A 57219-nucleotide genomic window follows, 5' to 3' on the forward strand; every position below is an offset into this window, starting at 1 on the left:
TCGACATGACAGGGTGGGGCGTCTCGCCAGGGAAATTGCACAGCTGTGCTGATTGCGCCGTGTGGAAATCGGCGGCAGGAGACACTATCTCTTGCGGAAAAGGAGATATCCAATGACCGAAGAACGTGCAGTCCTCGCCGGTGGTTGCTTCTGGGGCATGCAGGACCTCATCCGCCGATACAAGGGCGTGATTTCGACCCGCGTCGGCTATAGCGGCGGCGATGTGTCGAATGCCACCTACCGCAACCACGGAACCCATGCCGAGGCGATCGAGATCATCTTCGACCCCGCAAGGATCAGCTATCGGGAAATCCTCGAATTCTTCTTCCAGATCCACGACCCGAGCACGCGCAACCGCCAGGGCAACGACGTCGGCATGAGCTACCGCTCGGCGATCTTCTACGTCACGCCTGAGCAGGAGCGCGTCGCCAGGGATACGATCGCCGATGTCGATGCATCAGGCCTGTGGCCCGGCAAAGTCGTTACCGAAGTTGTACCGGTCAGCGATTTCTGGGAGGCAGAACCCGAGCACCAGGATTATCTGGAGCGGATTCCGAATGGCTATACCTGCCATTTCGTCCGGCCCGGCTGGAAACTGCCGGTCCGCCAGAAGATCGCCTGAAATTGATCAGAGCCCCATCGCCGCGCGGCTGGTTTCCAGAAGCGCGGCGACGAGATTTGCCCGTGGCGAGGATCGCGTCACGACGATGCCGACGGTGCGCATAGCGGACGAGCGGGGCAGGGGCAGCTTGACGATATCTAATCCCTCTGGCCAGGGCGGCGCCCAATCCGGCACGATCGAGATCCCGAGACCGCGGTTTACCATCACCGCGATCGCCTCCAGCGCGTCGAGCTCATAACGCTCGACCGGGCGGATGCCGAGCTCGCGCAGATATTCGTCGGCGATGTGACCACCCCACTGGTTGCGGTCGTAGCGGATGAAAGGCAGGGTCTGCAGCAGTTCGAGCGGATCCGCGCCTTCGCAGTCCCGCGGGACGATCAGTACCAGGGGTTCCTGACGCAGCCTGTTGAAGGTCAGCGTCTTCTGCATCGGAAATCGCGGTTCGATGATGAAGGCGGCGTCCAGCGCGCCGTTCAGAACCTCGGCATAGAGGTCCATCGACGCGCCCGGTTTAAGGAAGATTTCGATCAGCGGATAGTCCTGGGCAAGGCGGTGGAGAATGCCGGGAACGAGACCGGTCAGCGCCGTATTGATCGCCCCGATCCGCATCTCGCCCGAAATCGTCGCGGTACCGGCCATCGCCTTTAGGTCGCGTGTATCGCGCACCAGATCACGGCAACGTTCGAGAATGGCAAAACCCGCTTCCGTCGGCCGCATCACGCGGCCGGAGCGCACCAGCAGCCGCACCCCGAGTTCGGCCTCCAACGCGCGGATGCGCTGGGCAACAGCCGCAGGCGTGAGGTTCAGCCGCTGGGCCGCCTCCGCCAGCGAGTGCCGCTCGGCAACGACAATGAAGGTTTCGAGAAAGCGGGTGTCCATCGATAGTTTTTCTATCTCCTGAACGAAGCAGAAGCTATATTTTATTTACGATCCATTGCTCCGAAAGATGGCCAGACCCTATGAGGAGATGGATGAAATGGATTTCGGCCTGAAAGACAAGACGGCCCTGGTGCTTGGCGCCGGCGGCGGACTGGGCAGCGCGATTGCCGTCAAGCTTGCGCGCGAAGGCGCCAGAATTGCCACGGCGGATATCGATCTCGCCGCCGCTGAGAAGACCGCGGCTGCGATCGAATCCGAAGGCGGCAAGGCGTTGGCACTGCAATGGGATCTTGCCGATCTCGGTTCGATCGATGCGCATGTCGCTGCAATCGAGCGCCAGTTCGGACCGGTCGCTATCCTCGTCAACAATACCGGCGGCCCACCGCCGACCACCGTCTCCGGCCAGGATCCGACGCTCTGGAACCAGTATTTCCAGAGCATGGTCCTATCTGTCATCGCCATTACCGATCGTGTGCTGCCTCAGATGCGGGCGCGCAAATGGGGGCGCATCGTCACTTCGACCTCGTCGGGCGTGGTCGCGCCGATCCCCAATCTCGGCATTTCGAACGCATTGCGCCTGTCATTGGTCGGCTGGTCGAAAACGCTGGCGCGCGAGGTCGGACGCGACGGCATCACCGTCAACATCGTCCTGCCGGGCCGGATCGCAACCGGCCGCATCACCTTCCTCGACGAACAGAAGGCCAAGCGCGAGAACCGTTCCATCGATGACGTCGTCACTGAGAGCACCGGCAGCATTCCGCTCGGCCGCTATGGCCGGCCGGAAGAATATGGCAATGTCGTCACCTTCCTGGCAAGCGAACCTGCCTCCTATCTCACCGGATCGGTGATCCGCGTCGATGGCGGCATGATCCAGAGCATCTGACAGAAACCGAATTGGAACCGATAACCAATGGCCCTCAGCGCTGAAGCGATAGAAACCCTCAGGACCGTCTCGACGGCGACCCTGACGACCGTTCTTCTGAAGAAGGGCCTGCGGAACGTCTGGATCCGCGGCGCCGTTCCGCTAAAGCCCGGCCAGCCGCGCATCGTCGGGCCGGCCTTCACCCTGCGCTTCGTTCCGGCCCGCGAAGATCTGGCGACGCCGGCATCCTGGGCCTCGCCGATCTCGACACGCGCCGCGATCGAGGCGATGCCGGAAGGCTGTGTCGCCGTCGTCGATGCGATGGGCGTTACCGATGCCGGCATCTTCGGCGATATCCTCTGCGCCCGCATGCAGAAGAGGGGTGTCGCAGCCCTTGTCACCGACGGCGTCGTGCGCGACCTTGCCGGTGTGCTCGACACCAACCTGCCGGTCTGGTGCCGCGGCGTCGCAGCACCCCCCTCGGTCGCCGGCCTCACCTTCGTCGCCTGGCAGCAACCGATCGGCTGCGGCGGCGTTGCGGTCTTTCCTGACGACATCATCGTCGTCGACCAGGACGGCGCGGTGCTGATCCCGGCCGATCTGCTCGAGGTGGTGCTGGCGGAAGCGCCGGAACAGGAGCGCATGGAAGCCTGGATCATGACGAAGATCGAAGAAGACGTGTCGCTGCCGGGCCTCTATCCGATGAACGCCGAAACCAAGGCGCTTTATGAGGCTTCGAAGAAGTAGCTTCCTGAATAGGGCGGATTGAAGGGCCGCGGCTTCGCGACCCCTCAATTTGTTGAAAGTCTCATTCTTCACTCGGCGTCATCCTCGGCCTTGTGCCGAGGATCTGCTAAGCCGGCCGTAGATACTCGGGACAAGCCCGAGCATGACGAAAGAGGAGTTGGCCGACTTGGTCAGCAGTCTGACGGGTCGCAGCTTTGCGGCCCTTTTCGCTGACTCCGATCCAAAGCTGCTCCCGCAAGCCGGTAAGCTTCCGTCGCACCTCAATAATGAGGCACGTAATCCAACCCGCCGTCGATCCGTGCCGGGCGCCCGTTGAGGAAAAGCTCCCCGATGCGCGGCGCCGAGCGGGCGATGATCTTGCCGCGGCGGATCACCGCCAGGCGGTTCGGCTTCAGCCGCAGCGCTTCCAGCGTGTCACTCGCCTGGAAGATGACGAGGTCGGCATTGCATCCCTTTTCGAGACCATAGCCTGCAAGCCCCATCGTTTTTGCCGAATTGACGGTCAGTGCGTCGAAGATCCTCTTCTTGTCCTCGATGCCGGCCATCTGCGCGACATGGATAGCCATATGGCCGACCTCCAGCATGTCGCCCGATCCCATCGAATACCAGGGGTCCATGACGCAATCGTGCCCGAAGGAAACATTGAGCCCCGCATCCATCAATTCCCTGACGCGGGTCATGCCGCGGCGTTTCGGATAGGTGTCGTGCCGGCCCTGCAGCATGATGTTGATCAGCGGATTGGGAATGACGTTGATCTCGGCCTCCGCCATCAGCGGAATAAGCTTGGAAACATAATAATTGTCCATCGAATGCATCGAAGTCAGATGCGAGCCGGCGACGCGTCCCTGTAGGCCGAAGCGGATGGTTTCTGCAGCCAGCGTCTCGATATGGCGCGAGAGCGGGTCGTCGGTTTCGTCGCAATGAATATCGACGGGCAGGCCACGATCGGCGGCGATGCGGCAGAGCGCCTCGACCGACGCCGTGCCTTCGCCCATCGTCCGTTCGAAATGGGGAATGCCGCCGACGATATCGACGCCCATGTCGAGGGCGCGGTTGAGCGCATCGATCGCGCCCGGCGAGCGGTAATAGCCGTCCTGGGGAAAGGCGACCAGCTGCAGATCGATATAGGGCGCGACCTTTTCGCGAACCTCGATCATCGCCTCGACGGTCACCAGCCTGGGATCGCTGGTATCGACATGGCTGCGAATGAAGAGCAGCCCCTGCGTCACCGCCAGGTCGCAATAGCGCAGCGCACGATCGACCAGTTCCTCCTTCGTCACGATCGGGCGCAACTCTCCCCAGAGCGCAATGCCCTCGAGCAGGGTGCCGGAGACGTTCATGCGCGGCAGGCCGAGCGACAGGGTGGCGTCCATGTGGAAATGCGGATCGACGAAGGGGGGGCTGACCAGCCGGCCGGTCGCGTCGATCTCTTCCTGCGCCTGCGCCTGGAGATTGGGCTCGACAGCGATGATCCTGCCGGCCTGAATGCCGATATCGATATTGTTTCGGCCATCGGGGAGATTTGCATTTCTGACGATCAGATCGAACATCGGAGCCTCATTGGATGTGGGCGGTTTCAGCGTTCGCCGCGGCGATAGGGCTGCATCAGCGCCTGTGGAACGCGGGCGCGGCGGGCCATGACGGCAAGGGCGGCAATGGAAAGGATATAGGGCGTCATCAGAAACAGCTGATAGGGCAAAAGCCCGCTCAGCGCGGTTTGCAATCGGAGCTGAAAGGCATCGAAGAAGGCAAAGAGCAGGGCGCCGAACAGCGCGCGGCCCGGCCGCCAGGAGGCGAAGACGACAAGCGCGATGCAGATCCAGCCACGCCCCTGCACCATGGTCGGGAAAAAGCTGTTGAACGCCGACAATGTCAGGAAGGCGCCGCCCATTCCCATCAGCGCGCTTCCTGCGATGACCGCGCCGTAGCGCACTTTCATCGGATTGACGCCCTGGGCCTCCGCCGCATGCGGATTCTCGCCGGTCATGCGGATTGCAAGCCCCACGGGCGTGCGGAAGATGATGTAGGCCATCAGCAGGGCGATCATGATCGCGAGATAGGTCGGCGCCGTCTGCGTGAAGAAGGCTGGCCCGATGAAGGGCAATGTCGAGAGACCGGGAATGGTGATCGGCTGGAACGGCACGATGGTGGGCGGAGTATTGGCAAGCGGCACGATCAGCCGGAAGACATAATAGCTGAAGCTGGAGGCAAAGAGCGTCACGCCGAGACCGGAGACGTGCTGGGAGAGACCGAGCGTCACCGTCAGGCCTGCATGCAGCAGACCGAAGACGCCGCCGGCGATTGCCGCGATCAACAGGCCGGTCCAGAGATCGGCCCCATGATACACGGAAAGCCAGCCGATCATCGCGCCGAAGGTCATGATGCCCTCGATGCCGAGATTGAGCACACCGGCGCGTTCGCACAGCAATGCGCCGAGCGTGCCGAAAATCAGCGGCGTGGCGATCCGCAGGATTGCCGCCCAGAGCCCGGCGGAAGCGATGATGTCGAACAGCTGCATCATCGCCGGATCCTGTATTGGGTAAAGAACAAGGCGATCAGCATCGTCAGCAGCGACAGCGCCACCGTGACATCGGCGATATAGGTCGGGATGCCGAGGCCGCGGCTCATACCATCCGCCCCCACGAACATGGTGGCCGTGAAAATGGCGGCGAAGACGACGCCGAGTGGATTGAGGTTGGCAAGCATGGCGACAACAATACCGGCATAGCCGAAGCCCGGCGACAGGTCGGTCGTCACATAACCCTTGACGCCCATGACCTCGATCGCTCCCGCCAACCCCGCAAGCCCGCCGGAGAGACAGGCGACCTTCACCAGCGTTCTACCGAGCGGGACGCCGGCGAAGATCGCGCCGCCGGGATTGAGGCCCGCTGCGCGCGACTGCATGCCGAACACGGTGCGGGACTGGACGAAATGGACGACGACCGCCAGCGCGATCGCGATCGCAAAGCCGATATGCAGGCGCGAGCGGGCGATCAGCTTCGGCAGCATGGCGTGATCGCTGACGGATTGCGACTGCGGCCAGCCGAAGGCCAGCGGATCCTTGAGAACGCCATCGATCAGCATCGAGACGAAGAGCACGGCAATGAAATTCAGCAGCAGGCTGGTGACGACTTCATCGACCGAGAAGCGCAGCCTGAGCCAGAGCGGGATCAGGATCAGCACCATCCCTGCAATGGCGCCGACCAGCAGCAGCAGCGGAATGAGGATGGGGGCGGGAAGATCGCCGAACAGTTTCGCGCTTGCCGCGGCAACGGCGATGGCGCCGAGATAGAATTGGCCCTCGGCGCCGATATTCCAGAGCCGCGCCCGAAAAGCGACGGCGGCAGCAAGCCCCGTCAGCATCAGCGGCGTTGCCCGCGTCAGCGTCTCGGTCGCCGACAGCCGCGAGCCGAAGGCACCGGTCAGGATGCGCCAATAGGCATCGAGCACTGGCGCGCCGGCGATTGATATCAGGATGCCGGCCAGCGCCAGTGCCGCGATGACCGCGATCACAGGGGTGACGATCAGCAGGTAAACCGGACGGTGCTCGCGGCGCTCAAATCGCATGGCCGGCCTCTGGGGTTTCCTGCCATTCGCCGGCCATCATCAGCCCCAGCCTGCGGGCATCGGCGTCTTCGGCCTCGACGGGCGGCGACAGGCGGCCACCGACGATCGCCTGTATGCGATCGGCAAGCGCGATCACCTCGTCGAGGTCCTCCGAGATCAGCAGCACGGCGGTACCCTGCCGGCGGGCTTCGAGCAGGCGTGCGTGCACGGCGGCCACGGCTCCTTCATCGAGGCCACGCGCCGGCTGCGCCGCGATCAGGATCCGCGGCCGCCGATGCAGATTGCGGCCGAGAATGAGCTTCTGCATATTGCCGCCGGAGAGCAGGCGGGTGCGGATGGCAGGGCCGCCGCCACGGACATCGAAGCCGTCGATAATTTCGCTCGCGAAAGCCATGCCCGCCTTGCGGTTGACGAGACCATGGCGCGAAAAGGCCGGCGATGCGAGGCGCTCCAGCACGGTGTTTTCCCAGATCGCCATTTCGCCGATCACGCCCTCTTCGTTGCGGTCCTCGGGTATGCGGCCGATGCCGGCTTCGACGACATCCTCGACACTGAGATTGCCGATGGCTTCGCCAAACAGCAGAAGGTCGCCAGCGTTCCGCGCCAGCATACCGGAGAGAAAATGCGCCAGTGCCGCCTGGCCATTGCCGGAAACGCCGATGATGCCGAGGATCTCGCCCTGGTGAAGCCGGAAGCTGATCGATTTCAACCGGTCGACGCCGCCGATACGCACCGTCACATCTGCCGCTTCAAGGGCAACGGCACCCGGTGTCGACGGCTCGCGCACGGGCCTGGTCACGCGACGCCCGACCATCAGTTCGGCGAGTTCCGCCTTGCTGGTGTCCGACGCCTTACGTTCGGCAACCATCTTGCCGCCGCGTAAGACCACGATGCGGTCGGCAGCCGCCATCACCTCGTCGAGCTTGTGCGAGATGAAGATCAGCGACAGGCCCTGGCGGGCCATTTCCCTCAGCGTCGTGAACAGCCGTTCGGCCTCGATATTGGTCAATACCGCCGTCGGCTCGTCGAGGATCAGGATGCGGGCGTCGTTGTAGAGCGCCTTGAGGATCTCGACTCTCTGCTGCTCGCCGACCGACAGGTCGCCAAGGCGGGCATCCGGATCGACCTTGAGGCCGAAGCGCTCGGAAATTGTGAGCAGCTTCTTCCGCGCCGCCGACGTTCCCGAGCGCCAGGACCACAACCTTTCGGTGCCGGTCATGACATTTTCGAGAACGCTCAGATTGGGTGCGAGTGAAAAATGCTGATGCACCATGCCGACACCAGCGCGGATCGCCGCCCGCGGCTTGCCCTGCGGCACCTCCGTGCCTTCGATCAGGACTCGGCCGGCATCCGGCATGTAGTGGCCGAAAAGGATGCTCATCAGCGTGGTCTTACCGGCACCGTTCTCACCGAGCAGGGCCACGACCTCACCCCTTGCAAGCGTCATCGAGATATCGTCATTGGCGAGATTGTCGCCAAAGCGCTTGCTGACGCCGATAATTTCCAGCACAGGCCCGGTCATGACGGCAGTCCCGCGATGGGAAAACGATGCTGCCACCGCCCCTCGGCCTCCAGCCGGGCGGCAAGCGACAGCAGGTGCGGCTCGTGACCCATCGGCGCCATCAGCTGCACCGGCAGCGGCATGGCGTGCTCATCCTGTCCGAAAGGCAGTGTCAAAGCAGGAAAACCCGAAATATTGGCGAGGCAGGCAAGCGGCGCAAATGCCGTCATCCGCTCGAGATGCAGATCCGTGTCGGCATGATCTGATGGAAAGGAACCGATCGCAAGAGGCGCGGAAGACAGCATCGGCATGACGATGCAATCGACCCTGTCGAACAGCGCCCAGAGCTTATGGCTCACCAGGACGGCCTCGTTCAGCGTGTTCCAGAGCGATGTGGCCGGAAGTGTCCGCCCGCGCGCCGCAAAGGCCTGCGTCAGAGGCTCGGCCCTGCTTTCATCAAGGGCCGCAACCTCGATGAGCGCCGCAAGGTTGACGGAGACGATATCGGCGAAGGCGCGACCACTGGCGGCGACGGCCCATTCGAAGTCGGCCCAGGTCAGTGGAACCATTTCGTGCCCGTCGCTCTCCAGCGCACGGGCCGCAGCCTCCACTGTTGCGAGCCGAACGCCCTCAGTCGGATAGACTGAGCCGGTATCGACAAGCAGCCCAATCCGCAAACGGCCGTTATCGCTATCAACAGGGGAGGGGTCAGGAAAAGGTCCTCGGGAATTGCCGCTCAGCCTGTCGAAAATCAGCGCGGTATCCCGCACCGAGCGGCAGACCGCGAGTTCGCTGGCGATACCGGCGAGATGGTTGCCGAAGGATGGCCCGCCCGGGATCGCGCCGCGCGTCGGTTTCATTCCGACAAGGCCACAGCAGGCGGCCGGCACACGGATCGAGCCGCCGGCATCGGTGGCATGCGCAATCGCGACGATCCCGGCGGCAACCGCTGCCGCCGCACCGCCGGAGGAGCCGCCCGCGGTTCGTGTCGGATCGAGGGGGTTGCGACAGACGGGCCCGATCGCCGGTTCGCTGGCGAGCGACAGGCCAAATTCCGGGCTCGTCGTCAGGCCGAACAGGCAGAAACCGGCGTCGCGGAAACGGGAGGCGAGATCGGAATCCGCTTCGCCGCCCTTTCTCTCAAACAGCCGGGAGCCGGCCGTCACCGGCAGCCCGGCGAATGGGCCGCCAAGATCCTTTGCCAAGGTCGGTACACCGGCGAAAGGCCGTACGGCAAAGCGACTGGGCGCGCTCCGCCGCTCCCGGTCGCGGTCCTCTGCCGAGACGAGGCCCATGGCGGCATCGAGATAGGCGATGGCGCCGAGCGGCTCCTGCCGCGCAGCCGCCTCAAGGGAAGCTTGCATCGCCTCCGCTGCGCTCAGGCTACCGCGCCTGATCGCTGCCGCCAGGTCTGTTGCATCGCCTTGCATGAGCCGAATTACTTCGGCTCGTCCATCATCTTCGGAACTTCGAAGGTGCCGGCCTTGATCTCCGCCCGTTTGGCTTCCATCGCAGCCTCGGCCTCGGCGGGCGCGACACCCTTCACGAAGACGATATCGCTGCCGCCTTCCTTCATCAGGCCGTAGGACGTGTAGTTCCGTCCGACCGGTTTTCCGGCAGCGACATCGGCGATCGCAGCGTCCAAGATCGGGCGGAAATACCACATGGCGTTGGCAAACACCGTATCCGGATAACGCGGCGTATAGTCGATCAGCGAGCCGACCGACTTGATGCCGCGTTCCTTGGCGGCATCGGCTGTGCCGATACGCTCGCCAAATAGAATGTCGGCGCCGGCGTCGATCTGGGCAAGACCGGCTTCGCGGGCCTTCGGCGGATCGAAGAAGGTGCCGATGAAGGAGACGAGGTGTTTTGCGTCCGGGTTGACCGCCTTGACGCCCGCCGCGAACGCATTGATCAGCATGTTGACCTCGGGGATCGGAATGGCGCCGACCGACCCGACGACATTCGACTTGGTCATCTTGCCCGCCAGCATGCCAGCGAGATAGGCGCCGTCATGGTTCCAGGTGCCAAAGACGCCGAAATTGTCGCCGGCCTGCTCGCCGCTCGAACCCAGCACGAAAGCGGTGTCGGGATAGTCGGTCGCGACCTGCCGGGCCTCTTTCTCCACCGCATAGGCCTCGCCGATGATCAGCTTGTTGCCCTGTTCGGCATATTCGCGCATTGCGCGCGGATAGTCGGTGCCGGAGACTCCTTCGGAGAAGACATATTCGATCACGCCTTCCTTGGCCGCGTCCTGCAGGGCCTTGTGCAGACAGGAGTTCCAGGCATTTTCGACCGGCGACGCATGAATGCCGGCAACCTTCAGCGGCGCAGCCGCCCTTGCCAGCGGGGCAAAGCCGCTGACCCCAAGCGCAATGCCGGACGCGATCACTGCCCGGCGTGAAATCAGCATATCTTTGGTCATTGAATGTTCCCCTTTTTTACCATTTGGTTCAAAAATCATAGTAGCGCCCAAAAATGTGTCAAGCAGCAAATAGGCTTAAAAATCAGGCTGTTCGACCCACACTCGCCGCCGGCTCGTCGAGGCGCGGAGACTATGGGCTGGATTTACAAGGTGTTATGTCTTGGCGCGGCGACGTCGGCAGGATATGCAAGGATCATTGGGGTTGGGGGACATAAAATGGGGGAAGAAGAGGGCGCCTCGCGGCGACCGATCGCGAGCCGGTCGTCGTCCTGGGCTATCGGCCTCAGCGCATGGCTGGCGCGCAGCGGCGCGACACCGAACGGCATTTCGCTTTTATCGGTCGTATTCGCGGGTATAGGCGCAGCACTCATCGTTTTCACAACACATCCGATTGCCATGGTTTGTGCCGCTATCTCGGTGCAACTGCGGCTCGTCTGCAATCTGCTGGACGGAATGGTCGCGATCGAAGGCGGCAAGAAAACCAAGAGCGGGCCGCTCTACAATGAATTCCCCGACCGGGTCGCCGACAGCCTGTTTCTCGTCGCGGCCGGCTATGCCTGCGGCTTTGGCTGGCTCGGCTGGCTGGCTGCGCTGCTCGCCGCACTCACCGCCTATATCAGGGTGTTCGGAGGATCGGTGGGCCTGCAGCAGGATTTCAGCGGCATCATGGCCAAGCAGCGGCGTATGGCGGTACTGACGGCGGGCCTCCTCGCCCAGAGCGTCGAGACGCTGATATCAGGCAGCCACTGGTCGCTAATCCTGGCATCCGCGGTCATCGCCGCCGGCAGCCTTGTCACCTGCATCACACGCACGATAACGCTTGCCCGTTCCCTGGAGAGACTATGATCGCGCTCGTCCGTCGGCTTCTCGTGCTGTTCGTCCGTATCCTGGTCGGCGCCCGAAGCGAGTGGCGCGGCTGTGCGCCCGATCCCAGCCGCCGCATCTATTTCGCCAATCACAACAGCCATATCGATACCGTCGCCGTCATGGCGGCCCTGCCATATCAGGTGCGCCGGATGACCCATCCGGTTGCGGCGCGCGATTATTGGGGAACGACCGCCTTTCGCCGTTTCATCGCGGAGAAAGGCCTGCGTGCCGTCCTGATAGACCGCAAGCCTCCGCCGGACAGCGATCCGCTGGCTCCGGTAGAGCGTCTGCTCGAGGAGGGACATTCGATCCTGATTTTTCCTGAGGGAACGAGAAGCACCACCGATGAGATCGCCCCGTTCCGCAGCGGCATCTATCGCCTCGCCTGCCGTTTTCCGGATGTCGATCTCGTGCCGATCCATCTCGACAACCTCCGGCGCATCCTGCCGAAGGGAAGCATGCTGATCGTCCCGATCACCTGCACGGCGCGCTTCGGCAAGCCGCTCCGCGTCGAACCAGGCGAGGAAAAGACCGAATTCCTGGCCCGTGCCCGTGCCGCGGTCATTGAGCTCGCAGATGGGGGGCATGCCGCATGACCAGCCTGTTCTCCATCGTGCTGGCCGCCATCCTCGGTCTGCTTGCCGTCGCCTCGGCCATCGGTTTTATCCTTCAGCGGCGCGCGACCGAACCCGGTTCAGTCGCCACCGTCCAAAACCTCAACGCCCGCATCCGCTCCTGGTGGATCATGGTCGCGGTGTTCGGCGGCGCGATCCTGCTCGGCGACACGGCGACGGTCATCCTGTTCGCATTCCTGTCCTTTATGGCGCTTCGCGAATTCTGGACGCTAACACCATCGCGGCGCGGCGATCACCTGGCGCTGTTCCTGTCCTTCTTCGTAGTGCTGCCGCTGCATTATGTGCTGCTCGGAACGGAGTGGTACGGCCTGTTTGCGATCTTCATCCCGGTCTATGCCTTCCTGATCCTGCCGGCGGTGGCGACCTTGACGGGTGACGTCAACGAATTCCTTGCCCGCAGCGCCAGGGTGCAATGGGGATTGATGCTGACGGTCTATTCGATCAGCCACGCTCCCGCCCTGCTCATGCTGGAGACCGGCACGCCGTCGGCACTTCTCCTCGTCTATCTGGTCGTGGTCGTGCAACTCAGCGACGTCTTCCAGTATGTCTGGGGCAAGCTCCTTGGAAAGCACCGTTTCTCGCCGAATATCAGCCCGTCGAAGACGATCGAAGGGCTGGTCGGAGGCGGCGCCTCGGCCATCCTCGTCGGAACACTGCTTTATCGGCTGACGCCGTTTTCGCCGCTGCAGGCCGCGGCCGTCAGCACGGTCATCGTCGTCGCGGGCTTCTTCGGCGGCTTCGTGCTCTCGGCCATCAAGCGCGATCTCAATGCCAAGGATTGGGGCTATGTGATCGAAGGCCATGGCGGCGTGCTCGACCGCCTGGACTCCATCACCTTCGCCGCGCCGCTGTTCTTCCACATCGTCCGCTATTGGTTCACCACGTAGAAGCTGGTTGTGGTTAAAACCGGTCGATCTCCTCGAGGCTCTCGAACAGTCGGCGCTGAACATCCTGCTCCTGCTTGCCGATGGCGGTCATCAGCTTGCCCATCGTTCCCCGCAGGCCGTGCAATTCGTCCACCAGCTCCATGACGATATCGACGCCGGCTTCATTGACACCCATGTTTCCCATGAGGTCGAGGATTAGCCGGGCGCGGGCGACGTCGGCGTCGCGAAATTGCCTTTTGCCGCCTGATGTCTCCGGGATCAGCCAACCCTGTTCGATCCAGAAGTCGAGCTGGACGATGTCGATTTTCAAGTAAAGACGGAATTCGAGATCATCCATGATCAAGCCTCCATGTTCTTTCTCGGATCGTAGGAGTTTGCCGTCGCCCATTCCTTCATTAAGGCCGTCAACCGCTCATCCGAGGCGTCGGGCAGCACGATCTTCAGCGAGATGTAGACGTCGCCGTGTCCGCCGCCGCGTTTTGAAACACCTTTGCTCTTGAGACGCAGGACCTTGCCCGTGTTCGAATGAGGCGGCAGTGTCAGATTGACCGGTCCCGACGGCGTCGGCACGCGAACCTTGCCACCAAGCACTGCCTCACTGAGGGAGATCGGCAGTTCCAGGCGGATATCGTCGCCGTCACGCGTAAAGAAGCGGTGCGGGCGCACACGGATTTCGATCAGGGCATCGCCCACCGGCCCACCGCCGACGCCCGGCTCGCCCTTGCCGCGCAGCCGCAAGGTCTGCCCGTCGCGCGTCCCCGGCGGGATCTGTACGTCGAGCGCCGGACCATTCGGCATCTTGACCTCCGTCCTCGTGCCGTTGACGGCCTCGAGAAAGTCGACCTCCATGGAAAATTGCCGGTCACGGCCACGACCACGGGCCTGGCCGCCGCCGGCACGACGTGAAAAGAAGCTGGCGAAGATATCGTCGGCGTCGCTGAAATCGGCAAAGCCGGCACTGTTGTGGTAGGGATCGCCAGGCCCGCTCTTCGACGCGTAGTCGCGGTAATAATTGCGCTGCGCCCGCTCGGCGCCGGTTATATCGATCTCGCCGCGGTCGAAGCGTCCGCGTTTTTCCTCATCGCTCAATATCTCGTAGGCCGTTGAAATTTGCTTGAACCGTTCCTCAGCTTTTTTATCGCCGGGGTTAAGGTCGGGGTGAAGTTTCTTGGCGAGCTTGCGGAACGCGCTTTGAATATCCTTTTGCGTTGCATCGCGTTTCACGCCCAGAAGCTCGTAGGGATCCTGGCTCATACATGTCTCCGGTCGGGCAGCGAATACTGCTGGTTGGTTTGGCAATGATATAGGTTGTCGAGCCGCCGCCGGGGAGGGGGAGGTCGGCCGCTATGATCGATGTCAATCCGACAAAGAGCCCGCTGTCACGCAAGCCAGAGCTTACTTAGAACAACGCCGCGTCTGCCGTTGGGGACGCCGAGCCTTCCTGCGCGTGATCGGGGCGCCGATCGATAAGAACCGAGCACCCGGCATGGCGCACGACCTTGTCGACGATCGAAGAGAAGACGTAGTCGGTGATATCGGTCACATGGGATGAAACCAGGATAAGGTCGGCCGATTTCTCCCTTGCCCTGGAGACGAGCAGGGAGGCGGCAACGCCGATACGAACCTCGATCATCGCCGGAATTCCCAGCTCCTTGCAGAGCGATGCCAGTTTCTTTTCGGCGTCGACGATGGCGGTCGTTTCGAATTCCTCGGGAAGCTCCGTCAGATGACGGCGGGGGATATTCTCGATGACGTGCATGACGACGATGCTTCCGCCTTCGTCCACCAGCGCAGCAGCCCGGCGCAGAAGGCGGCTGGCCGTTTCGCGGGGACCCATGCCGATGCCGCAGATGATCGTCCGATACATTTGAAATCCATATCCTCGAATGCGAATGATAGCACCGATCATACCGGTGTCGACCGTCCCGGCATTGACGAATATCAAGAAAAAGTGCCGCAGCAGCAGCGCGCACGAAGCTGCCAGCACTTCGGAACTGACCTCCGGCTGAATCGTCGCAGTTGACGATATGGCCATCGACAACAGTTCTAACCCGATGGCGTCATCGATTGAGGTTCACATGCCGAATTTTGCGATAATCGGATCGGGTGCGATGGGAAGTGCCGTCGCCAGACGGCTGATCGACCATGGCGCTACGGTGCTGACCTATCTCGAGGGCAGGAGCGAGCAGACGATTGCGCGGGCAAAGGCAGCCGGCATGGTGCCGGTCGGCCGCCAGGAGCTGACGAAGGCCGAGCTGACCCTGTCGATCGTTCCGCCGGCTGAGGCGATCAAGGTCGCCGACCTCGTCGCGGACATATCGTCGGGGATGCCGGCGCCGCCGCCCTTCATCGACCTCAACGCGATTGCGCCGAAAACGATGCAGGCGCTGGCGGCACGCTTCGAAGGCAGCAGCGTCGAGGTGCTTGACGGTGCGATCATCGGCGGGCCGCCGGTCCCCGGCAAAACAGGTCCGACCATCTATATCAGCGGCGATACCGCTGCGCGAAGCCGGCTGCTCGAGGATTGCGGCCTCAGGATCCGCCGGCTCGACGGACCGCTCGGCGCCGCCTCGGCCCTGAAGATGTGTTATGCCGGCATCAACAAGGGATTTGTCGGCCTTGGCACCGCCATGCTGCTTGCCGCATCGCGTTCCGGTGCGGCAGAAAGCCTGAAAGCCGAGCTCTCCGAAAGCCTTCCCGACATCGATCGCAAGCTGTCGGGATCCATACCCGACATGTATCCGAAAGCCTATCGGTGGGTTGCCGAAATGCACGAGATTGCCGATTTCCTCGGCGAGAACGATCCGGCCGCGACCATCTTCCGCGGCATGGCGGACGTCTTTGCCAGGATGGCTTCCGACGTGGAGGGGAGCCGCGTGCTCGTCGGGCAGTTGGACGAGATCATGGCGCGCCCCGACATCGGCAGCTGACCGCAATAGTCAAGCAATCCCCGCAATAGCCTTACAGGTGTTTGGCTACGTCCATTCTTTGATGAAGGATGCGCACGATGATGATCTGGCCCGCATCATTGCTTCTGAAATACAGAAAATGAGAGCCAACAGGGACCTTTCTGTACCCTTTCCGAATATCCAAGGGGCGGCTCATCCGTCTTCCCTCCGCCAGTTCGTGGCAGGCGTCTCTTATGTCCTGGATGTAACGTTCTGCCTGATCGACATTCCAACTCGTCGCCGTGTAATCCCAAATCTTGTCAATATCGGTTTGCGCAGCAGGAGAGAATATGATGCCTGTCATTTCGCCTCGAACGCCGCGCGTTTGCGAGCGTTGAACGCATCGAAATCAAAGGGCGTGGCAGGGCCGGATTCCTCGCCTTCAATCAAGGCGTCCTGTAATGCCTTCACTTTGGCTTCGTGTTCTTCAAGTAGGCGAAGGCCGGCCCGAACAACGTCAGTTGCTGAACCATAGCGGCCAGCCTGAACTTGCGTATCGATGAAGCTGGTGAAATGCTCGCCGAGCGATATGGACGTATTTCTGGCCATGCTGAATCTCCTTTAAGCCAATATACCAATTTTTGGTACATAACAAAACCCAGTCTTCACAGCGTGAATCTGATCCCTGGCCAACTCTGACGATTGCGTGAAACCGCGCCGACACCTGTGACAAAACCTCGTCGCCTCTGCTATGTCAGGAAAAATGCGGTGGCCAAACCCATTGGCATCGCGATCCTATCTGACCAATGCCAGGAGTTTGAAAGATGAGCGGTTCTCCCGATTATACACCCCCGAAGGTCTGGACCTGGAACAAGGCGAATGGCGGCCAGTTCGCCAGCATCAATCGCCCGATCGCCGGACCGACGCATGACAAGGAGCTTCCGATCGGCCACCATCCGTTGCAGCTCTATTCGCTCGGAACGCCGAACGGCCAGAAGGTCACCATCATGCTCGAGGAACTGCTGGCCCTTGGCCATGAAGGTGCGGAGTATGACGCCTGGCTGATCAGGATCGGCGATGGCGACCAGTTCGGAAGCGGCTTCGTCGCCGTCAATCCCAATTCCAAGATCCCGGCGCTGATGGACCGCAGCGGTCCGAAGCCGATCCGTGTCTTCGAATCCGGTGCGATCCTCACCTATCTCGCCGAAAAATTCGGCGCTTTCCTGCCGACCGAGCCGAGCGCGCGGGCCGAATGCCTGTCCTGGCTGTTCTGGCAGATGGGAAGCGCGCCCTATCTCGGCGGCGGATTCGGCCATTTCTACGCCTATGCGCCGACGAAGATCGAATATGCGATCGACCGCTTCGCCATGGAAGTGAAGCGTCAGCTCGACGTGCTCGATCGTCGCCTTGCCGAAAGCGAATATCTGGCAGGCAGCGAATATACGATCGCCGATATTGCCGTCTGGCCGTGGTATGGCGGGCTGGTGAAGGGCTGGACCTACGGGGCAGCCGAGTTTCTGCAGGTCGAGGACTATAAGAACGTGCTGCGCTGGGCCGACACCATCCACAGCAGGCCGGCCGTGCAACGCGGCCGGATGGTCAACCGCCTCTCCGGCGAGCCCTCGAGCCAGTTGCACGAGCGCCATGACGCCAGCGACTTCGACACCAGGACGCAGGACAAGCTCGCGGCCGCCGAGTAAGCAAGCGGCCCCAGCCACGTGTCGCAGCAACAAATGATGCTCCGCCGCCTTTACGGCGGCGGAGCATTTGCGAGCTGCGCGAACTCAGTTCTTGACCGTGTCTTCCAGGAAGAAGCGGCCGAGCGGGTTCTGATAGAAGTTCTCGATATTCTTGCGCGAGACGTTGATATAGGGGCTGTAATAAAGGTCGATCCAGTTGCCGTCGTCCTTGGCCATCTTCTGCAGATCGACATACATCTGTTCGCGCTTCTTCGGGTCGAGCTCGAGGCGCGCCTTGGCAACCAGATCCTTCACCGCCTCGTTCTTATAGTTGGTCAGATAGTTGTTGTTGGAATCGTGGCCGAGGACGAAGGTGGTCTTCTGGTCCGGATCGAGAATGTCATTCGTCCAGTAGTTGACCGAGATGTCGTAGTCACCGGCAACGAGCATGTCCCATTCCTGGCTAGGGTCGACCTTCTGCAGATTGGCAGTGATGCCGGCCTTCTGCAACTGCTGCTGAACCAGCACGGCCGTCTGTTCATCGACTTCGTCGCCGGCGCGGATTAGGTAGTTGAGCGTCAGGTCCGAGGCGCCGGCGGCCGCCAGCAGCTCCTTTGCCTTTTCGGGATCATAAGGCCGCTGCAAATTGTCGGCATAATAATAGAGCGCGCCCTTCGGAACGTAGGAGTTGGCGACCGTGCCCTGGCCGAAGGTGACGGTATCGACGATCGCCTTCTTGTCGATCGCCATATCAAGCGCCTGACGGACTTCCTTCTTGCCGAGCGCGCCATGCGCATGGTTGATCAGCAGATGGTCCTCACGGGTCGAAGCGTCGATACCGACGTTGAGATTCGGGTCCTTCTTCAGCTCCTCGACGCGGGAGAAGGGCACGAAGATCGCCGTATCCAGCTCGCCGGCCTGAACGTTCAGCATGCGGGTATTGTCGTCAGGCACCGAGATCCACTCGACGCCGTCGAGCTTGACGCGGTCGGCTTGCCAGAAATTCGGGTTCTTCTTCAGGATGACGCGGTCACCGCGCCGCCATTCCTCGACCACGAAGGCACCGGATGCGATCGGCTTTTCGCCATAGGCATCGGCGCCTAGCGATTCCATGCCCTTCTTGGAGATGACCGAAGCATTCGGCAGCGCCAGCGTCGAAAGGAACGGCGCGGACTGGTTCTTGAGCTTGATCGTCAGCGTGCGCGCGTCGGTCGCCACGGCCGTGTCGATCACCTTGTAGGAATCGCTCCAGAGCGAGGCGGCGTCATCGCGGATGCGCAGCAGGCTGTAGGCCGCGTCTTCCGCCGTCAGCGGCGAACCGTCGGAGAATTTTGCGTCGCGGATCTTGAACGTGTAGGTCAGCCCGTCATCCGAGACCGTCCAGCTTTCGGCAAGGCCCGGCTCCAGTTTCGTGCCTGTCTTGTCGACGCGGATCAGCACGTCGTAGACGTTGGAGAACACCCAGTTGTCGATGTTCTGCGCGGTCTTGATCGGATCAAATGTCGTCGAATCCTCGCGGCGGCCGATGGTGAGTACACCAGCGGCCTCGGCATAGCTTGCGCTGAGCGTCAGACCGGCGAGCAAGGCTGCAAGCCCGATTGATTTCCACCTGTTTGTCATGAGTTCGTTCCCTTCGTTGTTATGGCATGCGTTTGATTGATTGAATCGGCATCGAATGCGGATCGTCCTTGCCGCCGGCGCCTTGCAGCAGCCGCTTGTCAGGATCGATGTCGGGAATGGCGGCGATCAGCGCCGCGGTATAGGGATGCTTCGGCCGCGCGAAAACCTCTTCGGAGCGGCCTTCCTCGACGATCTCGCCGCGATACATCACGACGACGCGTTCGCAGAGATTGCGGACGATTGCGAGATCATGGGCGATGAAGAGCAGCGTGAGGTTCATCTTCGCCGTGAGCTCGCGGAAGAGCCCGATGATCTGCGCCTGGATGGTGACGTCGAGGGCCGCCACGCATTCGTCGGCGATGATCAGCTTCGGATCGACGGCGAGCGCACGGGCGATCCCGGCGCGCTGGCACTGGCCGCCGCTCATGCTCCGCGGTTTGCGGCCGGCGAATTCGCGTTCGAGGCCGACGAGATCGAGCAGTTCGCCGATTCGAACAGGGATATCGCCCTTGGCGACCTTGCCCTGCACCTTCAGCACCTCGGCCAGCATCTGTCCGATCGTCAGTCTCGGATTGAGCGCATTGTATGGGTCCTGGAAGACCATCGCCGTCTCGCGCCTGAGCTTTGCCAGGCCGGCACTTTTCTGCAGCGCCAGATCGACGCCGTCGAAGGTGACGTGGCCTGAGGAAAGCGGGGTGAGGCCGAGCACGGCGCGGGCAAGCGTGCTCTTGCCGCTGCCGGATTCGCCGACGATGCCGACCGTCTCGCCCGGCATGATCTGCAGGCTGACACCGGCAACGGCGCTGACCGTCTTGGCACCGCCCCTGAGCAGGGCGCCGCCGGCTCTGAAACGCACGTGGAGATCGTCGATTTCGAGCAATGGCCTCGCCGGTTGGCTGGCCGCCGCAAGCTCGAGCAGCGGCGCGGACATCTCGCCTGGGATGGAAGGGTGGCTGTTGATCAGATTGATCGTATAGGGATGCTGCGGCCGCGCCAGGATCGTCCGCTTCGGCCCCTCTTCGAGCAGTTTGCCGCCGCGCAGCACGGCAATACGGTCGCCAGTCTGGGCAACGATACCGAGATCGTGGGTGATCAGAATGATCGACAGGCCACGCCGATCACGAATGTCAATCAACAGCCGCAGGATCTGCGCCTGGATAGTCACATCGAGCGCCGTCGTCGGCTCGTCGGCGATCAGGATCTTCGGATTGCAGGACAGCGCCACGCCGATCATCGCCCGCTGCCGCATGCCGCCGGAAAATTCATGCGGATAGCTGTCGTACTGGCGTTTTGGATCGGGGAAGCCGACCTGCGCCAGGATTTCCGTCGCCGCGGTGCGGGCCTCGCGGGCGCCGAGGCCCTGATGATAGCGGATGCCCTCGGCGATCTGATCGCCGATCCGCATGACAGGGTCAAGATGGCTGGTCGGGTTCTGGAAGATCATGCCGATCTCGCCGCCTCGCACTTTCAGCATCTCGCCATCATCGATCCGCATGAGGTCACGCCCTTCGAGCAGCACGCTACCGCTTTCGATCTTCAGCAGCGAGGAGGGCAGCAGGCGCACCAGGGAACGGCAGAACAGGCTCTTGCCCGAGCCGCTCTCGCCGACAAGACCGAGGATCTCGCCCCTGCCGAGGTCGAGCGAGACCGCATCGAGCAGCATGCGCGGGCCGGAATCGACATGCGCCCTGACGGTGAGATCACGGACGGACAACACGGAGCCGCTCATTCGTGCACCCCCAGCAGTTCGCCGAGCGCGTCGCCCAGCATGCTGAAACCGAAGGCGAGGCAAACGATGGAGAGGCCGGGAAACAAAGTGATCCACCATGCCGTGGTGATAAAACTCTGTCCTTCCGCGACCATGACGCCCCATTCGGCGATCGGTGGCTGGACGCCGAGGCCGAGATAGCTGACGGCGGCGCCGCTGAGCAGCACCAGCGTCGCATCGGACATCGAAAAGACGATCGAGCCGGCGATCGCGTTCGGCAGCAGGTGGCGGAACATGATGCGCGGGCGGCTGAAGCCGAGGCTGACGGCGGCAACGGCGTAGTCGCTGCCTTTCAGCACCAGCATCTGCGCCCGGATCAACCGCGCATAGGAAACCCAGCCGACCAGCGCCATGGCGATGTAGAAGCTGCCGAGGCCCGGGCCGAGGATCGCGATGATCGACAGCATCAGCACCAGGAAGGGGAAGGCGAGGATGATATCGACAAGACGCATGAACAGCGCATCGACGATCCCGCCGAAAAAGCCGGCGATCGTTCCGACCGTCGTTCCGATCACGAAGGGGAAGATGACGCCGATCAGCGCCATCTGCAGGTCGAGGCGAGCGCCCCAGATGACGCGGGAGAGGATATCGCGGCCGAAATTGTCGGTGCCGAAGGGATGTAACAGCGAAGGCGCCTGCAGGCGCACCTCGGCATTCTGCATGATCGGGTCGTAAGGCGCGACGATGGGCGCACCGATCGCCAGCAGGACGAAGAACAGCAGCAGGCCGGCACTGAACACAAGCATCGGCCGCCGGCCGAAGAACCGGCGCCAGCCGGGGGAGGCGGGGGTGATCGCCTCGATGCTCATAGCTTCACTCTCGGATCGACGGCGACGGTGACGATGTCGGCGATGAAGTTGATGAGCACGGTGGCGCAGGCAAAGACCATGGCGACGCCCTGCACCACCATATAGTCACGCGAGAAGATCGCCCTGACGAGCAGTTGTCCCATGCCGGGCAGCGCAAAGACGCTCTCGACCACCACCGTGCCGCCGATCAGCCAGCCGATGTTGACAGCAAGCAAATTGATCGTCGGCACCAGCGAATTCGGCAGGACATGCCGCCAGAAGACGATCCTCTCCGGCATGCCGCGGGCACGCGCCGCCGTCGCGACATCCGATTTCAGTTGCTCGATCATCGCTGCCCGCAGGCTGCGCGTCAGCACGGTCGAGAGCGACAGCGCGACCGTCAGGCTCGGCAGCACGAGATGCGACAGCTTTTCGCCGATCGTCGCACCATAGCCCGAAACCGGCAGCACACCGAGTTCAACGCTGAAGAGGATGATCAGCATCAACCCCAGCCAGAAGGGAGGAAAACCGATGCCGAAGGTCGAGACGATGCGCACCGCATGATCCGGCGCCCGGCCGGCATTGCGCGCGGCGATCGCCGCCATTGGCACCGCGATCAGGACCGAAAACACGACGCTGGAGACGACGAGCGCAAGCGTCGGCTCGATACGGGTGACGATCAGCTTCAGCACGTCGATCTTGTAGAGGATCGACTTGCCCATCTCGCCATTGGCGAGGTTCTTGAGGAAATAGACATATTGCAGCCACATCGGCTGATCGAGCCCGTACTGGGCGCGGATGCTGGCCAGTGCTGCCGGCGTCGCGCGCGTGCCGAGAATATTGCGCGCCGGATCGCCAGGGATCAGCCGGACCAGAATGAAAGTGATGACGCTGATGCCGAAGATCACGGGCAGGAACTGCAGCGGTCGCGTCAGAACGAATTTATAGCGATGCATGACGGCGATCGCCCCTTTGTCTTCGTCGGGTTCGGTCGGCTACCTGTTGCATCAGCCTGCCTCGTGCCGGGCCAGAAAATCGAGAAGCGCCGGATAATAATCCTGCGGGTTCTCATAGAACGGCATGTGGCTGGCATTGGCAAATACCTTCAGCTCGGCATTCGGCAGCGCAAGCTTCATCCTGAGCGCACAGGCCGGCGTCAGCTCGTCATGCTCTCCCGTCGTGATGAGCACCGGCAGCGTCAGCCGCGGCAGGGCGGAGATGCGGTTCCAGTCCTTGAGGTTGCCGATATAGAGAAACTCGTTCGGCCCCTGCATCGTCTCGTAGGGCGCCATGTTCCAATCGTCGAGCGAGCGGCGCACCGGCGCCGGCCATTCCGGCAGTCGGCAGACATGGCGGTAGTTGAGGATCGTGATGGCGGCGAGATATTCCGGATGATTGTAGGTACCCTGCGCCTCGTGCTTCTGCATCATTGAGACGGTTTCCGGACCGAGCGCTGCGCGCAGCCGTTCCAGTTCCGAGATCAGATGCGGCATGTCGGCGACGGTATCCTCGAGGATCAGCGTCTTGAGGTTCTCGGGATAGGTCAGCGCATATTCGATCGCCAGCCAGCCGCCCCAGGAATGGCCGAGCATGTGGACCTTGCCGAGCCCCAACGCCTTGCGCACCGTCTCCGTCTCCTCGACATAACGGCCGATCGTCCAGAGCGTGAGATCGTCCGGCCGGTCGGAGGCGCCGGTGCCGAGCTGATCGAAGGCGACGACGCGATATCCCTTGTCGATAAGACAGGAATGCGCCTCGCGCAGGTAATCGCAGGGCAGACCGGGCCCGCCGTTCAAGCAGAAAACCGTCTCGATGCCGGCCCCGAAGCTATAGGCAACGACGCGATAGCCATCGACATCGATCTCGAATCGCTCGTCCGGCCGTATTTCACGCCACATTGATCGCTCCGGCAGAAGATTTCGCTTGCTCAATATTTGGGCATGGCTAAATTTTTACCTCAAATCCCATTCTGTGCCAGCTATAAGAAGTGATAGGGTGGGCGCCATGCCGAACCTGGGAGCAGCCCATGCTTGACGACCCCATTCGTGACGACCCCATTCTTGACGAGATCGGAACGATCAGACGGCAGTTTACAGTACATGAAACGCTGGACGGCCGGATCGACCAAGCCTTCGAGGCGATGAAGCAGATCGGCTTCGAGGCGCTGATCTACGACTATACGCCGGTGCCTTACGATCTCGACGGCGCGATCATGATACCATCGCTGCTGAAGCTGCGGAATATTTCCGACGACATGCACGATTACTGGTTCAATCGCGGCTATTTCCGTATCGATCCGGTGCAGCAGGTGGCACTGCGCACTTCCGCACCCTTCTTCTGGAACTACGACCCGGACGCCGACACGCTGATCAACCGTTTCATGACCGACGACACGGCGCCGGTGACGCGCTATTTGAGCGAACGCGATATGTCGACCGGCGTCACCGTTCCGGTTCATATGCCACGCGGCGACTATGCCACCGTCACCGGCATCCGCTTCGGCCGGAACAAAGAATTCGAACGGCACGCACTGCGCTATATCGCCGACTTCAACCTGCTTGCCCATGTTTTCCATGAGACCGCCTATTCGCTGTTCGACACACGGGCGAAGAGCGTCGGCACGATCCGTCTGACCGAACGGGAACGTGAATGCCTGCGCCATTCGGCGGAAGGCTACTCCGCCAAGGAAATTTCCCGCATCATAGACCGTTCCGTACCAACCGTCGTGATGCATCTGAACGCCGCGACAAAGAAACTCGGCGCCCGCAACCGAACCCAGGCCGTGGTGCGCGCCACCCACTACCGCCTGCTCGAAGACCGGCCGACCCATAATTGGCCACCCTATAACTTGTGATAGCTGCCTTGGCCGCCGCCGCCGCGTTATGATTTTTTTCATGACGCCGAGAGATGGAGACGCCCGTGGGCGAAGTCACGACCAACGAAGCCTATTTGCCCTTTCGCGATTATCGCACCTGGTATCGAGTCACCGGCTCGCTGGAGAGCGGCAAGCTGCCCCTCGTCGTCGCCCATGGTGGGCCTGGCTGCACCCATGATTATGTCGATTCCTTCAAAGATATCGCCGCCCTCGACGGCCGTCCGGTCATTCATTACGACCAGCTCGGCAATGGCAATTCCACCCGACTTCCGGAAATGGGCCCGGATTTCTGGACGGTCGGCCTATTCCTTGAGGAGCTGGACGCACTGCTTTCCCATCTCGGCATCCAGGACCGTTACGCCTTTCTTGGCCAGTCCTGGGGCGGCATGCTCGGCGCCGAACACGCGGTGCGCCGGCCGCAAGGGCTGAAGGCGCTTGTGATAGCCAACTCGCCGGCCAACATGCATACCTGGGTTTCGGAGGCGAACCGGCTGAGGCAGGAACTGCCGAAGGAGGTACAGGACACGCTGCTGAAGCATGAGCTGGCGGGAAGCCTCACCGATCCGGAATATATCGCCGCCTCGCGCGTCTTCTATGACCGCCATGTCTGTCGCGTGGTGCCGTGGCCGCCTGAAGTGGCGCGGACCTTTGCCATCATGGACGAGGACAACACCGTCTACCGCAACATGAACGGCCCGACCGAATTTCACGTCATCGGCACGATGAAGGACTGGACGATCGAGAACAGGCTCGACCGCATCGAAGCCCCGACGCTGCTGATCTCGGGAAAATACGACGAGGCGACGCCCCTGGTGGTAAGGCCCTATCTCGAACGCGTTCCCGGCTGCGAATGGGTGCTCTTCGAAAATTCCAGCCATATGCCGCATGTCGAGGAAAAGCAGCTTTGCCTGGCGACCGTTTCCGGTTTCCTGTCCCGGCACGATTGAGGAAGCGGTCGTCTATCGGCGAACCAGCCATTTTTTGGCGACACGGCAGGCCATCGTATAGGCCGGATCGAAGACGTTGCCGACATCGTAACGCACCACCTGGCCCAGCAGATGGCTGGCCGCCGTCCTGTCCAGGCCATAATCCGCCGCCAGCCAGTTCAACATTTCGCTGGTGGCGTGCTGGAGCGCCTGATCGAGGGGGCGGGCGTTGCCGATGGTGAAGATGTCTTCGGCCGTTTCTCCGCGCGGCCAGACCAGTCCGGCCTTCTTTTCCACCGTCAGCCGCACCGTGACCTCGAACGTCGTCTCGACGCCGGTTCCGACGATCTCGCCATCCCCTTGCACGGCATGGCAATCGCCCAGAAAGAATAGGGCGCCGGGGGCCGCTACAGGCAAGCGGACCGTGGTGCCGGGGCCGAACAGCCGATAATCCATGTTGCCGCCATATTCGCCGCTGGTCGCAGTCGATATCGCCTGGCCGAGGCTGGGCGCCACGCCGAAACAGCCGATCATCGGGTCGAGAGGCAGAACGAAATCTTCAAGACCTGCAACCGGTTCGGAAAGCCGGACTGTCAGGGCTTCGCGGTCGATCGCCCAGATGGCGATATCGCGCGGCGGCAGGTCGCGAACCGCGTCGGGATCGACCACATTGGCGGCGACGACGCTGCGGGTAAAACCCGTGTCCCTGGTCGGGATCATGCTGATGATCTCGACCTTCAGCGCATCCCCGGGCTCAGCCCCTTCCACGAAGATCGGGCCGTTCATGGGATTGGGGCCGGATGCCCGCTTGATGCCGTCCTTGCCATGCCCGGCGGCATCGAGCGTTTCGGTGACCACGGTATCGCCGTCGGCGATGTGCAGGGCCGGTGGAAGAGAGCCGATGACATTGTGAAAGCTCGTCGGAATGAAGCGGTGAGTGGTCATGAAATACAGCTCTCGCTCGTTTCGATGGTCATGAGCCTGCAGTTGAAGTGCCCGGCCGAGAGAGTTGCAGACTAGATCAGAGATTGCCTGCAATGCCAATATCCGCGCGGCACCACGCGAAACCGGCAGCCGATGGCGCGGTGCCGAAAGGGTGGCACGAGGGGCGTCTTTGTGATCGCGGCAACCGCATAGGGGAGTACATCACCCATATCCACCCCGGTGGAGGCGACTCTTGCCGCAGCGCTCGAAGGGGTTTCGGCCACGTGTTTGCACAGGAAAGATCATTCAGGCAATCGCCGAAACGCGATACCATGATCACGACCTTGACCGCCTCGCCCACCTTCCTTTCAGACAGATAGGCAGATCATGACAAATGTCGAACAGATGCAGGAACAGCGACTTGAAGCGCTCCGACTGACGAAGTCGGGAACACCGAAGCTGCCATCCAATCCGTTTTTCGGCGTCGGTCCGATCACGGATGCGACCACCGACGAGGTGGATAGCCGCCTGCGGCGCATCGCTTTCGATAGATGGATCGAGAAGACCTATCGCAAGTTCGACGACAGGGGTAACGACATCGGCGGTTTCACCACCGCCGAAATTTCCCGCAGCATGCATCGCGGCTACCCTGCGGACAAAATTCTGACCGACATGATGCGGGCGATCCACCGCTATTTCCACTTCCCGAAGACGAACCGGATGGCTGTGGGACTCGGCGGCGGTCACAGCGGCTTTACTGTCTGCGTGCAGCACCTGATGAACGCCAACGACGCCTCGCAGCGCGTCTACGTCGATACGCCGCGCCCGGAAAGCGATCCGTCCCGCGCGGCAGGCTTCTTCCGTCAGTCCTGGGCCACGCAGCTGATCGAGATGCAGCGCTTCGCCGAAAAAGGCTGCGATAGCCGCATTCATTTTGCCGCCTCCGAGGGTGTGATCCCGACGGCCGCCGAGCTTTTCGCTCTTGGCGTGTCGATCTTCGTCGGCGTCGGCCACGAGACGACCGGCGCCAATGCCTATACCAGCCGCGAGATCCAAGAGCTGCTGAACTGGATCGATGGCGATCCGGCAAACCGTCATGCAGTGTTCGACGCGACGTCGATGCTGGGCGCCATGCCTTGGGAGCCCGAGCTGGTCGACGCCGTGATGGCGAAATGCTGTTTGTTCATGCCGTTCCAGAAGGCGATCGGCGGGGTGTCGGGGTATTTCGTCGCCTCCTTCACGCCGCATGCCCTGGCGCTCGTTGAGAAAAACCAGCAGGATCCGTCCTGGGCGATCCCGCGCCAGCTCAAGATCGCGCCGCCGATCGATGCCCGGCAGCCGCTTTCAGCCAAGCGATCCGTGGATGCCGGGCCGTTTTACGATGCAGCGGAAGACCGCATGCTCGGCGGCGTCATCAATACCTACAGCGCGCTTGCCTTTGCCGAAACCACCTTCGGCCTCCTGCAGTCCGAGGCGCGGGTCGGCTCGGTGGTCGAGCTCAACAAGCGGTCTGCGGCCAATCGGGCGGTGATCGACGGCTGGGTCGAGTCGCACCCGCTGTTTTCGCTCACCGTCATCGATGCCGAGCGGCGCGGCGCGGCGGTGACACTGTTAAAGGTAGAGGACGCCGGCATCACCGATCCTGCAATCCATGGCCGCATCATCGCGCGTTCGAAGCAACTACTCGGCTATGAGGGCTTTACCCATCCGAACGGCGCGTTCGAGCCCGGCCTCGACGCGGCGCGCTATGTCAACGCATTCCCGGGAACGCCCGGCGACTACCGCGCCTGGGTCGGCGGCATCCGCGAGCCGACCGATGTCGTCGCGCTGCTGGAGAACCTGCAATATGCCTATCTGCGCGCCAAGATCGTCGTGATCGAGGAGGAACTGGCAAAGCAGGGCGTCACGTTCGCGGCGCCTGCGAAGGCCGGCGCGATGGTCCGCAAGGACGATCCCGAACACGCCTATACGGTGCTGATCGCCGATCTGGTCGGCCTGCGCCTCGGCGCCGATGGGGAGCCCGACGACAGCGAGATCAGGACCTATGTCGGGGAAAGGGGCGGCGTCTTCCATGCCGGCCCGATCGGCGACAGGGCGGCGCTGGAAAAGGGCCGCATCCATTTCTTCTACCAGCCGAATCTCAGCACCGAGGCCGAAATCCTGCCGCAGACGGACAAGGGCCAGTATGACGCGCTGATCGCGGCGGCGACCTTCATCCCGAAGGCTTCCGTCTTCCCGTTCGGCGGCGTGCGCATCGGCGCGGGTACCGGCAACATGGGCTCGGCCTCCTGGGGCGGCGGCAACGGCGAGGGCGGCGAGGCGCCTTTGATGAACACGCCCGGCATGAACAGCCGGGCGACCGCTCAGATGGCGATGAAGGCAATCCTCAAGGTCGTTCCCGACCTGCCCGTCGACAGGCTGCACCAGATGGTCGCCAAAGGCGACTTTGATACCGGGCGCCAGCTCAAGAATTTCCCGACCGCCAAGCTGGAGGGCCGGAAAATCGCCATTCTCGGCTACGGCAATATCGGCCGCGAAGTCGCCAAGCTCGCCAAGGCTTTCGGCATGAAGGTGGCGGTCTACGCGCGCCAGCGTCACCAAGGCTGGATCGAGTCGGAAGGCTTCTATTACGCCGCAAGTCCGGTTGACGCGGCGACCGGCGCCGACGTGCTCTCCATCCATATCGGTCTCGGCCGGCTGGATGCTGCGACCGGCGTCTACTCCAACGCAGGGGTGGTCGACACGCAGGTTCTCGGTGCGATGAACGATGGTGCGGTGCTGGTCAACTACGACCGGGGCGAGGTCGTCGATGCGGCGGCGCTCGACCAGGCGCTGTCATCAGGAAAGATTGCCCATGCGGCAATCGACGCCGATCTCTTCAAGGATGCAGCGACCGGCAAGCTCAGCGGACCGATGGTTCCCTATCTGCCGCTCGAAGAGCGCCATAAGGGCAAGCTGGAACTGCTGCCGCATGCCGCCGCCGATACCGACCATCCTTCGCGGGTGACCGGCGCCAAGCAGGCGGTCGATCAGATCTTCGATGTCATCCGCTTCAAGTCGGTCACCAATCTGAAGGGTGATCTGCCGGAAGGATACGTCTCGGCAGGCGGCCGCACACCGGCCGGAATCGGCAGGGTGACGAAGCGGGTGGTCAGCGAGATCAGCGGCAATTCGGAACTGCTCGACGAATTGCGGCGGACCTCGGAAAAGGTCGCGGCGATCGTCGGCGCGCTGTCTGTTGTCTGCGATCCGAGCCACCGCGACCGGATCATCGATCGCTATACCGGTCTGCTGGCCGAAAATGCCGGCCGGCAGCGGGCGCTTCTCGAGCAGCTTGGCCTCTACGGACCGGCGGCGGAGTAAGCCGCGGTCACGCCCGATGCGTGCCGCTCTTTTTCCGACCGCGCCGGCTCGCGCCACATTCGGAGCGGGGGCTGATCGGCGGAGCAAGCCGGACGCCAGTGTCGCGTTTCTAACTGGCCAGCGACGTCGCAGCCCTAATCAGCTTTGACAGAGTTTCAAAAAAACCAACGGTTTAGCTAAACCAGGGCAGGTTCGACGGTTCGCCGCGTATTGCGCCTATCCCGGTCGGGCAAAGGGACGGCTTCGAGGAGCCTCGTGGTGCAGTCATGCTAAGGGTTGGCAAAATTTCCGTTCGGGTGCCGATTTCGACCACCTCGCCTAGGCATGAACGGCAACCAGGGGATCGATGCGGTCCACGACCGCCATGTCATCTCCACACGCTTCTCGACCGCAGATATCTCCTTCGCCGGCAGCAGCCTAGATCTGCTGCGAATTTGCGACAGTTTGCGACAAATTCCCCATGCCGCGGCACAGTTGTGCGACAGCGATGAGCTATTCCTGGCGAGTAACCGCCGCGTCCAGACATTGGTTTGAAGTCCAGGAGGAGAGCATAAATGGCAGAGCAAAGTCCCGCAGACTCTCAAGGCGCTGGTGTGACGCGTCGAGCCGTCCTTGGCACGGGTGCCGGTGTGGCAGTCGCAACGATACTTCCACTGCAACCTGCTGCCGCCCAGGAGACTTCTGTTTCGAATGAAACGGGCACAACTCTCTTCGTTTCGACGACGGTGAATGGACGGGCCGTCGCTCTTGATATTGACTCACGCGCATCGCTTCTTGACCTGCTGCGCGAGCGCGTTGGCTTTTCGGGAACAAAAAAAGGCTGCGATCATGGTCAGTGCGGCGCATGCACGGTGCACCTCGACGGCCGAACCGTCGTGTCCTGTCTGACGCTTGCGGCGAAAGTCGACGGACGTCAGGTGACGACCATCGAAGGGCTTGCAGAGGGCGATACGCTTCATCCGATGCAGACCGCCTTCATCGATCACGATGCATTGCAGTGCGGATACTGCACGCCGGGCCAGATCATGTCCGCCGTCGCATGCGTTCGACACGGTCATGCAACCGACAAAACCTCGATCCGCGAATTCATGAGTGGAAACATCTGTCGTTGCGGCGCGTATGCCGGGATCGTCGCTGCCATCGAAGATGTGGCAGCCAATTCGAAGGAGGGCTGAGGATGCAAGCGATCGATTACACCTGGGCGGACAGCCTCGAAGCAGCCGTCGAAGCCTTTGCTGCAGTTGGCAGAGACGCGCGCTACATCGCCGGCGGCACAACGCTCTTTGATCTGATGAAGCTCGGGGTGGAGCGACCGACGCATCTTATCGACGTTACCGGCATCGGGGGCCTAAACACGATCGACACGAACGGCGACGTATTGCGGTTTGGTGCCTTGGCGCTGATGAGCGACGTCGCTTACGCACCAGTGGTGCGAGACGAATATCCGGTCCTTTCCGAGAGCTTGCTGAAAGCAGCCTCGCAGCAATTGCGCAATATGGCCACAGTGGGTGGCAACCTGCTTCAGCGAACCCGCTGTCCCTATTTCCGCAACGGCGCGGGGTCACTGTCTACAGTCGGCGTGTATCCCTGCAACAAGCGTGTGCCCGGTTCCGGTTGCGCGGCAATCGGCGGGTTGGACCGAGGCCATGCGGTCCTTGGCGTGAGTGACGCTTGCATCGCGGTCTCACCGGGCGACTGGCCAGTGGCGTTGACGGCCCTGGGTGCATCGGTCGAAATTCATGGACCCGCAGGAACGCGGACCGTCCCGATTTCGGACTTCTACAGGCTGCCCGGCGATACGCCACATCTGGAATTCAATATAGCCCCAGCCGAATTGATCACGGCCATTACCGTCCCGAAAGCGCCAAGCCGTTCCTCGACTTATCACAAGATTCGCGACCGGGAGAGTTTTGCGTTCGCGGTGGCATCCGCCGCAGCTGTGGTCGAAATGGAAGGAGCCGATGTCCGAACGGCCCGCATCGCGCTTGGCGGGGTCGCAACGATCCCATGGCGAGCGCAGAGTGCCGAAGAGATGCTGCGCGGCAAGCAATTGACGCCCGAGCTCGCCCTTGAAGCTGGCCGGGCCGCATTCAAGGATGCGCGTCCGGGCCAGCATAACGCCTTCAAGTCCGATCTGGGAGCCCGGGTTGTTGCCGATGCCTTGATGATTGCCGCGGAAAGGAGAGCGTGATGCCGTCACAAACCTTCTCAGAAATCGCCCGCGTCGACGCCAGGGATAAGGTACGGGGCCGCACGACGTACGCAGCCGATATCAGGCTGCCCGGCATGCTGCATGCGATGCTGGTCCCTGCCACCATTGCGAAAGGCAAAGTCACAAAAGTTGACGTCACCGCGGCGACCAAAATCCCCGGCGTCGTTCATGTCCTGTCCATCGGCGATTTTCCCTCACTTCGTCCACAAATATTGTTTCGTGGGCAGCCGATCGCGTTGGTTGTCGCTGAGACGATCGAGGCCGCGATCGAAGGTGCTGAAGCCATATCTGCTGACTACGAAGCGGCACCATTCGTGCCCTTGATGACCAGTCCTGGTGCACAACGCGTCCCCGCAGAAGGCTTTAATACAGGCGACGTCGACAGGGCGTTTGAAAATGCAGGCGTCATTGTCGAGGGCACTTTCGAGACGCCAACCCAGCACCATAACGCCATGGAGTTGTTCGGGACGGTCGCGGAATGGTCTAACGGGCGACTGACGGTCCATGAGGGCTGCCAGAATATTGAGGCGGCCAAGGGCGCACTCGTTAAGACCTTAGGCCTTGCTCCGGACCAGGTTGCGGTCAAATCCGAACATGTCGGAGGTGGGTTCGGGCAGAAATCTCCTCCCAAGCTTCAATCCGCGTTGGTTGCTCAGGCTGCCAGACTCACAGGGCGGCCGGTCAAGCTGGTCACACCGCGTGGGCAGTTGTTCCATATCGCCAATTACCGGGCGCGCAGTGTTCACAATATCCGTCTCGCCGCCGACGCGCAGGGGCGCTTGGACGCCATCCTCTATGATGTGGTGCAAGAAAATATCCCTGACGGCGGATTCCGCTCAAGCGGTTACCATGAGGATATCGCGCGTCTTTATGCCATCGAAAATTTTCGAGCGACGGCCGGCGATATCCATATCGACCGCCAGATGCCGCGACACACCCGCGGGACGCATCCGTTCCCCGCCGGGTTTGCGCTGGAGAGCCTGATCGACGAGATGGCTTACAAGCTCGGCAAAGATCCGGTTGAACTTCGTCTCGAGCATGAAGCAACGAAGGACATCATCGCTGGGCAGTCGCTGTCGCCGCATTTCCTGAATGACTGCCTGCGGGAAGGTGCAAGGCGCTTCGGCTGGAGCCGGCGAACAGCTGAACCGGGATCGATGCGACTGGATGACGGCACGATGGTCGGATACGGCGTCGCATGCGGGATTTTCGGGGCGTCGGGGTCAGCTGCCGAGACGACACTGCGGGTACGTGCAGACGGCACGACACGGGTGATTTCGTCCGGGCATGAAATGGGCCAGGGTATCCGGACTGCGGTCGCGAACACAATCATCCAAGGACTCGACATCAACCCCGATCGTCTGGAGATTTTGCTTGGGGATACGACTGTCGGTCCGCAGATGATGACCGTTGGCGAGCGTGGCACGGCGAGCATCATCCCTGTCACGGCAAAGGCCGTCAGGGCGTTGCGCGCCCGCTTTGATGAGCTTGCGGGACCGAACCCGCCGGCAGGCAATTTGCATGAGCAACTGGCGCGCCTAAAACGTGCCCAAATCGAAGTGGTGGTTTCGGAGCTTGCGCCTGGGCAGGACGCCTCCGCTCTTGAAGCCTTTCGAACCGGGAGTCGTGCAGGTGCAGGCCCTGAATATCCAGGCTTTACATCAATGAGTTACATTGCCCAGTTCGTCGAGATTCATATCGAACCCAGAACGGGCCGCATCCGCATGCCGCGGGTGGTCAGCATTGCCGATGTCGGCCGGGTCGTCAGTCCGGTGACCGCTCGTGGGCAGATGTATGGCGGCGTTGTCTGGGGTTTCAGCACGGCGCTTCGCGAGGAGACTGACGTCGATCCGCGGTTTGCCGGCTACCTCAACGCTGATTTGGCCGACTACCTCATGGCGGTTAACGCCGACATCGGTGACGTCGACGTTGGCTTCATCGACAAACCGGACACTATGGTCAATTCGGTGGGCGTCAAGGGAATGGGCGAACTCGTCATGCTCGGCACCGCTCCTGCGATCGCCAATGCGATTTATCACGCGACGGGCAAACGCGTCAGAAAGCTGCCGATCCGCATCGAAGATGTCCTTTGAAGAAAGTCGGCCGCCAAGCGCTGCGTCATGCGGGTCCAAATGACTATTTGTATTGGTCGACGGATCGCCTCTGTCGTTGTGGCGCTCCCATGTAGAAACTTGTCCCATGGCGGCCGGCCGGATCCGTCTAATGATCGAAGCAGGCACCCACATGCTCCGGGGCATTGGTCATGATCTGCGCACGGCGCTGACGCGGCTGAAACTGCGCGTGGAGCGGACGGGAAAGCGGTCAGAAGGACGCCTGCTCTCCGATATCGATCGGATTGAGAGCCTGCTCGTCGAGAACCTGAATTATCCTCGAAACGACTATGCGACAGAGACAGTTGAGCTTATCGACGTCGCAGGCATCTTGCAAACAGCCTGCAGCGAATTCGCCGTATCGGTCACGCGTCCGATACACCGAGCCAAACAGGCTTCTTGCCAGATGCCGGCCACTTTCCATTGCACCCGCGGTCACCAATTTTACGACAACGCCGTTGAGTTCGCAGTCGTGGTCCCCATAATCCGGCAAGCGAAGGGGCGTTCGATCCCGAGGCGGCCATTTGAGATCCTTTTAGGACATGTGAGAAAATGGGTTTGGCCGAACCGCTGTGAAACTTTGATACACTTTTTTCGATGCGAACCGCGCTCTCTTCTGTAAAAATAGCTCAAGAGGTTATGCAGATGCAGAATTCATCGCATGTCGTGGTTGTCGACGATCACAGCGATATCCGAGATCTGGTTCGACAGTATCTCGAGCAGCAAGGCTACAAGGTGAGCGTGGCAGAAAGCGGCGCGGCCCTTCGACGCCTGCTCGAGCGCGAGCGCCAGGTGGTGGACCTGATCATTCTCGATGTCATGATGCCGGGCGAGGACGGATTGAGCGTGTGCCGTCAGGTGCGTGCCGCGACCGACATCCCGATCATTTTCTTGACCGCATTGGTCGAAGATACCGATCGTATCATCGGACTGGAACTTGGCGCTGACGACTACGTCGTGAAACCATTCAACCCCCGCGAACTCCTGGCTCGCATCAGGGCGGTGCTTCGGCGTGCGAGCAATCCGCTGACACAGCAGCGCATGACACAGCAGCAACGGGCCGTCCGCATCGGCCAGTGGCGCGTCAACATGGGACGTCAGGAAATTTCCGGTAGCGACGGCGTTGGAATACCCTTGAGCACTGCCGAATTCCGTCTGCTGAAAGTCTTCATCGAAAGGCCCGGCCTGATCCTGAGCCGCGAACAGCTGCTTGATCTGACCGTCGGCAGGACGGCCGACATCTTCGATCGCAGCATCGACAATCAGGTGAGCCGGCTTCGCAAAAAAATCGAAGAGAACCCTAAAAATCCGTCGATCATCAAGACGCATTGGGGCGGCGGCTACAGCTTGGCTGCCGAGGTGGCGTTCGAATGAACCACCTCTGGAACAGAAGCCTGGCGACGCAACTTATCGCGTTTACGCTTGCGGCTTTGATCATTTCCCAGGCGCTGACATTTCTAATCTCCTGGAAGGAGCATTCCAAAGCTCTCGACGCTGCAGCCAAGAGCGAATTCCTCAGTCGAGCGCGCACGCTGACCCGACTGGTGGAAACCGTACCGCCCGAATATCAAAAGCAGGCTCTGCTTGCGAGCGAGACGAGGGACTCGCGTTTTTGGGTGAGCGATCGTGAAGCGGAAGACCCCGCCGCCTGGCGCCTGACGGCTGCCGCCGAATTTTCCCGGCCTCTGGAGAATTTCGTGGACCTCGTCAGGATCTTTCAAGATGGCTCAGCCAGGACGCAGGTCCCTGATGCGAAGAGGGTCGCAGCGTCGAACGGCGGTGAGGGATGGCGCGTTCCAATGCAGAGCCTCTGGGCGCTCCCGCAGCCGATCAAATATGTCTATTTCGACGGCTCGCGGGGCTATGGCCTTGTCATCAAGGTCGATGAGAGGACCTGGCTGAACGCAGCCTTCTATATGCGACAGACTGGAGGCTGGTGGACCTCCACGTCGCTCGCCTCGCTCAGCCTGACGGCACTCATCCTGGCTCTGCTCGGCGTGTTCTTCGCCAGCCGCATATCAAGACCGTTGCGACATCTTGCGACCTCGGCCGAAGCCTTGGGGCGGGGAGAAAACCTGCCGCCGCTTTCGGAAGAAGGACCGGAAGAGGTCCGGCGCACCGCCGAAGCCTTCAACAAGATGCAAGGCCGGCTGCACCGTTTCCTTGAAGACAGAACGAAGATGCTGGCCGCGATCGGTCACGATCTGCGAACGCCCCTGACGACCTTGAGACTGAGGACGGAGTTCGTGCAGGATCAGGAGATCCAGCGAAAAATGCTGTCGACGATCGATGAACTTCAGGGCATGACCGAGGCCGCCATTTCTTTTGCGCGTGGGGAATCGACGGAAGAGGAAACGCGCGACATCGATCTGGAAGCGCTGGTTGGAAGCATCTGCGACGACCAGTCCGATCTTGGCAAGCCTGTCAGTTTCGTCGAAGGCGTGAAATTGTCCTATCGCTGCCGGCCTGATGGTCTCAGACGCGCTGTGCGAAATCTCGTCGAAAACGCCGTGCGATATGGCGGAGAGGCGCGGGTCTTCATCCGGCACACGGCTGCGACCATCGACATCGTCGTCGAGGACCGCGGTCCAGGCATTCCCGACCTTATGAAGGAAAAGGTGTTCACGCCGTTTTTCCGGCTCGAGGCTTCGCGCAATCGCGACACCGGCGGGATTGGACTTGGCCTATCGATCGCGCGTGCTGCAGCCAGGCAACATGGCGGTGACATTTCCTTCACAACAGGAGATGGCGGCATGCAAGCCGTTCTTTCTCTGCCACGCGATGGCCGTGTGGAAACGCCTGCTGTCCCCAAGGGGCGCGACTGGAAATCCCTGCGCGGGTCGATTGGGCTCCGTGCGCCGAACCTTGCCGAGAAGCCGACAAAGCCGCGGACGCAACATTGATCTCGGCGCCGTTGCACCTCCATCGTCACCCTCGGCAGGCGGCAGCCACCATCCACATTCATGCGTGTCGATCGAAAGTGCACCTTGGACAGCTATTCTGGTAGCGGTGCCGCAGCCTCGCCGCTCATGCTGCGACACTTGATTACATTTTGACTCGTCTGCGGCAAAGCTCTGCGACAAGGCCGAACTAACCTTCCCCTCATCAAGCACAAGGCGCGAACAAGACGGGCGTCTTTCAATCGTCGCCTCGACGATCGTCGGTTGGCCGCCCTGCGCTTCCAGCCCCCGATGGAGACCACGGGCCGATCGACCGACGCGCGATCAACATGGAAAGGAATGGTCATGGCAGATCAGAACAACAGCTACAGAGTCGAACAACACAGCATTTCGGCGATCGCCAGAGGAGTGTTGGCCGACATCATTCTGTTTGCCTCCCTCATCTCACTGACGGCCGTCATCAGCCTGGCGGGCAATTGATGGTGGTTGATACACTTGGTTACAGTTTTGGTCGCGTTCGGCACACCCGTGCGACAGAGCCGGCTTAATTTCCCGCCGATCGCGATCCTGGTGGGGCGCATGGGCGCCCGCCTCGCGTGAAGACCGTTCACAGCCGCGCAAAGGTGTTCGATGATGCGAGCCAAATGCTTTTCGACCGTCTATGTTGCCATGATTTTTTGCCTCCCGGCCCTGCTTTCAAGTTGCAACGCTGACGTGGCAGCACAGGAGCGGCCAGCTCGTTCGAAACCTGAAGTCAGCGCGCAGACCTTGCATCGCCAGGCAGTGACACTGACGACAGAATTGGCGGGCCGTACCGGTGCACAGATGGTTTCGGAGGTCCGCCCTCGCGTGTCCGGCATCATTCTCAGGCAAAGTTTCGATGAGGGCGGCTTGGTAAAAGCCGGAGACGTCCTTTACGAACTTGACCCCATGCCGTTCGAGGCCTCCTACCGCAATGCCGAGGCTGCTGTGCAGCGGGCCGAAAGTGCCCTTCCGAGCGCCCGAGCGCGCTCGCAGCGCTATGAGAGCCTCAGTGCGAGCAGTGTCGTCAGCCGCCAGGATTTCGATGAGGCACGAACACAGATGCTGCAGGCCGAGGCGGACGTCGCCGCTGCCAGGGCAGCTCTTGAAACCGCCCGCATCGAACTGGAATATGCCAAGGTCCGCGCCCCGATCAGCGGGCGTGTGGACGCTTCAAATGTGACCGAGGGTGCGCTGGTTACCGAAGACCAGGCGTCGCCAATGACGACGATCCGCCAGACGGACATCATCAATGTCGACCTTGTGCGCTCGAGCGCCAGCCTTCTCGCGCTCAACAAGGCACTCGCGTCGCAGGATATCAAGCCACAGGAAGGCTCGGTGACCGTCGAACTCCGGCTCGAAGACGGCAGCAAATACGGCCATCCCGGAAAGTTGCAGTTCCGCAACGGCGCCGTATCGCAAACGACCGGCATGGTTCTGATGCGCGCCGTCTTCCCCAATCCGGAAGGCGCGCTCCTGCCCGGGATGTATGTGCGGGCACTCGTTGAAGACGGCTATGTCGAAGATAGCGTGCTCATTCCGCAGCGCGCGGTCTCACGCAATAGCCGCGGAGAGGCCACGGCGCGTTTCATCAGCGCCGACGGGAAGATCGAGGAACGTGTTCTGGCCGTCGAGCGCGGCATCGGCAACAATTGGTTGGTGACCGCTGGCGTCGGGGAGGGTGATCGTGTCGTCGTCGAGGGCCTCCAGAGGGCGGCGATCGGCGAAGAGGTCCAAGTCACCGCAGTGACCGTCGATAACGAGACGGGGGAGTTCGTTGCCGTCGCCGAGGCGGGTCGGCCATCTGCAGGAAAACCCGCAGAGGTTTCCGTGCGGTTGCCTGACGCCGTAACGCGGTGAGGCGGCGCCATGTCGCGTTTCTTCATCAGCCGCCCGATCTTCGCATGGGTGCTTGCAATCGCCGTCATGATGACAGGCGCGATCGCAATCACGACCTTGTCCATATCGCAGTATCCGCAGATTGCTCCCACATCGGTTCGCATCACCGCCAATTATCCGGGCGCCGACGCGAAGACCGTCGAGGACTCGGTGACTAAGGTGATCGAGCAGGGCATGACGGGCATCGAAAATCTGGACTATGCGTCCTCGAACTCATCCTCCACCGGCGAGGCGTCGATCACATTGACCTTTACGAGCGCCGCCGACCCCGATGTCGCACAGATGCAGGTCCAGAACAATCTCCAGCTCGTCCAGGCACGTTTGCCGAGCGCGGTCCAGGACACGGGGCTGACGGTATCGAAGTCGACGTCCAGTTTCTTCCTGATCGCCTCCTTCCTGTCTGAGGACGACAGTCTGTCCGGAACGGATATCGCCGACTTTGTCGACAGCTCCCTCATGGACTCGTTGCGGCGCGTGCCAGGCATTGGCGAGGTGCAACTGCTTGGCTCCTCCCGCTATGCCATGCGCATCTGGCTTGACCCCGACCGGCTCGCCCAGCATGGGCTTATGGTCACTGATGTGACGCAAGCGATCAGAGCGCAAAACACGCAGGTGGCCGCCGGTCAATTCGGGGCTCTGCCGCAGCGGCAGGGCCAACAGCTCAATGCCACCGTGACTGCGGGAAGCCGTCTCCAGAGCAAGGAGCAGTTCGAGGCAATCATCCTCGCGCGCGCTTCCGATGGCTCGGTCGTGACATTGAATGACGTTGCTGAGGTCGAACTTGGCTCCGAGAGTTATACCACGAGCGGAACCTATAGCGGTCATCCCTCCGCAGGCGTCGGCTTCCGCCTGGCGGCCGGCGCAAATGCGCTTGAAGCTGCAGAGGCGGTGCGCGCCGAGATCGAAAGCTACAGAGGTAGCTTCCCCCCAGGCGTAGAGGTCAAATATCCCCTCGACACGTCTCCTTTCGTGCGCCTGTCGATCGAGAGCGTCGTGGTGACATTGATCGAGGCTGTCATCCTCGTCTTCATCGTCATGTTCGTTTTCCTGCAGAACCTGCGCGCGACGATCATCCCGACGCTTGCGGTACCTGTGGTGCTGTTGGGGACCTTTGCTGTCATGGCTGTGTTCGGATACTCGATCAACACACTCACCATGTTCGGCATCGTTCTTGCGATCGGCCTTCTCGTTGATGACGCGATCGTCGTCGTCGAGAATGTCGAGCGGGTCATGGAAGAAGAGGGGCTCGGGCCGCGCGAGGCGACCTTGAAGTCCATGGGTGAAATCAGCGGCGCCCTGATCGGTATCACGACCGTGCTGTCGGCGGTTTTCATCCCCATGGCCTTCTTCTCTGGTTCTGTTGGAATCATCTACCGGCAGTTCTCGATCACTATCGTCTCGGCAATGGTGCTTTCCGTGCTGGTGGCCCTGGTTTTCACGCCGGCGCTCTGCGCCACGATCCTCAGACCGCCCGGATCCGGATCCGAAAAGGCCGCGCCGTTTCGCTGGTTCAATGCCGGCTTCCAGAGGTTCACCGCACTTTACCAGCACGCCACGCTTTCGATCGTCCGCCGGATCGGCGTGGCGCTCGTCCTGTTTGCGGCGCTATCGGGCGCGACCGTCCTGCTTTTCGCGAGGTTGCCGACCGCTTTTCTGCCAGAGGAGGACCAAGGCAGACTGATGACCTCTATCCAGCTTCCGCCGGGAGCGACGGCTGACCGGACGCGGCGGGTGCTGGACCAGGTGCTCGAATACTACCTGACCAGCGAGGCAAGCTACGTCGACGGCGTATTCGGCGCTACCGGCTTCAGCTTCGGTGGCCAAGGTCAAAATGTTGCGACAGTGTTCGTCGCTTTGAAGGATTTCGATCAGCGCTCGGAACCCGAAGCCTCTGCGCAGGCGATTGCCGGACGTGCGATGGCAGCCTTCGGCGCAATTCGCGATGCGCGTGTCATTGCCTTGTCGCCACCCGCCCTGCCGGGCTTCGGAAACAATAGCGGCTTCGATTTCTTCCTACGTGACACCGGTGGCGCCGGGCATGAGGCGCTGATGGCGGCTCGTAACCAATTTCTGAGGACAGCTGCGGCGAATGAGAGGTTGTCGGGCACCAGGCCGAATGGCCAGGAGGATACACCGCAATATTCCGTTTCGATCGATCGCGGGCGGGCGAGCGCGCTCGGCATTACGCTTTCCGATATCGATGCGACGCTGTCGACGGCTTGGGGAGGCAGCTATGTGAACGACTTCGTCGACCGCGGGCGGGTCAAACGTGTCTATGTCCAGTCTGATGCGTCTTTTCGCATGCAGCCTGCCGATTTCGACCGCTGGCATGTCCGCAACGATCGCGGGGAGATGGTGCCGATTTCGGTCTTCTCGACAGGACGGTGGGATTTCGGCTCGCCACGGCTTGAGCGATACAATGGCGTGTCAGCAGTACAGCTTCAGGGCGCGGCGGCCGTAGGAATAAGCTCAGGTCAGGCGATGGCGGAGATCGACCGTATGGTGGGAGAGCTGCCTGCGGGTTTTTCGCACCAATGGACGAGCCTTTCGGCTCAGGAACGGCTTTCCGGCAATCAGGCCGCATACCTCTATGCCATTTCCGTCGTGGTCGTCTTCCTGGCGCTTGCGGCGCTCTATGAGAGCTGGACGGTGCCATTCTCCGTCATGCTTGCCATTCCCGTCGGGGTCTTCGGGGCACTGGTTGCGGCAAGTACTTTCGGACAAGCCAATGACGTCTATTTCAAGGTCGGGCTTTTGACGACGATCGGTCTTTCGGCGAAGAACGCCATCCTGATCGTGGAATTTGCCATTACCGAGGAAGCCGGCGGGAAGGGATTGGTGGAGGCGACGCTTGAGGCCGCGCGCCAGCGGTTGCGGCCGATCCTGATGACATCCTTCGCGTTCATCCTTGGCGTCCTCCCGCTCGCCATCGCCGACGGCGCGGGTTCCGGTTCCCAAAACTCGATCGGTATAGGTGTCATGGGCGGCATGATATCGGCGACGGTCCTCGGCATATTGTTCATCCCCATGCTCTTCATCGTGACCCGGCGAGTGTTCAGCCGCGGACCGCATCCCAAGCCTTACGCGGATGCGGGAGTAAGCGCTCCCGCCGAATAGAAGAGCATATCGACCGTCGGCGAGCGGCGCCCGCGAAGCCGCACTCTTCGACTTTCTTGAATACGCTTCGCCAGATGAGGATCCCGAACATGCAGATGGCATTTCTCCACGGCGCGGCACCACAGCTGCTCAGCGTCCTGCGCATCATCGCCGCCACATCATTCTTCACGCATGGAATGATGAAATTGTTCGGTTGGCCGGCGCCGTTCGAATACCCGCTGAATGCGCTGCTTCTGGCGGCCGGCTTTCTTGAAGTCATCGGTGGTGTGCTTCTGGCGATTGGTCTGTTTTCTCGCCAGGTCGCTTTCCTGCTCTCCGGCCAGATGGCCTTTGCTTATTTTATTGGACACGGTTCACAAGGCTTCTTTCCCGCCCTCAACGGCGGCGAGACCGCAATGTTGTTCTGCTTCCTCTTCCTCTACATCGCCGCCGCCGGCCCGGGACCATGGAGCCTCGACGAGGTGGCTTCGAAGGCACCACCCGTGCAGCAGGCAGATCCGTCTAACTGACTTTTGCGGGCGAGGTGGCGCTTGATTTATGTCATCGACGGTCCGCTGAGGTTCTCCACGGGCGAGGGCGCCCTCCGCGGACGTGCGACAGATTGATACAAAGTGCGCGATCACTGACAAATCCATCAGACAAGTTCGCGCTAGATTTCGGTCGGACCGGTTCCTTCATCCCCCACAACCAAGGACCGGGTTCCCCCGCATCGGCAGCCTGACCCCACGGTTGCCGATGCCCCCTTCAAGACGAAGAAAACCTGCCGTTGCTCCGGACCTCGAGAGGATCTGATATGAACGAGATGGTAGCCATCACTCCGCTTCCTGCACCCGTCCAAGCGAGGATGTCGGACGATCCGTCAGAGATTTTGCGCTTTGCCGTTGACTGCTTCGACCGAGGAGAGGTCGCGATCGCAACACTCGTCGACATTCGAGGCGGGGCGGCTCGTTCTCTGGGTTCGCTGGTTGCGGTCGCTGTTGACGGCAGCTACTGCGGCTATGTCTCCGGCGGCTGCGTGGAGGCTGCGGTTGCTTTCGACGCACTCCTTGCGATTGCCGAGGGTCGGGATCGGACTATGATGTTCGGCCAAGGCTCTCCCTTCTTCGACATAGCCCTGCCGTGCGGCGGCGGCATCACCGTTGCAATCCATGTCTTGCGCGACATTTCTGCGATCCGGCTTGTCCTCGAACGCCTGGAACGGAGGCAGCCGGTTGGCCTTCGTTATGTGCCGTCCAATCAGTCTCTCGTGGCCGTGGATCCGCCTGTTCAATCTGGTTGGTTTGAAGACGAGTTTCTGTCGGTATTCCTTCCGCGAACCCGCATCCTGATCTCGGGTCGTTCGCTCGAGGCGCGGGCCACGGCGCGCTGTGCAACGATCCTGGGCTACGATGTGATCCGGATCGAGAACGGCAATCCCCACTATGTCGCGAAAATGATTGACGCCTTCACGGCCGTGGTGCTTTTGCATCATGATCTCGAGGCTGAAGCGCCGCTTCTCGGACTGGCGCTCAGCTCGCCGGCATTCTACATCGGTGCCCTGGGCAGCATGAAAACGCACAGCAGGCGTGTCGAATTGCTGACGAGATCTGGTTTTGCCAGGACCGACATCGATCGCATCAAGGCACCGATCGGGCTGTTCGGCCCGGCGCGCGACGCGACCTCCCTTGCCCTTTCGGTGCTCGCCGACATTGCCGCGATGAGGCAAGGCATTCGTGAGTCGTGAGGCCATTGATACGAGCCCGCCTCCGGCACTCTTGCCAGCCCCGATAGAAAGTGCCGATTGTCAGATCTGCTGTCCGTCTCCATCATGCTGTTGGCCGCAGGCACGGACGAGGGATGATCCGATCACGGTTGCAGCCAGCCGGCACGAATGACATGCGTTGGAGTAGCGGCCGTCATATTGTCCAGCGGCACCCTCGACGCTAGGACATACCAGGCGGCAGCCCGCGTTGAGCGGTAGCTCGGTTCTCGCAAGGTCCACATTTCAGGCTGAACTTGACCGCTTGTAGTGGCTAGTGATCAAGCAATGACAAGGAATCTCCTGTTTTTGTGCTGTCGCAAGGATCTTGCGATCCCTCTCGAAAGTTCTTAGGTCACCCGAGGTCTTTGCATTCTGCAAACTCCGTGCTCGAGAGACCGCCATGATCCTCACCCTCGCAGGCGTCAGAAAATCCTATTCCACTGCCGAGGGCCGGATTGAAATCCTGAAGGGCATCGATCTGGAAGTCGCTGCGGGCGAAAGCGTTGCGCTCACCGGAGAGTCCGGCAGTGGCAAAAGCACATTGCTGCATCTGGCAGGCGGGCTCGACCGTGCAGATAGCGGCTCTGTCGTGATGGATGGCAGCGATCTCGCGCTATTTGCAGAAACCGATCGGGCCCGATACCGGAGAACGAGGGTCGGCCTGGTTTTTCAACAGTTTAACCTCATCCCATCCCTGAGCGTCGCAGCCAACATTTCATTTCACGCCAAGCTTGCAAACCGGTACGATCACGCTTGGGAAAGGCAGTTGATCGAGGAACTGGGGCTGGAAGAATACACCGCCCGATATCCCGAGCAGCTTTCCGGGGGGCAACAGCAGCGCGTTGCCATCGGGCGAACCTTGGCTGCTCGACCTCCTCTCATCCTTGCGGACGAGCCAACGGGCAACCTGGATGAGCAAACAGGCGATGCCGTCCTCGATCTGATGCTCAATCTCGCCCGGACAGTGGGATCGGCTCTGCTTCTCGTCACTCACTCCACGAGGCTCGCAGTTCGTCTGGACCGGACGGTGGTCCTTCGCGGTGGGAAGATTGCCGAATGAACTTCGTTGCATTCGCAGCCCTGCTGTCACACTGGCGTCGGAGACCTCTCCAGCTTCTGACGCTGGTCACAGGGGTTGCGCTTGCGACAGCGCTTTGGTCCGGCGTTCAGGCTATCAACGCCGAGGCGAGAGCGAGCTATGCCCGGGCGGCATCGGTTCTGGAGCAAGGCGACCTCCGGCAGATCGTCGCCAAGGATGGTGACGGCATAGCGACTGAGGTCTATGGCAGCATGCGTCGAGCGGGCCTGAGTGTTTCGCCCGTAATTGAGGGCAGCTACCGCTTCGGAAGCATAAGGATCCGTTTGATCGGCATCGAGCCTCTGACGATGCCAAGGGACTCCCAGAACGCGACGATCGCCAGCGGTTCAGATCTTTCCGCCTTCTTTTCAGCCAGCGGACAGTTGCTCGTGTCAAGCGCGACTGCCGAGCGGCTCCGTGGCGCCACGGACATGAACATCAAAATCGATGGCAACGTTCCCGACGGTGCTGCCTTCGTCGACATATCGGTCGCTGATCGATTGCTCGACAAGCACGGGAAGATTGATCGCATGGTGGTCGCAGCCGATCAAAAGATTTCCGCCGAAGCAATCGATCAGGCGGGATTGACGATCCGCGAACCGGCTGCACAGCCAGACGTCGCTCGCCTCACAGACAGCTTCCACCTCAACTTGACCGCCTTCGGGTTCCTTTCGTTCATCGTCGGGCTCTTCATCGTGTATTCGGCCACGGGCCTGAGCTTCGAACAGCGTCGAGGCACTTTTCGTACACTTCGATCGCTTGGTATCTCTCTTCGAGTATTGACCACGTTGCTCCTGATCGAGCTTTCGATGCTGGCGCTGATGTCGGGGTTGATCGGCGTCATACTCGGCTACGTCATTGCGTGGCTTCTGATGCCGGGTGTCGCCGCGACCCTCAGGGGCCTCTACGGCGCGAATGTGTCAGGCTCGCTATCCATTCGGCCGGAATGGTGGTTGGCTGGACTGGCAATTGCTCTCGGAGGAACCGCTGTCTCGTCAGCTCAGAGCCTGTGGCGGGTTTGGAAGCTGCCGATTTTGGCTGCCGCGCAGCCGCGAGCCTGGGCGAGACAATCCGCAGGGTCCCTTGTTTATCAGGCGGGAATCGGCGGGTTTCTGCTGATCTTGGCGGCTGTCCTTGCGATTACTGCGTCCGGGCTGGTAGCGGGCTTTGCGGTTCTTGGCTGCCTGCTTCTGGGAACAGCTCTGATGCTGCCTGGACTTCTTGCGGTCATCCTGACCGCAGCGCAGCGAACGGCGCGGAGCGCCCTGATGGAATGGTTCTGGGCAGACACCCGCATACAGCTTCCCGGCCTGTCGCTGGCTTTGATGGCTCTGCTACTGGCATTGTCGGCGAACATCGGCGTCGGCACGATGGTATCCAGTTTCCGGCTGACGTTCATCGGCTGGCTGGACCAACGGCTGGCCGCCGAGCTTTACGTGACGGCCAAGGATGACGAGGAAGCTGCACGGCTCCGAGCCTGGCTTCCGCAACGCTCGACGGCAGTCCTGCCCATCTGGAGTGTGGACGGTGAGGTGCTTGGCGAACAGATCCAGATCTTTGGCGTCGCGGACGATCCAACTTACCGAGAGCACTGGCCTTTGATTGCGTCCGATAATGACGTTTGGGATAAGATCGCTGCCGGTCAGGGCGCCCTCGTCAACGAACAGATGTGGCGTCGCGGCGAAGCCAAGCTCGGCCAGCCATTGGTCATGCCTGGAGGTTGGAGTGTAACCGTGGCCGGTGTGTACTCTGACTATGGGAACCCGAACGGGCAAGTGATCGTCGGCATCAATACCCTGGTCGATTATTACCCCGATGTCCCGAAACTTCGCTACGGGGTCCGGGTAGCTCCCGAGCGAGCTCAGGTTCTCAAGCGCCAGTTGGTCGAGGAGTTTGGTCTGTCGGATACCGCGATCGTTGACCAGGCTTCGCTCAAGCGACAATCGAGAGCGATCTTCGACCAGACATTCAAGGTGACGGGCGCGTTAAACGTCCTCACTCTTGCTGTGGCAGGATTTGCCATGTTCTCAAGTCTTCTGACACTGTCCGGTATTCGGCTTCCTCAACTGGCGCCGGTGTGGGCCATGGGTGTGCGGCGACGGGATCTGGCGCTTTATGAAGTTGCCCGGACACTTGCGCTCTGGTTCACAACATTTGTGGCGGCCGTCCCGGTTGGTCTTGCCCTGGCGTGGGTCCTGCTTGAGATTGTGAACGTGGAGGCCTTCGGTTGGCGATTGCCAATGACGGTGTTTCCAATGGATTGGCTTTGGCTGGGAGCAATCGCCTTCATAGCGGCATCGCTGTCGGTGCTGATACCGGTTCGTCGCCTCGCTTCGATTAATCCTGCGGACCTGCTGAGGATTTTCGCCAATGAACGTTAGAAAGTTGGCGTCCCTCCTGATGGCCGCGGCTATGATCTGCGTAAGCGGTCAGGCGTTCGCACAGGGCTTCGCCGGATTGGGATCGGATGCGCAAGGTTTTGCGATCCCGGAGCGTGGCAATGGTCTTTCTTTCCCCGCCGACCATGGCGCTCATCCTGATTACCGCATTGAGTGGTGGTATGTGACCGCCAATCTCAACGGTGATGATGGCAAGCAATACGGTGCGCAGTGGACGCTGTTTCGCTCTGCGCTGGCTCCGGGAAACAAGACTGGTTTCGCAGATCCGCAAGTCTGGATCGGGCATGCAGCGATCACCACCCAGGGCCATCACTATGTTGCGGAGCGCTTGGGCCGGGGAGGCGTCGGGCAGGCGGGCGTTCAGGCAACGCCTTTTCGCGCGTGGATAGACGACTGGCGGATGGAGGACACTGAGCAAAGCGGCTCGAACACCTTTGGCAACCTTTCAGCCATCGCCGGCGGGTCGGACTTCAGCTATACCTTAAACCTCAAAGCCAATGGGCCACTCGTTCTTCAGGGTGACAAAGGCTTTTCGGTAAAGTCGGCGAACGGACAGGCGAGCTACTACTACTCGCAGCCTTTCTATGAGGTGGCGGGGACGGTCACGACGTCCGGATCGCCGGTTAAGGTCACCGGCAAAGCTTGGCTGGACCGGGAGTGGTCGTCGCAGCCGCTTGCGTCCAATCAGACGGGCTGGGACTGGTTCTCACTGCACCTGAATTCCGGCGAGAAACTGATGGCTTTCCGCCTTCGTGACGACAAGGACGGGTTCATCTCCGCGAACTGGATATCCGCGGACGGGCGAACGACACCTCTGTCGAAAGACGACATCCAACTGGAGCCAACTCGGAACGCAACCGTCGATGGCCGCCAAATGCCGATAGAGTGGCGTATACGCGTGCCGGGTAAGTCGCTCGATATCACCACCAGACCGTTGAACGACCAGTCCTGGATGGCGACTTCGACGCCTTATTGGGAGGGACCGATCAACTTCAAGGGCTCTACGTCAGGCGTCGGATATCTCGAGATGACCGGCTACTAGCTGTTACCTTTCACAGGGTAACAGCTCCTTCGTTGAAGGATACAAGCTCGCCAGCCCTTCGGCAAATTCCTGCAGGATCGACCGGAGTCTGGCCTATTCAGTAAGCGTCCGGTGGTGTTTTGATCAGCGTTTCAGGGGTTGATCCGCCTGAATGGATCGGGCGGGGAGGCGTTGACGAAGGTCCTGAAGCTCTTGTTCGCCGGCGTGTCGGCTCCCAACCTGCCGGGGACGGCGGCCGACGAGCGGGCAGCCGATGCCGGCTGGCCTTGATGTAGCATGGCGGGTGGGCGGGACACGTAGTGGTCTTTGCTGAGGCGATGCGGCGTGTCGGTATCGGCGAGCTGTTGTACGACGGCGAGCTCGAGCGAAGAGCATGAGCATGTTTTCCTTGAGCGAGCGCCGAGAGGATTTCATCGCAGATCAAGAGCTTTGGATTAACCAGCAGCGCGCGGGCGATGGCTATACACTGGCGCTCGCCGTCCGAAAGCTGCTTGAGAAGCGGTCGAGATAGCCGGAGCGCAGGCCGACATTTTCCAGCGCGGTTTTAAGGGTCTTTCGTAGACTTCGATACCAAAATGGTCGAGCGGACGTTCGAGGACCGCCCGGATGCGGCAGTGGGGGTTGAGCTACGCAATCCGCGAAATTCATTTCCAAATGACCGTAAGTGACGTCGGCGCGATCGACGTGAGCCTAACACTCCAGTGGAGTTCCATAATATCCATTACGCCACACCTGCATGTAGCCGCAAAGTTAAAGTGTCCTGTTTCTGCAAAGTTGGAATGTCACACTCCCCGCGTTTGAGGACGGTGGAGATTGCCGATGGGACTGATAGCGCTGAGCGAGCGCGACCTGCAGCGGATCGAGATTTTATGAGGTCATCGACGGTCGGACGACGCTGGTCTCGGCGGCGCATGTTATGAACTTAAGCACACGACACGTTCGCCGGCTGTGATCCGGACGAGCGGCCTCGATGCTCTCGCGCTTCCGAGGGCAAAATCCGACTTCACCGACATACGGACAGGTCAGGCGTAGCTATGAGATGCGAAATATCTGCCTCGAAGCTCACTCGGGATCTCGTCGGGGCAAACTGATCCGCCGCGTTCTACGGTTCGCGTATTGCGTTATCGAGGCCACGCAGCAGCGGATACAGGAAATAGGAGATCACCGTACGGTTGCCGACCTTGATTTCCGTGGACACGGTCATGCCGGGCAGCAGCCGTACCGGCATACCTGCGGCATTCAGCCGGGTATCGGCAAGCAGGATCCGCGCCTTGAAGAAGGGGGCGGCCGGCTGGCTCGGGGTCTCTGTCTGCTCCTGTTGGCCGGTGAGGAAGGTGTCCTGGCTGATGGTTCTCACCTCGCCCGAGGCGGTGCCGTATTTCTGGAAGGGATAGGCGTCGAGCTTGATGCGGGCTTCCTTGCCGACGGCGACGCGGCCGATGTCGCGGGTGTTGATCGAGACTTCGGCTTCGAGGGGCACGTTGATCGGCACCAGAGTCACGACCGGTTCCGCCTCGCGCACCACTGAACCGACCGAGCGCTGGGCGAGATCGAGCACGACGGCATCGGCGGGTGCGGTCAGCGCCACCATGTTGCGGCGCAGTTTCATCTTTTTCAGTTCCTCGTCAGCCATGTCGCGCTGGCCGCGCAACTCCACCAGCTGCTCCATTGCGGCGCGGCGGAAATCCTCGATGAAAGCCTGGCGGTCGGCTCGGAGCTTGGCATAGGTGTGGGCGGCCTCGTCGGCCCGGCCGCGGACGGCGGTCAGGTCGGACTCGACGTCGAGGCGGGCGTCACGCGAGCCGAGCAGCGTGATCAGCGAGCCGCTCTGCTTGTTATAGAGCCGCTCCCGCGCTGCCTCGATCTGCGAGAGCCCATCGCGCCTGTCGTTGAGCACCGCCTCCTGGTTCCTGCTCGCCGCAAGAGCGGCTGACTGGCCGGCGATCTGCTGCTCGAAATTCTGCAGCTGAGCCATGTAGAAGGCCTGTCGCTGGCCGAAGAGCTGCGCCTGCAGCACCTGGTCGGGCGTATCTCCCGCCATCTTCATGTAGTCGTCGCCGGCAAGCTCGGCCTCGATGCGCCTCACCTGGGCGTCGAGGGCGGCGAACTTCGCCTGCTGCTGGTCGACATCGGCCTGGCTAAACGTGGCGTCGAGGGTCGCGAGCGTCTGCCCGGCATGCACCACTTCGCCGGCCTTCACCTCGATCGTGCGGATGATCGAGGTTTCGAGCGGCTGGACGACGATCGTCGGCTGGGTGGTGACGAGCTTGCCGGGCGCAATCACCACCTCGTCGATCGACGAGACCGAGGCCCAGATGATCGCGGCGGCAATCAGCGCCGTCACGCAGTAGAGCGTCATCCGTGCAATGCGCGGCGGAGCGCGTTCCTCCAACTCGACGGCGTCGGACTGGAATTCGGCAATTGCAGGCGGCAACGGCGGGCGGGCGGTGAGCTCCCTGCCCTTCCCTGAGGGGCCCTTGCCTGAAGGGACCTTGTCTGAAGGGCCATTGCCTGAAGGGACCGGCAGGTTTTCGCTGGGTTTTCTGGTGTGCGCGTTCATGCGACCTGCCTCATCTGCTGGGACCACAGATGGCGATAGGTCATGCAGCGCGATACAAGCTGATCGTGCCGGCCGATATCGGCGACCTTGCCACGATCGATGACGAGAATGGCATCGGCATCGACGAGCGTCGAAAGCCGGTGCGAGACGATGATGACGGTGCGGCCGGCAGCGATGCGGCTCAGATTCTCGCGGATGATCGCCTCGCTGTCGGGGTCGAGCGCGCTCGTCGCCTCGTCGAAGATCAACAGCTTCGGATCGGTGATCAGCGCGCGGGCAATGGCAAGCCGCTGCTTCTGGCCGCCTGACAGGTTGGAGGCGTTTTCCTCCAGCATCGTGTCAAAGCCGCGCGGCAGGCGCTCGATGAACTCCTCGGCGCCGGCGATGCGGGCGACTTCCATGATCTCCTCGATGCTGGCATCGGGCTTGGCGGCGGCGATATTCTCGCGCACCGAGCCACGAAACAGGAAACTATCCTGCAGCACGACGCCGATGCTCGTTCTCAGATGCACGAGGTCGATCTCGCGGCTGTCATAGCCATCCATGCGCACGAGGCCTTCCTGGCTCTGATAGAGCCCCTGGATGAGCCTTGTGATCGTCGTCTTGCCCGAGCCGCTCTTGCCGACCACGCCGAAGAGGCAGCCCGCCGGAATGGCGAAGGAGACATTGTCGAGCGCCGGCGCGCTATCCGGGCCGTAACGGAAGCTGACCCTGTCGAATTCGATGCGGCCCTGCAAATGCGGCCGAACACCTCGCCCGCGGCCCGCCTGCTCCGGCCGCTGGTTCATGATCTCGCCGAGCATCCGCACGGAGAGCGCGACTTCCTGATATTCGTGCACCATGGTGACGATCTGCACCAGTGGTCCCGAGACCCGGCCGGCGAGCATATTGAAGGCGACCAGCGCGCCGATCGTCATCGCTCCGCTAAAGACATCGAGCGCGCCGAGGCCGATGATGGCAACGCTCATCAGCTTCTCCAGCAGTCCGGTCATCGCCTGGGCGATGGTCGAGATCTTGTCGACCCGGAAACGCACGGAGATCGACTGCGCCGAATAATCGTCCCACACCTTGCGTTGGCGCGGCTCCAGCGCCAGCGATTTGACGGTGCGCATGCCGTGCACGGTTTCCACCAGCAATGCCTGCCGGTCGCCTTCGGCCTGGTAGAGCGCCTGCAACCGGCGCTGGAACGGCCCGACGAGCATCATCACCACGAGCCCGACGAGGGCGGCGAAACCGAGCACGACAAGCGTCAGCTTGACGCTGTAGAGAAGCAGAATCGGCACGAAGACCAGGAGCGAAACGCCGTCCAGGAGCGTGAGAAAGAGCCGGCCGGTCAGGAATTCGCGGATGCGCCCGGTCTGCTGCATATGCTTAACGAGAACGCCGGCCGAGGCCTGCTCGAAGAGCGCGATCGGCAGGTTGAGCAGATGGCCGAAGGTGCGGGTCGCGACGCGGATGTCGATCCTGTTCGTCGCATAGAGCAGCAGATAGCGGCGCAGGAAGGTGAAGGTCGCGTCGAAGACGAGCGCGATCGCAATGCCCGCCGTCAAAACCGTCAGCGTCGCATAGCTCTGATGCACCAGCACCTTGTCGATGACGAGCTGAAAGAAGATCGGCGTCGTCAGCCCCAGCCCGTAGAGCACGAAGGCGGCGAGCGCAACGTCGCGGAAGAAGCTGCGCTGCTTGATGATCTCGGGGACGAACCAGCGGAAGCCGAAGGGCCGGTCCTCATCGGACATGCGATAGTTGCGCTTCAGCAGGATCACCGATCCGAGCCAGGCCTTGGCGAACTGCTCTTCGCTGAGCATCATCACTTCGGCACGTGATGCCAGCGGGTCGAGAACGCGGATTCTCTCATCCTCCCCGCTCCCGACAGCGCCGGCGATGACCACCCAGTTGCCGTTCGTCAGCTCGGCGAGCACCGGGAAGGCCTCGCCGAGTTGGAACAGGGATCGCCAGTCGAGCGTCAGATGCCTTGCCCTGAGGCCGGCATCCTTGGCCATGCGCAGCAGCTGCCGCATGGCAACGGGATCGTTGCCGACGGCATAATCGTGCTGCAGTCGTTCAGGAGCAAGATCGACGCCGTGATGACGCGCGACCAGTGCAAGACAGTGCAGGTTGGTATGCAGAAAACCACTCATGGCCCACCCGAAACAATACGAGACCGAGGCAATATTTGTTTTATCAGTTGAAGTTCGGCGAGGCGTTCGAAGCGCCGGCCTGCACCGTCTGAATATCGGCAGCAGCCGCAGCTGGCATATCGCCGATGCGACGGACCGCACCCGCCTCGACTAACCCGCCAAGCGCCTTCTGCATGAGATCGACGGCATTGGCGAAGGCATCGACCGGCATGATGATGCGCTGGCGGAAGACCGGCTTCGGATTGTTGTTGGCGTCACGATCGGTGGCCGAGAGCGACATCAGGTCGATGCGTACGATCGTTCCCGTGATGGTGATCTCGCCGATGCCATCTGCATAAAGTTCGTTGCTCATTGTTCTCTCCTCTGGTTGATAATCAAAACCTGTTCACCTTTGAGTCGACACATCGGATTATCCGAAAACCGCTTCACACGTTTCGGTCCGACGCGTGAGTATCGTGCCGCCATGCCGGAAACGGATCGCGAAGGCCGATGGCGGTCTGCGGATCGAAACCCGTCTCCTCTCCGGCCAGGCAATCGTCGAGCGCGGCACGGATCGCCGCCTCGTCGAAGCCGGAGCCGATGAAGACCAGTTCCTGACGACGGTCGCCCCAGACATCGTCCCAATGCCGGTCAAGCAACTGGCGGAATTGCGGATGCCGCGGCCAGTGCGCCCGCGGCACCGAGGCCCACCAGAACCCCCTGTTCTCGATGCGGCATTGCGTGCCGGCAATCGACAGCAGGCCGATCTCGTCCGGCCGGGTCGCCAGCCAGAAATGCCCTTTCGCCCTGATGATGCCAGGCAATGGCTGCTCGATGACCCGGCTCAGCCGCGCGGGATCGAAAGGCCGGCGGCTGCGATAGACGAAGCTCGCAATGCCGTATTCCTCGGTCTCCGGCACGTGGTCGCCCCAGCCGTAAAGCTCCTTGTGCCAGAACGGATGGCGGGCGGACTTCGCCTCGCTGAAGAGCCCGGTATCCATGATCGCGCCAAGCGGCACCTGGCCGAAGACCGCCTCGATGATGCGGGCATCCGGATTGAGCGCCGCGACGACCCGGCGAACCTCCGAGAGCATTACAGGCGGCACATCGCCTGCCTTGTTGATGATGACGACGTCGGAAAATTCGATCTGCTCGACGAGGAGTTCGACGAGCTTGCGCTCATCGTCCCCGTCACGCCTTTCGCCGCGATCGGCAAGGAACTCGGCGCTCTGGTAATCGGCGAGAAGATTGACCGCATCGACGACGGAAACCATGGTGTCGAGCCGCGCGACATCGCAGAGTGCTGCCCCGCTGTCGTCGCGGAAGGAGAAGGTGGCTGCGACCGGCAGTGGCTCGGCAATGCCGGTGCCCTCGATCAGCAGATAATCGAAACGGCCGGCGCTAGCGAGCCGGCGAACCTCGCTCAGGAGGTCGTCGCGCAGGGTGCAACAGATGCATCCATTGGTGAGCTCTACCAGTGTCTCGTCCGTGCGCAAGAGGTCTGCACCGCCCTCGCGCAGGAGATCCGCATCGATGTTGACCTCGCTCATATCGTTGATGATGACAGCAACCCGGCGACCCTCACGATTGCTCAGGACATGATTGAGGACAGTCGTCTTGCCGGCGCCGAGAAACCCGGCGAGAACCGTTACCGGCAATCTGTTGTCTGCACCCATCATCGATCTCATTACCCTTTACAAATGCTTGGCCTTACATGCTCGCGGCTTTAGGCTGCGAGCTGTGGTCTGAATGCTACGTCAACATAGTAGTTTGTGCTGTTATAGCTGGCGCTCGGGAACAGCCCGCTCGACCCATAGGCATAAACGCCGTTGCTGCCGCTGAGCGCCCTGAGGTCGCCATTCGTCACTTCGGCGCTGAAGTAATTGCCGGTCGCCGAATAATTGCCGTTGGTGCTGTAGGAAACGACGTAGGTCGTATCCGCGGCGATCTCCACCTGCTGGGTGAGTGTCGCGGTCTGCCAGCCGCTTGCCGTTTCGTTGCTGAAGGCGACGCTGCCGAGCAGCGTGCCCGAGGCAGTCCAGAGATAGCCGTTATGCGGGCCCGTATTGTCGGCACCCTTGTAGAAGCGGATGCCGGTGATCCAGCCTGCCGTATCGGCCTGGAACTTCATGCCGAGATTGACCTGCTGATTGTCGTTGGTAGAGACGATTGCAGGCGTCGCATTGGCGGCAAAGAGGTTCTGCTCCGGGCCTGCAGCCGGGTTGTTGATGGTGAGAGCAACCTGGGCCGTGGCCGTGCCGCCCTTGCCGTCTGATATCGCGTAGCTGAAGCTCGCCGGTCCCGAATAGCCTGCGGTCGGCGTGAAGGTCACCGTCTGGGCCTGGGCATTGTAGGCGACCGAGCCGTTGACGGCGCCGCTGACGCCGGTGATCGTGAGCGGATCGCCATCGGCATCGCTGTCGTTTGAAAGCAACGCCGAGGCCTGGATGGTGATCGGCGTGCCCGTATTGGTCGAGTAGCCGCTGTCATTGGCGGCAACCGGAATCGCATTCTGCGCGCCCTGCTGATAGAGCACGTCCACCCAGTAATTGCTGGCATTGTAGGAGGCGGTCGGGAACAGGCTGCCCGTGCCATAAGCATAGACGCCGTTGCCGCCGCTGACCGAACTTGCCGGCGCCGTCAGCGCGCCGCTCGTATGGTCTGTCGTGAAGTAGTTCGCCGTTGCCGAATAGAAGCCGTTGGAATGGTAGCTCGCCACATAGGTGACGCCGGCCGTGACATTGATCGGCTGCGTGAAGGAAACCGTCTGCCAGCCGCTTGCCGTCTCGTTGATGAAGCTTGCCTGGCCAAGGAGCTGGCCGCCTGCGGTCCAGAGCGAGCCGACATGCGTGCCGGTATCCTGAGCGCTCTTGTAATAGGTGAGCCCCGTGATCTGGCCGCTGCCGGAAGCGATGAACTTGACGCCAAGTTCGACCGAGTTGGCGTCATTGGCGGCGGTAACCCCCGACGTGTCGGCGCTGGTAAACAGGCTCGAGGTCGTGCCGCCGCCGGGCTGCGAATTGACCGTGAGGCTGACGGTCGCCGAGGCCGTGCCGCCTTGCCCGTCCGAGATCGAATAGGAGAAGCTTGCGACGCCCGTATAGCCCGAGTTCGGCGTGAAGATCACCGTGTTGGTCTGGCTGTTGAAGGTCACCGTTCCGTTCACCGCGCCATTGGCGCCGGTAATGCTCAGCGGGTCGCCATCGCCATCGCTGTCGTTAGCAAGCAGGTTGGCCGCGGCAATCGACAGGGCCGTGTTGGCATAGGTCGTATAGCCGTTGTCGTTGGCGGCAACCGGCACCGTGTTGCCCGTGGACTGATTGAAGACGACATCGACCCAGTAATTCGACGACTGGTAGCTCTGGGTCGGAAAGGTCGAGCCCGATCCGACCGCATAGACGCCGTTCGCACCGGCGAGCGCCGTCAGCGAGCCGTTGGTGTGGGCCGTGTTGAAATAGCCTGCGGTGGCCACATAGCTGCCGGTCGTGTGATAGGAGGCGACATAGGTCGCACCCGCCGTGATCTGCAGCGGCGTGGAGAAGGTTGCGGTCTGCCAGCCGGAGAGCGACTCGTTGGTGAAGGTGACCGTGGCAACAAGCGTGCCGTCCGCCCTCCAGATGGAGCCTGTATGCACGCTGGTATCGCCGGCAGCCTTGTAATAGCGGATTCCCGAGATCGTGCCGTTTGAGGAAGCGACGAACTTCATGCCGAGTTCCATCGCAGTATTGTCGTTGAAGCTGCCGCCGGTCGGCCCCTCGCTTCCCGTAAAGAGCGTCTCCCCGGCCGGGGCGGTCTGAACGGTGAGGCTGACATTGCCCTGATCCGTGCCGCCGCGGCCGTCCGACAGCGTATAGGTGAAGCTTGCCGGGCCTGAATAATTGTTAGCCGGCGTGAAGGTGATGGTTCCGGTCTGCGTGTTGAGCGCGACCGTGCCGTTGAGCGCATTGCCGACGGCGGTGATGGTCAGCGCATCGCCATTGGCATCGACATCATTTGCCACGAGTGCGGCAATCGAGATAACAAGGGTTCCGTTATGGCCGATGATCAGCCCGCTGTCGTCCGTTGCGACCGGCTGGCTGTTGGGGCCGGCATCGAAGACCACGTCCACCCAATAGTTCGAGCCGCCGGGGCTCTGACCGGGGAACGTGCTGGTGCCGCTATAGGCAAAGACGCCGCCGCCATCGACGGCCTTCAGC

49 protein-coding genes (1 of these 49 running past the window's edge) are annotated in these 57219 nt (G+C 61.5%); 26 read left to right on the forward strand and 23 right to left on the reverse strand.

Annotated elements, in window-relative coordinates; all coding sequences use genetic code 11:
- Window positions 1–112 precede the first annotated feature (112 nt).
- Window positions 113–622, forward strand: a complete 510-nt coding sequence (gene msrA, locus RWJ89_RS23265; protein WP_316031498.1) for a peptide-methionine (S)-S-oxide reductase MsrA — start codon at window positions 113–115, stop codon at window positions 620–622.
- A 6-nt stretch (window positions 623–628) separates the two neighbouring features.
- Here the strand turns inward: msrA and RWJ89_RS23270 are convergent, their stop codons facing one another.
- A complete protein-coding gene (locus RWJ89_RS23270; RefSeq protein ID WP_222000241.1) occupies window positions 629–1501 on the reverse strand; it encodes a LysR family transcriptional regulator in 873 nt (290 codons plus the stop codon).
- 97 nt (window positions 1502–1598) lie between these two features.
- Between RWJ89_RS23270 and RWJ89_RS23275 the strand changes: the two genes are divergently transcribed.
- Together RWJ89_RS23275 and RWJ89_RS23280 are read left to right on the forward strand one after the other, a co-directional pair.
- Entirely contained in the window at window positions 1599–2384 is a 786-nt protein-coding gene (locus RWJ89_RS23275) for an SDR family oxidoreductase (protein WP_131665797.1), read from the forward strand.
- 27 nt (window positions 2385–2411) lie between these two features.
- Window positions 2412–3110, forward strand: a complete 699-nt coding sequence (locus RWJ89_RS23280) for a ribonuclease activity regulator RraA (protein ID WP_222061960.1) — start codon at window positions 2412–2414, stop codon at window positions 3108–3110.
- 260 nt (window positions 3111–3370) lie between these two features.
- Here RWJ89_RS23280 and RWJ89_RS23285 read toward each other — a convergent pair whose 3' ends face one another.
- The 6 genes from RWJ89_RS23285 to RWJ89_RS23310 are packed head-to-tail and all read right to left on the reverse strand — an operon-like array spanning window position 3371 to window position 10603.
- The gene (locus RWJ89_RS23285; RefSeq protein ID WP_131665795.1) at window positions 3371–4660 is read right to left on the reverse strand and encodes an amidohydrolase family protein; all 1290 of its coding nucleotides are present in this window, start codon (window positions 4658–4660) and stop codon (window positions 3371–3373) included.
- A 26-nt stretch (window positions 4661–4686) separates the two neighbouring features.
- Entirely contained in the window at window positions 4687–5631 is a 945-nt protein-coding gene (locus tag RWJ89_RS23290; RefSeq protein ID WP_131665794.1) for an ABC transporter permease, read from the reverse strand.
- Window positions 5628–6677, reverse strand: a complete 1050-nt coding sequence (locus RWJ89_RS23295) for an ABC transporter permease (RefSeq protein WP_222061962.1) — start codon at window positions 6675–6677, stop codon at window positions 5628–5630. The genes RWJ89_RS23290 and RWJ89_RS23295 overlap by 4 nt, the downstream gene beginning before the upstream one ends.
- Complete coding sequence (locus tag RWJ89_RS23300) at window positions 6667–8199, reverse strand: ABC transporter ATP-binding protein (RefSeq protein ID WP_131665792.1); 1533 nt, start codon at window positions 8197–8199, stop codon at window positions 6667–6669. The genes RWJ89_RS23295 and RWJ89_RS23300 overlap by 11 nt, the downstream gene beginning before the upstream one ends.
- On the reverse strand, window positions 8196–9608 hold the full coding sequence (locus RWJ89_RS23305) for an amidase (protein ID WP_222061964.1): 1413 nt from the start codon (window positions 9606–9608) through the stop codon (window positions 8196–8198). The genes RWJ89_RS23300 and RWJ89_RS23305 overlap by 4 nt, the downstream gene beginning before the upstream one ends.
- An 8-nt stretch (window positions 9609–9616) precedes the next feature.
- Window positions 9617–10603 (reverse strand): BMP family protein, encoded by a 987-nt coding sequence (locus tag RWJ89_RS23310; protein ID WP_131665790.1) that lies wholly within the window; start codon window positions 10601–10603, stop codon window positions 9617–9619.
- Window positions 10604–10819: 216 nt separating this feature from the next.
- Here RWJ89_RS23310 and RWJ89_RS23315 point away from each other — a divergent pair, with 216 nt between their 5' ends.
- The 3 genes from RWJ89_RS23315 to RWJ89_RS23325 are packed head-to-tail and all read left to right on the forward strand — an operon-like array spanning window position 10820 to window position 12992.
- The gene (locus tag RWJ89_RS23315; protein WP_168259511.1) at window positions 10820–11449 is read left to right on the forward strand and encodes a CDP-alcohol phosphatidyltransferase family protein; all 630 of its coding nucleotides are present in this window, start codon (window positions 10820–10822) and stop codon (window positions 11447–11449) included.
- Window positions 11446–12066 carry a lysophospholipid acyltransferase family protein gene (locus RWJ89_RS23320; RefSeq protein ID WP_221946744.1) on the forward strand — a complete coding sequence of 207 codons (621 nt, stop codon included), beginning with the start codon at window positions 11446–11448 and terminating at the stop codon, window positions 12064–12066. The genes RWJ89_RS23315 and RWJ89_RS23320 overlap by 4 nt, the downstream gene beginning before the upstream one ends.
- Window positions 12063–12992, forward strand: a complete 930-nt coding sequence (locus RWJ89_RS23325; protein ID WP_168272286.1) for a phosphatidate cytidylyltransferase — start codon at window positions 12063–12065, stop codon at window positions 12990–12992. Before RWJ89_RS23320 ends, RWJ89_RS23325 begins: the two co-directional genes overlap by 4 nt.
- 13 nt (window positions 12993–13005) lie before the next feature.
- Here RWJ89_RS23325 and RWJ89_RS23330 read toward each other — a convergent pair whose 3' ends face one another.
- The 3 genes from RWJ89_RS23330 to RWJ89_RS23340 form a co-directional block, all read right to left on the reverse strand.
- Complete coding sequence (locus tag RWJ89_RS23330) at window positions 13006–13329, reverse strand: chaperone modulator CbpM (protein ID WP_026264673.1); 324 nt, start codon at window positions 13327–13329, stop codon at window positions 13006–13008.
- Window positions 13330–13331: 2 nt separating this feature from the next.
- The gene (locus RWJ89_RS23335; RefSeq protein ID WP_316031499.1) at window positions 13332–14246 is read right to left on the reverse strand and encodes a J domain-containing protein; all 915 of its coding nucleotides are present in this window, start codon (window positions 14244–14246) and stop codon (window positions 13332–13334) included.
- A gap of 145 nt (window positions 14247–14391) precedes the next feature.
- Entirely contained in the window at window positions 14392–14859 is a 468-nt protein-coding gene (locus tag RWJ89_RS23340; RefSeq protein ID WP_316031500.1) for a universal stress protein, read from the reverse strand.
- A 160-nt stretch (window positions 14860–15019) separates the two neighbouring features.
- Here RWJ89_RS23340 and RWJ89_RS23345 point away from each other — a divergent pair, with 160 nt between their 5' ends.
- Window positions 15020–15922, forward strand: a complete 903-nt coding sequence (locus RWJ89_RS23345) for an NAD(P)-dependent oxidoreductase (protein WP_316031501.1) — start codon at window positions 15020–15022, stop codon at window positions 15920–15922.
- A gap of 31 nt (window positions 15923–15953) precedes the next feature.
- Here RWJ89_RS23345 and RWJ89_RS23350 read toward each other — a convergent pair whose 3' ends face one another.
- Together RWJ89_RS23350 and RWJ89_RS23355 are read right to left on the reverse strand one after the other, a co-directional pair.
- Window positions 15954–16244, reverse strand: coding sequence for a type II toxin-antitoxin system RelE/ParE family toxin (locus RWJ89_RS23350; protein ID WP_221946749.1), 291 nt, complete (start codon window positions 16242–16244; stop codon window positions 15954–15956).
- Window positions 16241–16489 carry a type II toxin-antitoxin system ParD family antitoxin gene (locus RWJ89_RS23355; RefSeq protein ID WP_072642369.1) on the reverse strand — a complete coding sequence of 83 codons (249 nt, stop codon included), beginning with the start codon at window positions 16487–16489 and terminating at the stop codon, window positions 16241–16243. The genes RWJ89_RS23350 and RWJ89_RS23355 overlap by 4 nt, the downstream gene beginning before the upstream one ends.
- A gap of 215 nt (window positions 16490–16704) precedes the next feature.
- Between RWJ89_RS23355 and yghU the strand changes: the two genes are divergently transcribed.
- A complete protein-coding gene (gene yghU, locus RWJ89_RS23360; RefSeq protein ID WP_316031502.1) occupies window positions 16705–17580 on the forward strand; it encodes a glutathione-dependent disulfide-bond oxidoreductase in 876 nt (291 codons plus the stop codon).
- Between the two features lie 84 nt (window positions 17581–17664).
- Here yghU and RWJ89_RS23365 read toward each other — a convergent pair whose 3' ends face one another.
- From RWJ89_RS23365 to RWJ89_RS23385, 5 genes are read right to left on the reverse strand one after another with little or no spacing between them, the layout of a single operon-like run.
- A complete protein-coding gene (locus tag RWJ89_RS23365) occupies window positions 17665–19179 on the reverse strand; it encodes an ABC transporter substrate-binding protein (protein WP_131665782.1) in 1515 nt (504 codons plus the stop codon).
- Between the two features lie 19 nt (window positions 19180–19198).
- Window positions 19199–20908 carry an ABC transporter ATP-binding protein gene (locus RWJ89_RS23370; RefSeq protein ID WP_316031503.1) on the reverse strand — a complete coding sequence of 570 codons (1710 nt, stop codon included), beginning with the start codon at window positions 20906–20908 and terminating at the stop codon, window positions 19199–19201.
- Complete coding sequence (locus RWJ89_RS23375; protein WP_131665780.1) at window positions 20905–21756, reverse strand: ABC transporter permease; 852 nt, start codon at window positions 21754–21756, stop codon at window positions 20905–20907. The genes RWJ89_RS23370 and RWJ89_RS23375 overlap by 4 nt, the downstream gene beginning before the upstream one ends.
- Window positions 21753–22691: an ABC transporter permease gene (locus RWJ89_RS23380; protein WP_131665779.1), complete on the reverse strand. Its 939-nt coding sequence runs from the start codon at window positions 22689–22691 to the stop codon at window positions 21753–21755. The genes RWJ89_RS23375 and RWJ89_RS23380 overlap by 4 nt, the downstream gene beginning before the upstream one ends.
- A 51-nt stretch (window positions 22692–22742) precedes the next feature.
- On the reverse strand, window positions 22743–23633 hold the full coding sequence (locus RWJ89_RS23385; RefSeq protein WP_131665778.1) for a proline iminopeptidase-family hydrolase: 891 nt from the start codon (window positions 23631–23633) through the stop codon (window positions 22743–22745).
- A gap of 158 nt (window positions 23634–23791) precedes the next feature.
- On the opposite strand from RWJ89_RS23385, the gene RWJ89_RS23390 reads away from it, so the two are divergent.
- Both RWJ89_RS23390 and RWJ89_RS23395 read left to right on the forward strand, forming a co-directional pair.
- A complete protein-coding gene (locus RWJ89_RS23390; protein ID WP_131665861.1) occupies window positions 23792–24589 on the forward strand; it encodes a helix-turn-helix transcriptional regulator in 798 nt (265 codons plus the stop codon).
- A gap of 65 nt (window positions 24590–24654) precedes the next feature.
- Window positions 24655–25557: a proline iminopeptidase-family hydrolase gene (locus tag RWJ89_RS23395; RefSeq protein ID WP_026264678.1), complete on the forward strand. Its 903-nt coding sequence runs from the start codon at window positions 24655–24657 to the stop codon at window positions 25555–25557.
- Between the two features lie 12 nt (window positions 25558–25569).
- Here RWJ89_RS23395 and RWJ89_RS23400 read toward each other — a convergent pair whose 3' ends face one another.
- The gene (locus RWJ89_RS23400; RefSeq protein ID WP_221988779.1) at window positions 25570–26481 is read right to left on the reverse strand and encodes an acetamidase/formamidase family protein; all 912 of its coding nucleotides are present in this window, start codon (window positions 26479–26481) and stop codon (window positions 25570–25572) included.
- A gap of 366 nt (window positions 26482–26847) precedes the next feature.
- Here RWJ89_RS23400 and RWJ89_RS23405 point away from each other — a divergent pair, with 366 nt between their 5' ends.
- The 16 genes from RWJ89_RS23405 (at window position 26848) to RWJ89_RS23480 (ending at window position 48343) form a co-directional block, all read left to right on the forward strand.
- The gene (locus tag RWJ89_RS23405) at window positions 26848–29823 is read left to right on the forward strand and encodes an NAD(P)-dependent oxidoreductase (RefSeq protein ID WP_222061968.1); all 2976 of its coding nucleotides are present in this window, start codon (window positions 26848–26850) and stop codon (window positions 29821–29823) included.
- A 324-nt stretch (window positions 29824–30147) separates the two neighbouring features.
- On the forward strand, window positions 30148–30357 hold the full coding sequence (locus RWJ89_RS23410; protein ID WP_143529518.1) for a hypothetical protein: 210 nt from the start codon (window positions 30148–30150) through the stop codon (window positions 30355–30357).
- A gap of 20 nt (window positions 30358–30377) precedes the next feature.
- Window positions 30378–30998: a (2Fe-2S)-binding protein gene (locus RWJ89_RS23415; protein ID WP_222061969.1), complete on the forward strand. Its 621-nt coding sequence runs from the start codon at window positions 30378–30380 to the stop codon at window positions 30996–30998.
- Window positions 30999–31000: 2 nt separating this feature from the next.
- Window positions 31001–32014 carry an FAD binding domain-containing protein gene (locus tag RWJ89_RS23420; protein WP_025398349.1) on the forward strand — a complete coding sequence of 338 codons (1014 nt, stop codon included), beginning with the start codon at window positions 31001–31003 and terminating at the stop codon, window positions 32012–32014.
- A complete protein-coding gene (locus RWJ89_RS23425; protein WP_222061970.1) occupies window positions 32014–34128 on the forward strand; it encodes a xanthine dehydrogenase family protein molybdopterin-binding subunit in 2115 nt (704 codons plus the stop codon). The genes RWJ89_RS23420 and RWJ89_RS23425 overlap by 1 nt, the downstream gene beginning before the upstream one ends.
- 130 nt (window positions 34129–34258) lie before the next feature.
- Complete coding sequence (locus RWJ89_RS23430; protein ID WP_316031504.1) at window positions 34259–34768, forward strand: hypothetical protein; 510 nt, start codon at window positions 34259–34261, stop codon at window positions 34766–34768.
- Between the two features lie 23 nt (window positions 34769–34791).
- A complete protein-coding gene (locus RWJ89_RS23435; RefSeq protein ID WP_026158848.1) occupies window positions 34792–35520 on the forward strand; it encodes a response regulator in 729 nt (242 codons plus the stop codon).
- Complete coding sequence (locus RWJ89_RS23440) at window positions 35517–37049, forward strand: ATP-binding protein (protein ID WP_131665772.1); 1533 nt, start codon at window positions 35517–35519, stop codon at window positions 37047–37049. Before RWJ89_RS23435 ends, RWJ89_RS23440 begins: the two co-directional genes overlap by 4 nt.
- 342 nt (window positions 37050–37391) lie before the next feature.
- A complete protein-coding gene (locus RWJ89_RS23445; RefSeq protein ID WP_260685545.1) occupies window positions 37392–37526 on the forward strand; it encodes a hypothetical protein in 135 nt (44 codons plus the stop codon).
- 189 nt (window positions 37527–37715) lie between these two features.
- Complete coding sequence (locus RWJ89_RS23450) at window positions 37716–38927, forward strand: efflux RND transporter periplasmic adaptor subunit (RefSeq protein ID WP_244735607.1); 1212 nt, start codon at window positions 37716–37718, stop codon at window positions 38925–38927.
- 9 nt (window positions 38928–38936) lie between these two features.
- A complete protein-coding gene (locus RWJ89_RS23455) occupies window positions 38937–42083 on the forward strand; it encodes an efflux RND transporter permease subunit (protein WP_316031505.1) in 3147 nt (1048 codons plus the stop codon).
- An 89-nt stretch (window positions 42084–42172) separates the two neighbouring features.
- On the forward strand, window positions 42173–42592 hold the full coding sequence (locus tag RWJ89_RS23460; RefSeq protein ID WP_222000251.1) for a DoxX family protein: 420 nt from the start codon (window positions 42173–42175) through the stop codon (window positions 42590–42592).
- A 284-nt stretch (window positions 42593–42876) separates the two neighbouring features.
- Window positions 42877–43806: an XdhC family protein gene (locus RWJ89_RS23465; RefSeq protein ID WP_222000252.1), complete on the forward strand. Its 930-nt coding sequence runs from the start codon at window positions 42877–42879 to the stop codon at window positions 43804–43806.
- A gap of 418 nt (window positions 43807–44224) precedes the next feature.
- Window positions 44225–44884, forward strand: coding sequence for an ABC transporter ATP-binding protein (locus tag RWJ89_RS23470; RefSeq protein ID WP_222000253.1), 660 nt, complete (start codon window positions 44225–44227; stop codon window positions 44882–44884).
- Window positions 44881–47283: an FtsX-like permease family protein gene (locus RWJ89_RS23475; RefSeq protein ID WP_316031506.1), complete on the forward strand. Its 2403-nt coding sequence runs from the start codon at window positions 44881–44883 to the stop codon at window positions 47281–47283. Before RWJ89_RS23470 ends, RWJ89_RS23475 begins: the two co-directional genes overlap by 4 nt.
- Window positions 47273–48343 (forward strand): lipocalin-like domain-containing protein, encoded by a 1071-nt coding sequence (locus tag RWJ89_RS23480; RefSeq protein WP_316031507.1) that lies wholly within the window; start codon window positions 47273–47275, stop codon window positions 48341–48343. The genes RWJ89_RS23475 and RWJ89_RS23480 overlap by 11 nt, the downstream gene beginning before the upstream one ends.
- A gap of 1102 nt (window positions 48344–49445) precedes the next feature.
- On the opposite strand, the gene RWJ89_RS23490 is transcribed toward RWJ89_RS23480, so the two are convergent.
- The 5 genes from RWJ89_RS23490 to RWJ89_RS23510 form a co-directional block, all read right to left on the reverse strand.
- Entirely contained in the window at window positions 49446–50903 is a 1458-nt protein-coding gene (locus RWJ89_RS23490; protein ID WP_316031508.1) for an HlyD family type I secretion periplasmic adaptor subunit, read from the reverse strand.
- Window positions 50900–53044: a peptidase domain-containing ABC transporter gene (locus tag RWJ89_RS23495; RefSeq protein ID WP_131665648.1), complete on the reverse strand. Its 2145-nt coding sequence runs from the start codon at window positions 53042–53044 to the stop codon at window positions 50900–50902. The genes RWJ89_RS23490 and RWJ89_RS23495 overlap by 4 nt, the downstream gene beginning before the upstream one ends.
- 43 nt (window positions 53045–53087) lie before the next feature.
- Window positions 53088–53396, reverse strand: a complete 309-nt coding sequence (locus RWJ89_RS23500) for a hypothetical protein (RefSeq protein ID WP_003549393.1) — start codon at window positions 53394–53396, stop codon at window positions 53088–53090.
- Between the two features lie 73 nt (window positions 53397–53469).
- A complete protein-coding gene (locus tag RWJ89_RS23505; protein ID WP_316031509.1) occupies window positions 53470–54702 on the reverse strand; it encodes a GTP-binding protein in 1233 nt (410 codons plus the stop codon).
- Between the two features lie 47 nt (window positions 54703–54749).
- A protein-coding gene (locus RWJ89_RS23510; protein ID WP_316031510.1) for a DUF4082 domain-containing protein crosses the window boundary here: on the reverse strand, window positions 54750–57219 show its 3' end. Its footprint extends 2873 nt past the window's final position; only the last 2470 of its 5343 coding nucleotides appear in the window; the start codon falls outside the window, past its right edge; the stop codon is at window positions 54750–54752.

This window comes from Rhizobium sp. 10PS4, from assembly GCF_032464805.1.
Taxonomy (GTDB): Bacteria; Pseudomonadota; Alphaproteobacteria; order Rhizobiales; family Rhizobiaceae; genus Rhizobium; species Rhizobium laguerreae.

Bases quoted from the DNA above. Each gene is read 5' to 3' on its own strand.
- RWJ89_RS23460 (WP_222000251.1), top strand. From the start codon at position 42,173: ATGCAGATGGCATTTCTCCACGGCGCGGCACCACAGCTGCTCAGCGTC.
- RWJ89_RS23305 (WP_222061964.1), bottom strand. From the start codon at position 9,608: ATGCAAGGCGATGCAACAGACCTGGCGGCAGCGATCAGGCGCGGTAGC.
- RWJ89_RS23415 (WP_222061969.1), top strand. From the start codon at position 30,378: ATGGCAGAGCAAAGTCCCGCAGACTCTCAAGGCGCTGGTGTGACGCGT.
- RWJ89_RS23495 (WP_131665648.1), bottom strand. From the start codon at position 53,044: ATGAGTGGTTTTCTGCATACCAACCTGCACTGTCTTGCACTGGTCGCG.
- RWJ89_RS23420 (WP_025398349.1), top strand. From the start codon at position 31,001: ATGCAAGCGATCGATTACACCTGGGCGGACAGCCTCGAAGCAGCCGTC.
- RWJ89_RS23380 (WP_131665779.1), bottom strand. From the start codon at position 22,691: ATGCATCGCTATAAATTCGTTCTGACGCGACCGCTGCAGTTCCTGCCC.
- RWJ89_RS23340 (WP_316031500.1), bottom strand. From the start codon at position 14,859: ATGTATCGGACGATCATCTGCGGCATCGGCATGGGTCCCCGCGAAACG.
- yghU (WP_316031502.1), top strand. From the start codon at position 16,705: ATGAGCGGTTCTCCCGATTATACACCCCCGAAGGTCTGGACCTGGAAC.
- RWJ89_RS23315 (WP_168259511.1), top strand. From the start codon at position 10,820: ATGGGGGAAGAAGAGGGCGCCTCGCGGCGACCGATCGCGAGCCGGTCG.
- RWJ89_RS23365 (WP_131665782.1), bottom strand. From the start codon at position 19,179: ATGACAAACAGGTGGAAATCAATCGGGCTTGCAGCCTTGCTCGCCGGT.
- RWJ89_RS23450 (WP_244735607.1), top strand. From the start codon at position 37,716: ATGATTTTTTGCCTCCCGGCCCTGCTTTCAAGTTGCAACGCTGACGTG.
- RWJ89_RS23300 (WP_131665792.1), bottom strand. From the start codon at position 8,199: ATGACCGGGCCTGTGCTGGAAATTATCGGCGTCAGCAAGCGCTTTGGC.
- RWJ89_RS23355 (WP_072642369.1), bottom strand. From the start codon at position 16,489: ATGGCCAGAAATACGTCCATATCGCTCGGCGAGCATTTCACCAGCTTC.
- RWJ89_RS23280 (WP_222061960.1), top strand. From the start codon at position 2,412: ATGGCCCTCAGCGCTGAAGCGATAGAAACCCTCAGGACCGTCTCGACG.
- RWJ89_RS23490 (WP_316031508.1), bottom strand. From the start codon at position 50,903: ATGAACGCGCACACCAGAAAACCCAGCGAAAACCTGCCGGTCCCTTCA.
- RWJ89_RS23325 (WP_168272286.1), top strand. From the start codon at position 12,063: ATGACCAGCCTGTTCTCCATCGTGCTGGCCGCCATCCTCGGTCTGCTT.
- RWJ89_RS23435 (WP_026158848.1), top strand. From the start codon at position 34,792: ATGCAGAATTCATCGCATGTCGTGGTTGTCGACGATCACAGCGATATC.
- RWJ89_RS23375 (WP_131665780.1), bottom strand. From the start codon at position 21,756: ATGAGCATCGAGGCGATCACCCCCGCCTCCCCCGGCTGGCGCCGGTTC.
- RWJ89_RS23465 (WP_222000252.1), top strand. From the start codon at position 42,877: ATGAACGAGATGGTAGCCATCACTCCGCTTCCTGCACCCGTCCAAGCG.
- RWJ89_RS23470 (WP_222000253.1), top strand. From the start codon at position 44,225: ATGATCCTCACCCTCGCAGGCGTCAGAAAATCCTATTCCACTGCCGAG.
- RWJ89_RS23445 (WP_260685545.1), top strand. From the start codon at position 37,392: ATGGCAGATCAGAACAACAGCTACAGAGTCGAACAACACAGCATTTCG.
- RWJ89_RS23275 (WP_131665797.1), top strand. From the start codon at position 1,599: ATGGATTTCGGCCTGAAAGACAAGACGGCCCTGGTGCTTGGCGCCGGC.
- RWJ89_RS23475 (WP_316031506.1), top strand. From the start codon at position 44,881: ATGAACTTCGTTGCATTCGCAGCCCTGCTGTCACACTGGCGTCGGAGA.
- RWJ89_RS23330 (WP_026264673.1), bottom strand. From the start codon at position 13,329: ATGGATGATCTCGAATTCCGTCTTTACTTGAAAATCGACATCGTCCAG.
- RWJ89_RS23410 (WP_143529518.1), top strand. From the start codon at position 30,148: ATGAACGGCAACCAGGGGATCGATGCGGTCCACGACCGCCATGTCATC.
- RWJ89_RS23345 (WP_316031501.1), top strand. From the start codon at position 15,020: ATGGCCATCGACAACAGTTCTAACCCGATGGCGTCATCGATTGAGGTT.
- RWJ89_RS23455 (WP_316031505.1), top strand. From the start codon at position 38,937: ATGTCGCGTTTCTTCATCAGCCGCCCGATCTTCGCATGGGTGCTTGCA.
- RWJ89_RS23335 (WP_316031499.1), bottom strand. From the start codon at position 14,246: ATGAGCCAGGATCCCTACGAGCTTCTGGGCGTGAAACGCGATGCAACG.
- RWJ89_RS23400 (WP_221988779.1), bottom strand. From the start codon at position 26,481: ATGACCACTCACCGCTTCATTCCGACGAGCTTTCACAATGTCATCGGC.
- RWJ89_RS23320 (WP_221946744.1), top strand. From the start codon at position 11,446: ATGATCGCGCTCGTCCGTCGGCTTCTCGTGCTGTTCGTCCGTATCCTG.
- RWJ89_RS23290 (WP_131665794.1), bottom strand. From the start codon at position 5,631: ATGATGCAGCTGTTCGACATCATCGCTTCCGCCGGGCTCTGGGCGGCA.
- RWJ89_RS23310 (WP_131665790.1), bottom strand. From the start codon at position 10,603: ATGACCAAAGATATGCTGATTTCACGCCGGGCAGTGATCGCGTCCGGC.
- RWJ89_RS23440 (WP_131665772.1), top strand. From the start codon at position 35,517: ATGAACCACCTCTGGAACAGAAGCCTGGCGACGCAACTTATCGCGTTT.
- RWJ89_RS23270 (WP_222000241.1), bottom strand. From the start codon at position 1,501: ATGGACACCCGCTTTCTCGAAACCTTCATTGTCGTTGCCGAGCGGCAC.
- msrA (WP_316031498.1), top strand. From the start codon at position 113: ATGACCGAAGAACGTGCAGTCCTCGCCGGTGGTTGCTTCTGGGGCATG.
- RWJ89_RS23295 (WP_222061962.1), bottom strand. From the start codon at position 6,677: ATGCGATTTGAGCGCCGCGAGCACCGTCCGGTTTACCTGCTGATCGTC.
- RWJ89_RS23405 (WP_222061968.1), top strand. From the start codon at position 26,848: ATGACAAATGTCGAACAGATGCAGGAACAGCGACTTGAAGCGCTCCGA.
- RWJ89_RS23480 (WP_316031507.1), top strand. From the start codon at position 47,273: ATGAACGTTAGAAAGTTGGCGTCCCTCCTGATGGCCGCGGCTATGATC.
- RWJ89_RS23350 (WP_221946749.1), bottom strand. From the start codon at position 16,244: ATGACAGGCATCATATTCTCTCCTGCTGCGCAAACCGATATTGACAAG.
- RWJ89_RS23425 (WP_222061970.1), top strand. From the start codon at position 32,014: ATGCCGTCACAAACCTTCTCAGAAATCGCCCGCGTCGACGCCAGGGAT.
- RWJ89_RS23385 (WP_131665778.1), bottom strand. From the start codon at position 23,633: ATGTGGCGTGAAATACGGCCGGACGAGCGATTCGAGATCGATGTCGAT.
- RWJ89_RS23430 (WP_316031504.1), top strand. From the start codon at position 34,259: ATGATCGAAGCAGGCACCCACATGCTCCGGGGCATTGGTCATGATCTG.
- RWJ89_RS23370 (WP_316031503.1), bottom strand. From the start codon at position 20,908: ATGAGCGGCTCCGTGTTGTCCGTCCGTGATCTCACCGTCAGGGCGCAT.
- RWJ89_RS23500 (WP_003549393.1), bottom strand. From the start codon at position 53,396: ATGAGCAACGAACTTTATGCAGATGGCATCGGCGAGATCACCATCACG.
- RWJ89_RS23285 (WP_131665795.1), bottom strand. From the start codon at position 4,660: ATGTTCGATCTGATCGTCAGAAATGCAAATCTCCCCGATGGCCGAAAC.
- RWJ89_RS23505 (WP_316031509.1), bottom strand. From the start codon at position 54,702: ATGATGGGTGCAGACAACAGATTGCCGGTAACGGTTCTCGCCGGGTTT.